Here is a 57671-nt window from a genome sequence, read left to right as displayed (position 1 = left end):
CTCCTGGAGGCGGCGCGGGACCCGCACCGACCAGGAGGTGTCGCGGAAGAACCGCTTGATCTCACCGATGATCGTCGGCATGGCGAACGTGGGGAACTCCACGCCGCGGCTCAGCTCGAACCGGTCGATCGCCTTGATCAGGCCGATCGTGCCGACCTGGATGATGTCCTCCATCGGCTCGCTGCGTGAGCGGAAGCGGGAGGCGGCGAACTTCACCAGGGCGAGGTTCAGCTCGACCAGGGTGTTCCGTACGTAGGCGAACTCCCCGGTGCCCTCGACCAGCGTCTCCAGCCGGGCGAAGAGGGTCTTGGAGAGGGCGCGGGCGTCCAGCGGCCCCACCTCGTCGTACGGGGGGATCTCCGGCAGGTCGGCGAGGAGGACCGGGAACTCGTGGCCCGGATCGTCGTAAGGGAGGTCGGCGGCGGCCGTGGCCACCGGGGAGTCCTCGCGCGTTTCCTGGGTTTCCCCTCCGCCTTCCGCGGACAGGTGTGCGAGTGGGGCTGTCGACGCCGCCAGGCGGGTCTGCGCGTCGAGCTGGGGTGACATGATGTCCTCCATCGTTCTCGGCATATGGCTGCCGATGCCAATACGTGCACTGAAGGTGTGCGGCGCCTCCGAAGCCGGCCGTGTCGAATGGGTGCTCCTATAGCCCTACCGAATCCCCTGACCAGGTCGCAAGTGAGCTTCGTGGCGAAATGTCCGTTTTCCAGGGCTGGTTCGGGTACCGCGTGACCTGGTGAGGGCGTAGTGTTCGAGGGCGTCAGTCAGTAGTCAGGACGGGTCGGAAATGAGTAACGGCATGGACCGCCAGACGGTCGGCAGCACCCAACGGGGCCGGCTCCGTGTAGACGTCCGGAACGAGGGCAGCAGTGCCGTGGTGACTCCGGCGGGTGAGTTGGACCACCACACCGCCGATCTGCTCCGGGAACCCCTCGAAGAGGCCGTATCCCAAGGCAGGGCGCGTCTTGTCGTCGACTGCTCGCAACTGGAGTTCTGCGATTCCACCGGGCTGAACGTCCTGCTCGGGGCCCGCCTCAAGGCGGAGGCCGCGGGCGGCGGGGTCCATCTCGCCGGGATGCAGCCGGTGGTCGCGCGCGTCTTCCAGATCACCGGGGCCGAGGCGGTCTTCGCCGTCCACGACTCCGTCGACGAGGCGCTCGCCGACTGACTCTCCGGGCGCTCTTCGCCGCCGAGGCCAGGATTTATCCCACAGTTGTATGCGCGTGACCGATGCGTTACCACTGTCACAGGGTGGACGCGAAATACGTGGGTGTTCTCACGGTCACTTCGGGCAGGAGAGAACCTGGACGCGTCGTCCGGCGAGGACGGGCGGTGCGTCGAAAACCCCTATAAGTTCCCCCTATGTTCCGCAGGATCGACCAGGCACATCGTTGAACTGGCGAATCGGTGAGGTGAAGCGCTGATGAGCACCACCCGGCCCTCGTTGCCGGGCGACCGCGGGCCCGAGACGGACGCGAATGTCGCCCCGGGGCCTCTGGCGCCCGTGGAGCGCCTGGTGCGCAAGCTCGGGCTCGCCGACGCCACCGGCATCGTCCCGACCGCCCGGGACTTCACCCGGCAGGCCCTCTACGACTGGGGCTGGCTGCCGGCGCCGACCGCTGAGCGCAGGGCTGCCGCGGAGGATGTGCTGCTGGTCGTCTCCGAGCTGGTGACCAACGCGTGTCTGCACGCGGACGGGCCGCAGGAGTTGCGCGTGGGCACGCAGGGGAAGGTCTTGCGGCTGGAGGTCGCGGACAAGGGGGCCGGGGAGCCCGCTCCCCGGACGCCTCACCGGGCCGGGCGGCCCGGGGGGCACGGGATGTTCATCGTGCAGCGTCTCTGTCTCGACTGGGGTGTCCTTCGTGTCCCCGGCATCCCCGGCAAGACCGTCTGGGCCGAACTGGCGGCCCCCGACGGAATCCCGCCTGCGGCGACCCCCTGACCCCTCCCCACCCTCCAGCCCGGCCGGGCCGGGGCCACTCGGCCTCAAACGCCGGCCGGGCTGTCTTTGGCCTCAAGCGCCGGCCGGACTCGAAGCCCGGCCGGCGCTTGAGGCCATCTTGGGCCCGCGTGTGAAGGCTGGAGCCCAGCCACATCCCAGCCCGGCCGGCGTTTGAGGCCACCGCGACAGAGCCCGGCCGGCGTTTGAGGCCGATCGGCGCCCGGAACGGCCCGAGCCCCGTTCCTGGCCGGGTGGGCCGGGGACGGGGCTCGGGGGGAGTGGGTGGGGCGAGGTCAGTGGATCTCGCCCATGAGGGACTTGACCTTGCGGCGGTACATGAAGATCGCCACACCGGCCAGGAAGGCGAGCACCGCCTCCAGAGCCACCACACCGGTGCGATTGAGATCCACCCCGGCCTCGGAGAGCAGCCCGGTGACACTGTCACCCGCGGTGACCGCGAGGAACCAGACACCCATCATCTGGGAGGCGTACTTCGCCGGAGCCATCTTCGTCGTCACCGACAGCCCCACCGGCGAGAGCATCAGCTCGGCCGTGGTCTGGAAGAAGTAGATGACGACCAGCCACCACGGGCTGACCAGCGCCCCGCCGGAGCTGTCGGTCAGCGGCAGCAGGAAGACGAAGAAGGAGATGCCGACCAGCATCAGACCGCCGGAGAACTTGGCGATCGTGCTCGGCTCCTTGCTCTTGCGGTTGAGGTAGAGCCAGATCCACGCGAAGACCGGCGCGAGCGCCATCACCAGGATCGGGTTGACCGACTGGAACCAGGAGACCGGGAACTCCCAGCCGAGCACCTGGTTGTCGACCTTGTCGTCCGCGAAGAGCGCCAGCGTCGTCGCGCCCTGGTCGTAGATCATCCAGAAGATCGCGGCGGCCGCGAAGAACCAGAGGTAGGCGGTGAGCTTGGACTGCTCGGCGCCGGAGAGTTCCTTGTCCCGCTTCATCCGGGCGAGCACGGCGACCGGGATGACGAGGCCGAGGATGATGAGCGGAATGGTGACCCAGCGCAGGGTGAAGCTGCCGGTGACGCCGACGATGCCGTAGAAGACCGCGGCGATCAGGAGCCAGGTCAGGCCCTTGCGCAGAAGGGCGGTCCGCTCCGGGGCGGTGAGCGGCTTCGGGACCTGCGAGGAGAGCGGGCTCAGGTCGCGGCCGAAGGCGAGGAACTGGAGCAGGCCCAGACCCATGCCGATGGCGGCGAGGGCGAAGCCCCAGTGCCATCCGACGTTCTGCCCGACGGTGCCGATCACCAGCGGCGCGACGAAGGCGCCGATGTTGATGCCCATGTAGAAGACGGTGAAGCCGCCGTCACGACGGGGGTCGTTGGGCCCGTCGTAGAGGTGGCCGACCATCGTGGAGATGTTGGCCTTCAGGAGGCCGGAGCCGAGGGCCACGAGGAGCAGGCCGAAATAGAACATGACCGTGCCGGGCAGAGCCAGCGCCAGATGGCCGGCCATGACGACACCGGCCGCGATGGCGACGGTCTTGCGCGGGCCCCAGTAACGGTCACCGAACCAGCCGCCGGGGAGGGCGAGCAGGTACACGAGGGCCATGTAGAGCGACGTGATGGCGGTCGCCGTCGGTACGTCGAGGCCGAGCCCGCCGTCCGCGACCAGGTAGAGCGGGAGGAGCGCGCGCATGCCGTAATAGCTGAAGCGCTCCCACATCTCTGTGAGGAACAGTGTGGCCAGTCCGCGGGGGTGGCCGAAGAAGGTCTTCTGCGATCCGGGGTTGCCGGCCGCGTCCTTCGTCAGGCTGGACGCCATGGGTCGATCCTTGTGGGTTCGGGACGCGCGGCTGCGTGAGCGGATACGCGCCCGGTGGGGGGTTCGGCCGGCACCGGCGTCGTCCTCCGCCCCAGTTCCCCCACGCCCAGGGGTCCGACCTCGCGGAGGACCGGAGGCGGGGGACGGCGACACCGGGATCCACGCCCCTGGATCCGCCACCGCCTCCGGGTCCACGGGGGATCTCGGGGCGGGGCGGCCGGGGCCCGGCCACAGGTCATTCCTTTCGAGGCCGGTGGGAACCGGCCCGCACACAAAAGAGACCTTCAGCCCGCATAGCGCGCCAAAGGTCCTTGAGTAGTGCTACAGGCGTCTCGCCACCATACGTCATGACTATCCGGACTATGGAAGAGCTTGAGACATGGATCACAGGTAGCATACGCCCCTCGCGCCTCAATCGAAGGTGAACGCATCATTCCATCCCAGCCTCGCAGGTACGCTCCGCGGCTGGGCGGAGCCAGGGCGCGGCCGGGGCGGTGCGGACTACCATCACCCCATGACCCGTGTACTGCTCGCCGAGGACGACGCGTCCATCTCGGAGCCGCTGGCCCGTGCCCTGCGCAGAGAGGGGTACGAGGTCGAAGTCCGCCAGGACGGACCCACCGCCCTCGACGCCGGACTCCGAGGAGGCGTCGACCTCGTCGTGCTCGACCTGGGGCTGCCCGGCATGGACGGCCTGGAGGTCGCCCGCAGGCTCCGCTCCGACGGTCACACGGTCCCGATCCTCATCCTCACCGCCCGCGCCGACGAGGTGGACACCGTCGTCGGGCTCGACGCGGGCGCCGACGACTACGTCACCAAGCCCTTCCGCCTCGCCGAGCTGCTGGCCCGGGTCCGGGCCCTGCTGCGGCGCGGCGCCGCCGAGTCGCCCCAGCCCACCGCGACGCACGGCGTACGGATCGACGTCGAGTCGCACCGGGCCTGGATGGGCGACGAGGAACTCCAGCTCACCGCCAAGGAGTTCGACCTCCTGCGGGTCCTGGTGCGGGACGCCGGCCGGGTCGTCACCCGCGACCAGCTCATGCGCGAGGTCTGGGACACCACCTGGTGGTCCTCGACCAAGACCCTCGACATGCACATCTCCTGGCTGCGCAAGAAGCTCGGCGACGACGCGGCCAACCCCCGCTACATCGCCACCGTGCGCGGCGTCGGCTTCCGCTTCGAGAAGTCCTGACCGCGATGGCCTCGGGGGCCTCGATACCGTGACCGGGCCGGTGCTCCGGCCGCCCCGCCGTGCGCCCCGGCCCGCCCCGCGGGGCGCGTGAGACCCATCCGCTCCCCGCCCCGAGGACCCCTGTGCGCCGCCGTCTGATCAATTCCACCCTCGCCGTGGTGCTCGTGGTGATCGCCGTCTTCGGCGGCTCCCTGGTGATCGTGGAGACCCGCACCATCACCAACAGCGCGCAGGAGAGCGTCGAGTCCGAGGCCGTACGGCTCGCCTCCATCGTCGACAGCCGCCTCATCAGCGAGGAACGCATCAGCGCGGGCCTGCTGCGGGACCAGATCGCCGCCAAGCGGTACGCGCGGATCGAGATCCCCGGCCGGGGTGCCATCGAGATCGGCGACCGGCCCGACGGCGACACCATCGAGGCCCGCGCCACCGGCGAGGAGGGCGAGTCCGTCCTCGTCCAGGAGCCGCGCGCCGCCGTCACCGGCGAGGTCGGCCGCACCCTGCTGATCATCGGCGGGGTCGCGCTGCTCGCCGTCGTCGCCGCCGTCCTGCTCGCCGTCCGCCAGGGCAACCGGCTCGCCGCGCCGCTCACCGACCTCGCCGAGACCGCCGAACGCCTCGGCTCCGGCGACCCCCGGCCGCGCCACAAGCGGTACGGGGTGCCGGAGCTGGACCGGGTCGCCGACGTGCTGGACGGCTCGGCCGAGCGGATCGCCCGGATGCTCACCGCCGAACGGCGGCTCGCCGCCGACGCCTCCCACCAGCTCCGCACCCCGCTGACCGCGCTCTCCATGCGGCTGGACGAGATCACCCTCACCGAGGACCTGGCGACGGTCCGCGAGGAGGCGACCATCGCGCTGGCGCAGGTCGAGCGGCTCACCGACGTGGTGGAGCGGCTGCTGACCAACGCCCGCGACCCGCGGACCGGCTCGGCCGTCGCCTTCGACCTGTACGAGGTGGTCAAGCAGCAGCTGGAGGAGTGGCGGCCCGCCTACCGCTCCGAGGGCCGCGCCATCGTCTGCTCGGGCCGCCGCGACCTGCGGGCCGTCGCCACCCCGGGTGCGGTCGCCCAGGTGCTGGCGGCGCTGATCGAGAACTCCCTGATGCACGGTGGCGGGACGGTGGCGCTCAGGACCCGGGTGACCGGGAACCAGGCCGTGGTCGAGGTCGCCGACGAGGGGCCGGGCGTCCCCGTCGACCTGGGGGCGCGGATCTTCGAGCGGGCGATCAGCGGGCGTAACTCCACCGGGATCGGGCTGGCCGTGGCCCGCGACCTCGCGGAGGCCGACGGCGGCCGGCTGGAGATGCTCCAGGCCCATCCGGCGGTCTTCGGCCTCTTCCTCTCCCGGGCGCCCGAGGAGTGAGCCGGGCGCGCCCGGCCGGCGGGGCTCAGCCCCGGCCGGTGCCCGAGCCGGAGGCGACGGGCTCGCGTACCGGTTCGGCGGTCTTCGCGGCGCGGGCGGCGGCCGGGGCGCGGAAGACCCAGGTGCGGTAGGACCAGAAGCGGAAGAGGGTGGCCACGCCGATGCCCGCGAACTTCAGGACGTTGGCCTCCAGCCGCCCGTCGAAGCCCAGGCCGTAGGTGCCGGTGTAGAGGATGCCGTTCTCGATGACCAGGCCGATCACGCTGAAGGCGAGGAAGAGCGTCATCTCCCGGGTCCGGCCGCCCTTGTCGCGGTCGCGGTAGGTGAAGTAGCGGAACCCGAGGTAGTTGAAGACGATCGCCACCACCGTGGCGAGGATGCTGGCGCGGACCACCGGGAGTTCGGTGACGTGCCGGACGAGGTTGAAGACGGCGAGGTTGACGAGGACCCCGGCGCCGCCGACCGCCCCGAACTTGGCCACCTCGCGCAGCAGCCGCCGTACCCGCTCCTGGAGTGCGGACCCGGCCGGTGCGGTGGGCCCGGCGGGCGTCGGTTCTCCCCGTGCAGGACTCATGTACGGGCTCAGCCCCTGTCGCTCGTCGTGTCGGTACCGCCGGTGCGTCGGACGGCCGGGCTTTCCGTGGCCGCGTCAACCCGGTCATGCTAACCAGGGGCCGTCTGCCCCGTCCCGGGGGATCGACGCACCGTCCGGCCACCGTCACGTACGGTGCGCGGCTCGGGCGTCCGGCGAAAGGGCCGATACCCTGGGCAGCGTGACGTTTCCGGTAGTCGGCATGGTCGGCGGTGGACAGCTCGCGCGCATGACGCACGAGGCAGGCATCCCGCTCGGCATCAGGTTCAAGCTCCTCAGTGACACCCCCCAGGACTCGGCGGCCCAGGTCGTCGGCGAGGTCGTCGTCGGCGACTATCGCGACCTGGACACACTGCGCGCGTTCGCGCGGGGCTGCGATGTGATCACCTTCGATCACGAGCACGTCCCGACCGAACACCTGCGGGCGCTGGAGGCGGACGGCATCCCCGTCCGGCCCGGCCCCGACGCGCTGGTGCACGCCCAGGACAAGGGGGTGATGCGGGCCCGCCTGACCGAGATCGGCGCGCCCTGTCCCCGCCACCGCGTCGTGGCCGATCCGGCCGACGTGGCCGCGTTCGCCGCCGAACTGGCCGCCTCGCCCGGGGGCGGCGGCTTCCCCGTCGTCCTGAAGACGGTGCGCGGCGGCTACGACGGCAAGGGCGTCTGGGTGGTCCGCTCCGAGGCGGAGGCGGCCGAGCCGTTCCGCGCGGGCGTACCGGTCCTCGCCGAGGAGATGGTCGCCTTCCGTCGCGAGCTGGCCGCCAACATCGTCCGCTCCCCGCACGGCCAGGCCGTCGCCTACCCGGTGGTCGAGTCCCGCCAGGTCGACGGTGTCTGCGACACGGTCATCGCCCCCGCCCCGGACCTCTCCGAGGAACTCTCCGGCCAGGCGCAGGAGCTGGCGCTGAGGATCGCCGACGAGCTGGGCGTCGTCGGCCACCTCGCCGTCGAGCTGTTCGAGACCGAGGACGGCCGCGTCCTCGTCAACGAACTGGCGATGCGCCCCCACAACTCCGGCCACTGGACCATGGACGGCGCGGTCACCTCGCAGTTCGCCAACCACGTCCGCGCCGTCCTCGACCTGCCGCTCGGCGATCCGCGCTCCCGCGCGCCGTGGACCGTGATGTGCAACGTGCTGGGCGGCGACTACCCCGACATGTACGGCGCGTACCTGCACTGCATGGCGCGCGACCCGCAGCTGAAGATCCACATGTACGGCAAGGACGTGAAGCCCGGCCGCAAGGTCGGCCACGTCAACACCTACGGCGACGACCTGGACGCGGTGCTGGAGCGCGCCCGGCACGCTGCCGGATACCTCAGGGGAACGATCACCGAGTGACCGCACACACCAGCCAGAACCCCGTCGTCGGCATCGTCATGGGCTCCGACTCGGACTGGCCCGTCATGGAGGCCGCCGCCCAGGCGCTCGACGAGTTCGAGATTCCCTACGAGGTCGACGTCGTCTCCGCCCACCGCATGCCGCACGAGATGATCGCCTACGGCGAGCAGGCGGCCGGACGCGGACTGAAGGCGATCATCGCCGGGGCGGGCGGCGCCGCCCACCTGCCCGGCATGCTCGCCTCCGTCACGCCGCTGCCGGTGATCGGCGTGCCGGTGCCGCTGAAGTACCTCGACGGCATGGACTCGCTCCTGTCCATCGTGCAGATGCCCGCCGGGGTGCCGGTCGCCACCGTCTCGGTCGGCGGCGCCCGCAACGCCGGACTCCTCGCGGCCCGCACCCTCGCCGCCCACGACGAGGAACTGCTCGGCCGTATGAAGGATTTCCAGCGCGAGCTGAACGAGCAGGCCACCGAGAAGGGCAAGCGGCTGCGGGCCAAGACCTCCGGCCCGGCCGGCTTCGGCTTCGGAAAGTGAGGCGTACGACGTGACGAGCACCCCCACCGGACCCGTTCCCCACGCCGAACTGCTGCCCCCGGCGCTGGAGTTCCTCGCCGAGCACCCCGTGGTCGACGGCCACAACGACCTGCCGTGGGCCCTGCGTGAGCAGGTCCGCTACGACCTGTCCCGGCGCGACATCGCCCAGGACCAGTCGGCCCACCTGCACACCGACATCGCCCGGCTGCGGGCCGGCGGCGTCGGCGCGCAGTTCTGGTCGGTCTACGTCCGCTCCGACCTCGGCGGCGACGAGGCGGTCAGCGCCACCCTGGAGCAGATCGACTGCGTCGACCAGCTCCTCGCCCGCTACCCGGCGGACCTGGCGCCCGCCGAGACCGCCGACGCGATGGAGGCGGCGCGCGGCGAGGGCCGGATCGCCTCCCTCAAGGGGGCCGAGGGCGGCCACTCCATCAACAACTCGCTGGCCACCCTGCGCGCCCTGTACGCGCTCGGCGTCCGCTACATGACGCTCACGCACAACGACAACATCGCGTGGGCCGACTCCGCCACCGACGCCGAACGCCTCGGCGGGCTCTCCGCCTTCGGGCGCGAGGTGGTCCGGGAGATGAACCGGACCGGCATGCTGGTCGACCTGAGCCACGTCTCGGCCGGGACCATGCGGGACGCGCTGGCCACCAGCGAGGCGCCGGTGATCTTCTCGCACTCCTCGTCCCGCGCGGTCTGCGACCACCCGCGCAACGTCCCCGACGACGTGCTGGCCCAGCTCCCCGCCAACGGCGGCGTCGCGATGGCCACCTTCGTGCCGAAGTTCATCCTCCCGGCCGCCGTCGAGTGGACCCTGCGGGCCGACGAGAACCTGCGCTCCCACGGCAACCACCACCTCGACACCGGCGAGGAGGCGATGGCGCTGCACCGCGCCTTCGAGACGGCCCACCCGCGCCCCGTCGCGACCGCCTCCACCGTCGCCGACCACCTCGATCACATGCGCGAGGTGGCGGGCGTCGACCACATCGGCATCGGCGGCGACTACGACGGGACGGCCTTCACCCCGGCCGGCCTGGAGGACGTGGCGGGCTACCCGAACCTGGTCGCCGAGCTGATGAGCCGGAAGTGGTCCACGGCCGACCTGGCCAAGCTCACCTGGGGGAACGCGGTGCGCGTCCTGCGCGACGCCGAGGCGGTGTCGCGGGACCTGTCCGCGCGGCGCGGCCCCTCCAACGCGACGCTGGAGCAGCTCGACGGCTGAGCCGGTCCCGTGGCCGCACGGCCGCACGCGAGGAGCCCCCGCCCTGCCAGGCGGGGGCTCCTCGCGTCGCGGGCTACTCCTTGCAGAGGCAGAAGGGGTGGCCGGTCGGGTCGGCGTAGACGCGGAAGGGGCGGTCGGCACGGGTGTCGAGCGGGCGGGCGCCCAGGGCGAGGATCTGGCCCTCGGCCGCGTCCAGGTCGGGGACGTTCAGGTCGAGGTGGAGTTGCTGGGAGTTGTCCGGCGACGGCCAGGTGGGCGGGACGAGGTCCGGGGCCTCCTGGAAGGCGATCTTGACGCCCGAGCCGTGCAGTTCGACCCAGCCTTCGCCGTTCTCCTCCACGGTGCCGCCGAGGATCGCCGCGTAGAAGTTGGCGAGGGCCATGGGGGTAGGGGTGTCCAGGACGACTACGTCGAGGGTGGCGATGGGCATGGGGCTCCTTCGGCTGTCAGGGGCCGCCGCCGGGGTAGGCGGCTCGGTACTGCATCATGGCGTTACCCGTAGCCCGTTTCAAGGGGTAACACGCCGTGGAGTGTGCGGGGGAAGTACCGTCATCGGCATGGCTCGTCCTCCGGCTCCCGGTCCTCTCGCCTTCGTCCAGTCGCTGGTCAACACCCTGGACGTCGAGGCGGGCACGGACGCGCTCGACACCGTCGAGGGGCGGGCGGCGTTCGGGGTGAGTGAGGGGAAGGCCGAGGGAGCGCGGGAGCTTCGGGAGGCGTTGCGGGCCGCCTGCCTCGCCCACGCCGGGCACGCCCCGCACGCCGAGGCGGCGGCACTGGGGGAGCTGCTGGCCCGCGCGCCGCTGGTCACCACCGTCGACCCGGCCGACGGCTCGGCCCGCCTCGCCCCGGCCGACCCCGGCTCCCTGGCCGCCCGCGTCGCGGTGGCCGTCGCGCTGGGCTCACTGGACGGAAGCTGGCAGCGGCTGAAGGTCTGCGAGGACGAGACGTGCCGCTGGGCGTACTACGACCGCAGTCCGGCGGGGCGGGGACGCTGGTGCGCGATGGAGGTCTGCGGGGCCCGGGCGAAGATGCGGGCGTACCGGGCACGGCGGGCGGGGGAGTAGGAGCCGGCCCGCAGACGCCCGCGGCGGGCCCGCGCCGTGCGGACCCGCCGTGGACGACATCGCCCTGCCGCCTGCTCAGGCCCGAGGCCGTCCCATCGCGCGGAACGTCCAGCCGGCCTTGCGCCAGATGGCCGGGTCGAGGGCGTTGCGGCCGTCGAGGAGTATCGGGGTGGTGACGGCGGCGGCCAGTTCGGCCGGGTCCAGGTCGCGGAACTCGCGCCATTCGGTGAGGTGGAGGACGACGTCGGCGCCGCGGACCGCCTCCAGGGCCGAGTCGGCGTAGCCGAGGGTGGGGAAGAGGCGGCGGGCGTTCTCCATGCCCTTCGGGTCGTAGACGGTGACCTGGCCGCCCTGGAGGTGGATCTGGCCGGCGACGTTGAGCGCCGGGGAGTCGCGGACGTCGTCGGAGTCCGGCTTGAAGGTGGCGCCCAGGACCGCGACCCGCTTGCCGAGGAACGAGGTGTTGCCGACCGCCTCCAGCGCCAGCTCCACCATGTGGCCCCGGCGCCTCATGTTGACCGAGTCGACCTCGCGCAGGAAGGTCAGCGCCTGGTCGGCCCCCAGCTCACCGGCGCGCGCCATGAACGCCCGGATGTCCTTGGGAAGGCAGCCGCCGCCGAAGCCGATCCCGGCCCGCAGGAACTTCCGGCCGATCCGGTCGTCGTGGCCCAGCGCCTCGGCGAGCTGCGCCACGTCGCCGTCGGCCGCCTCGCAGACCTCGGCCATCGCGTTGATGAAGGAGATCTTGGTGGCGAGGAAGGAGTTGGCCGCCGTCTTCACCAGCTCGGCGGTGGGGAAGTCGGTCACGACGAAGGGCGAGCCCTCGGCGATCGGCGTCGCGTACACCTCGCGCAGCAGCTCCTCGGCGCGGGCGCTGCGCACCCCGGCGACGATCCGGTCCGGGTGCAGGGTGTCCTGGACGGCGAAGCCCTCGCGCAGGAACTCCGGGTTCCACGCCAGCTCGGCGCCCTCGCCCGCCGGCGCGGCCGCGGCCAGCTCGGCGGCGAGGCGGTCGGCGGAGCCCACCGGGACCGTCGACTTGCCGACCACCAGCGCGGGCCGGGTCAGATGCGGGGCGAGCGAGGCGAAGGCGCTCTCCACGTAGCTCATGTCGCAGGCGTACTCGCCCTGCTTCTGAGGGGTGTTCACGCAGACGAAGTGGACGTCGCCGAAGTCGGCGACCTCCTCGAAGGAGGTGGTGAACCGCAGTCGCCCGCTGGAGCCCTCGATCCCCGCGACGTGCTTGCCGAGCAGCTCCTCGAGGCCCGGCTCGTACATGGGGACCTTGCCCGCCGAGAGCAGTTCGATCTTCTCCGGGACGACGTCCAGCCCGAGCACCTCGAAGCCCAGCTCGGCCATGGCGGCGGCATGGGTGGCGCCGAGGTAGCCGGTGCCGATCACGGTGATCCTGAGGGCCATAGCGAGTGCTCCAGTGCGTCCGGGGAGGGCGGATCGGTGTCGGCGCGGGGCCCGGCGGAAGCACCGCTTCCGTCAGTGCCCGCCGCTCGGGTCGCGCCCGCGCCGACCGAGCATAGCCCCGCGCATGGCGCGGCCCTCAGCTGGGCATTTCCCCTCTGTCGTCAACCTCACGTACCGCTGGGTGCGACGAGGGCCCTAAGCTTTGGACGAGTTACTGGGTTACTTAACGGTAGTTAGCATGTCTGGGGAGTGAGAGACCGTGGCCGGAGCGCCTGATTTCGACCTGTACCGCCTGTCCGAGGAGCACACGATGCTCCGCGAGACGGTCCGCGCGCTCGCCGAGGCGAAGATCGCCCCGCACGCCGCCGCCGTCGACGAGGAGGCCAGGTTCCCGCAGGAGGCGCTCGACGCGCTCACCGCCGCCGACCTCCACGCGGTCCACGTGCCCGAGACGTACGGCGGCGCCGGGGCCGACGCCCTCGCCACCGTCCTGGTCATCGAGGAGGTGGCCCGCGTCTGCGCCTCCTCCTCCCTGATCCCGGCCGTCAACAAGCTCGGCTCGCTCCCGGTGGTCCTCTCCGGCTCCGAGGAGCTGAAGAAGAAGTACCTGGGCCCGCTCGCCAAGGGCGACGGCATGTTCTCGTACTGCCTCTCCGAGCCCGACGCGGGCTCGGACGCCGCGGGTATGAAGACCAAGGCGGTCCGCGACGGCGACTTCTGGGTGCTCAACGGCGTCAAGCGCTGGATCACCAACGCGGGCGTCTCCGAGTACTACACGGTGATGGCCGTCACCGACCCGGCCAAGCGCTCCAAGGGCATCAGCGCCTTCGTCGTGGAGAAGGACGACGAGGGCGTCTCCTTCGGCGCTCCGGAGAAGAAGCTCGGCATCAAGGGCTCCCCGACCCGCGAGGTCTACTTCGACAACGTCCGCATCCCCGCCGACCGCATGATCGGCGAGGAGGGCACCGGCTTCGCCACCGCGATGCAGACCCTGGACCACACCCGCATCACCATCGCCGCCCAGGCCCTCGGCATCGCCCAGGGCGCCCTGGACTACGCCAAGGGGTACGTCCAGGAGCGCAAGCAGTTCGGCAAGCCGATCGGCGACTTCCAGGGCGTCCAGTTCATGCTGGCCGACATGGCGATGAAGCTGGAGGCGGCCCGCCAGCTCACCTACGCGGCCGCCGCCAAGTCCGAGCGCGTCGAGGACGGCCTCACCTTCTTCGGCGCCGCCGCCAAGTGCTACGCCTCCGACGCCGCCATGGAGATCACCACCGACGCCGTCCAGCTCCTCGGCGGCTACGGCTACACCCGCGACTACCCGGTCGAGCGGATGATGCGGGACGCGAAGATCACCCAGATTTATGAAGGCACCAACCAGGTCCAGCGCATCGTCATGGCGCGCAACCTGCCGTAAGGCACCACCGCGCCCCCAAAGCGCAGGGGCGCACGGGCACGTGAGCGCCCACGCGTACGACGGGACCCCCGGCCGCGAAGGCCGGGGGTCCCGTCGTACCTCCGCCGCAGCGAGCCCGGCCCTTACGCCACCCCCGCCGCGCGCCCGTCCGGGTGCACCCCTCGCGGCGGACGGGGGAAAACCGGGCGGCGTCCGCGAGGCGGGCCCTGGTGCGGGGGACGGTTGTGCGGTCAGCGCCGCGCAACGAGGGAGCCCAGCCCGTGACCGAGCCCGTGAACGCCGAGAAGGACGACCGGCCGTACCTGACCAACCGGCAGGGCCACCCCGTCTACGACAACCAGAACCAGCGGACGGTCGGCGCCCGGGGGCCCGCCACCCTGGAGAACTACCAGTTCCTGGAGAAGATCAGCCACTTCGACCGCGAGCGCATCCCGGAGCGGGTGGTGCACGCGCGCGGGGTCACGACCTTCGGGTACTTCGAGGCGTACGGCAAGTGGGGCGACGAGCCGATCAGCCGGTACACGCGGGCCAAGCTCTTCCAGGAGGCGGGGAAGCGGACCGATGTCGCCGTGCGCTTCTCCACCGTGATCGGCGGCCGCGACTCCTCCGAGGCGGCCCGGGACCCGCGCGGCTTCGCCGTGAAGTTCTACACCGAGGACGGCAACTGGGACCTCGTCGGCAACAACCTGGGCGTCTTCTTCATCCGGGACGCCATCAAGTTCCCCGACGTGATCCACGCCCTCAAGCCCGACCCGGTCTCGCACGAGCAGAAGCCCGCCCGGATCTTCGACTTCATGTCGCAGACCCCCGAGTCCATGCACATGCTGGTCAACCTCTTCAGCCCGCGCGGCATCCCGGCCGACTACCGCCACATGCAGGGCTTCGGCGTCAACACCTACAAGTGGGTGGACTCCGACGGCGGAACGGTCCTCGTCAAGTACCACTGGATGCCCAAGCTGGGCGTCAGCTCCATGACCGAGGAGGACGCGGCCAACGTCCAGGCGGACGACCTCGGTCACGCCACCAAGGACCTGTACGAGGCCATCGGGCGCGGCGAGTACCCCGAGTGGGAACTGGTCGTCCAGATGATGTCCGACGACGACCACCCCGAGCTGGACTTCGACCCGCTGGACGACACCAAGACCTGGCCCGAGCAGGAGTTCCCGCCGAAGCCGGTCGGCCGCATGGTGCTCAACCGCGTACCGGCCAACTACTTCGCCGAGAACGAGCAGGCCGCCTTCGGCACCGGCGTCCTCGTCGACGGGCTGGACTTCTCCGACGACAAGATGCTGGTCGGCCGCACCTTCTCCTACAGCGACACCCAGCGCTACCGGGTCGGCCCCAACTACCTCCAGCTCCCGGTCAACCAGCCCAAGGCTCCCGTCGCCACCAACCAGCGCGATGGCCAGATGGCGTACGAGAACGGCCCCGACGCCGAGAACCCCGAGGTCAACTACGAGCCGTCGATCATGGGCGGCCTGCGCGAGGCCGACTACCCCACCCGTGACGAAGAGGGCCCGGTGCTCCAGGGCCGCCTCACCCGCGCCCGTATCCCGCGCACCAACGACTACCTCCAGGCCGGCCAGCGCTTCCAGCTCATGGAGAAGTGGGAGAAGGACGACCTGGTGAAGAACTTCACCGACCTGTTCTCCCAGTGCACGCGGCCGGTGCAGGAGCGGATGGTCTGGCACTGCCTGATGGCCGACAACGAGCTCGGCCTGCGGGTCGGCGAGGGCATCGGCATCGCCCCCTCGGACGTGGCGCACATGGCGCCCCTGCCCGACCAGACCCTCACCGAGGAGGACCGCGCCCGTCTCGGCCGCCTCGGCGACAACCCGCCCCGCGACGTCACGGGCCTGACCATGACCCACTGCGTCCCGGACAAGCGGCACGTGGTGGAACGGCGCTGACCGCGCCGGGCTCGGCTAGAACTCCGGCCCGCCCCTCGCGTACGCGGGGAGCGGGCCGGAGCGGGTCTGCGCTCAGCCGGCGGCGACACCCTTGACGAAGGACGTCAGAGCGGCGGTGCAGAACGACCAAGCCTCGGCACAAGGTGTTCACCGACGCCCACCTGACGCGGTTGCCCAGTTCGGCGGCCCCCGACGACACCGCGCCCCAGCTTCAGGCGCTGGGGGCGCGGTGGATGCGCGGGGGAGCCGTACGGGTGAGGAGTGCGGCCCCGGGGTGCGTCAATCCCTGACGGTGACCTTCTCGTCGTTGCGGAGCTGCTGCATCAGCTGGTCCTTCTTGGCCTTGTCCCAGACGAGGTTGCCGCCGTTGGAGCCGGAGATCGGCATGTTCATCGAGGTGCCCTCGCCGCCGGTCAGGCCCTTCATCGCCCAGAACATGCTGGCCAGGTCGAACAGGCCCATGTCCTTGTCGACGACGAGGGTGTCCAGGCCCGCGCCGAGCGTCGGGTAGAGGCGGAACGGGTTCAGCACCGTCGACGGCGTGGCCGCCTGGTCGGCGAGGGTGGCGAGGAACTTCTGCTGGTTCTTCGTCCGGTCCAGGTCGCTGCCGGCGAAGGCGTACCGGGTGCGGACGAAGGCGAGGGCCTGCTGGCCGTCGAGGGTCTGCTTGCCCTTCTGGAAGTCGGCGCCCGACTTCTCGTCCTTGAACGCCTTCGGGATGTCCATCTCGACGCCGCCGAGGGCGTCCACGATGTTGGCGAAGCCGCCGAAGCCGATCTCCGCGTAGTGGTCGATGCGCAGCCCGGTGTTGTACTCGACGGTGCGGACCAGCAGCTCGGGCCCGTCCTCGGCGTAGGCGGCGTTGAGCTTGACGCGGCGGCCCTGCGCCGGGAAGAGCTTGCCGGACTCGGAGCCCTTGAACGACGGGACCTCGACCTCGGAGTCACGCGGGAGGGAGACCATCGTGTTCCCGTTGGACCCGACGTGCAGGATCATCATGGAGTCGGTGCGCTTGCCCTCGGCCGAGCCGGTGCGCAGGCGCTTCTTGTCGTCGTCGGTCATGCCGTCGCGGCTGTCGGAGCCGACGATGAGGTAGTTGGTCCCCTCGCCCTCCTCCGGCCGCTCGATGACCTTGGCGAGGTCGACCTCCCCGCGCAGCTTGGAGCTGGCCCACACGTACGTGCCGACGCTGATCACCAGGGCCGCGACGAGGAAGGTGATGAGGCCCACCTTGACGCGGCGTCCCCAGTCCGGCGCCGGGCGCGGGTCCGCCGGACCGCCGGGCCCGCCCTGGTGGCCGCCGCCCCGGCCCCCGCCGGCACCGCCGCCGTAGACCTGGCCGGTGTTGTAGCCGCTGTCGTAGGTGTCCTGGCCACCCGCCGGGCGGCCGTACCGGGGCTGCGGCGGGACGGTGGTGCGTCCAGGCGCCGCCGGGGGCGGGGCCTGGCGGCGCCGCACGTGCGGAAGGGAGCGGGCGCTCTCGGGTCGGGCGGAGCCGCTGCCCCGCCCGTATCTGGGCTGCTCGTCGCGCCCGGCGGGCCAGTCATTCATGCAGGACAGTGTGCGTCGTCCGGGGGACGCCCAGACAGAGGGGTGCCCGAATCCGGCCAGGGCTGTTGCGAAGCTGATGCATTCGAGCAGGTGAGCGGGTGCGACATACAGTGGGCCCCATGACAGAACCGGCCCGCGGCTCGGAATCGGAGATTCCCGGCAAGCCCACCTCAGCTTCCCGAACGACGCTTTCGCACATCATGACGCACAACGACACCAACCTCCTCGGGACGGTGCACGGTGGCGTGATCATGAAACTGGTGGACGACGCGGCCGGTGCCGTCGCCGGACGCCACTCCGAGGGGCCCGCCGTCACCGCCTCCATGGACGAGATGGCGTTCCTCATGCCGGTCCGGGTCGGTGACCTCCTGCACGTCCGCGCCCAGGTCAACTGGACCGGCCGCTCCTCGATGGAGGTCGGCGTGCGCGTGGTGGCCGAGCGCTGGAACGATTCGACCCCGGCCCAGCAGGTCGGCACCGCCTACCTCGTCTTCACCGCCGTCGACGCCGACGGCAAGCCCCGCCAGGTCCCGCCGGTCGTTCCGGAGACCGAGCGCGACAAGCGCCGCTACCAGGAGGCGCAGATCCGCCGCACCCACCGGCTGGCCCGCCGTCGCGCCATCCTCGACCTGCGCGAGCAGCGCGCCGCCGAGGGGCTCGACGTCGACGACTGAAGCCGGGACGGCCGGGTGGTGACCGTGACCGGTTTCCGCCCTGACGCGGGCGGCGTACGCCTCAGGGGCAGGTGACCTCGTCGCCCCGGACCGCCTCGGTGCGGCCCTCCGGCGGCTCCTCCCCGCGGACCCGCGCGACCTCGGTGAAGTCGGCGCCCACCACGACCCGCAGCGTGCCGCCCTGCCCGGGCACCGCCTTCAGCCGCGCGCCGGGGAAGGCCGCGGCGACCGTACGGGCCGAGCGGTCCCAGCGGGGGTCGTACAGGACGGTGGTGCGGGCGGTGTTCCGGTCGTCGGCGTCGACGGCCTCGCCGCTGGTGCCGAAGCCGGTGGCGCGGAGCTGCCGGTCGACCTTGGCGCCGAGCCCCTGGTGCGGGGTGCCGTTCTCCACCTGGACGCGGATCTGTTCCGGGGGCACGTCCACCACCGTCGCCTTCCGCCCGGCCGTGCGGTGGGCGGCGAGCGGGCGGTCCTCGCGGAGCGCGCCGAAGATCCGCCGGGCCGCCTTCGGCTCCCAGACCAGCGTGGTGCCGATCTTCGGGACCTGGCGGCCCTTCTCCAGCACCGGCACCGAGGTGAACTCGGCGGAGGCCGGGGTGAAGTTCCGCATCGCCTTGCCGAGGTCGAGCATCCGCTCCGTGGTGAAGCCGCTGTCGGCCCGCAGCGACCCCAGCACGGTCCGCGTCACCTCGCGGAACCGCACCGGGTTGAGCAGGACCCCGCTGTCGGTGATCTCGGCGGTGAGCGCGGCGAGGAACCGCTGCTGGCGCTGCATCCTGCTGAGGTCCCCGGTTCCGTCGAGGTGGCGGGAGCGGACGTACTGCAGGGCCTGGCCGCCGTCGAGGCGGTGCGAGCCCGGGGCCAGGTCGAGGCCGGTGTAGGAGTCCTTGAGTGGGCGGACGGTGCAGATCTCCACGCCGCCGACCGCGTCGACGGTCTCCATGAAGCTGGTGAAGTCGACCTCCACGTAGTGGTCGATCTTCACCTCGGTCATCTTCTCGACCGTCCGCACCGTCAGCTGGGGCCCGCCCTCGGCGTACGCCGCGTTCAGCTTGACCGGGTGCGGGCGGTGCTCCTCGCCGGTGGTGCGGTCGGTGTGCGCGGGCATCATCGCGTAGCTGTCGCGCGGCAGGCTGACCACGCTGACCCGGGACCGGTCCGCCGAGAGGTGGAGCAGCATCAGGGTGTCGGTGCAGTGGCAGGGCTTTCCGCCGAGCCGGTACGCCTGGCGCTGCTCGTCGGTGATGGTGTCCCGGCCGTCGGTCCCGGCCAGCAGGATGTTCAGGCCGTTTCCCGCGGCGGGCCGGTTCTTCATGTCCCGGAACGGGTCGACCCGCTCGATCCCGCTGTCCAGCCCCGTCATCACCGCGTGCCCGACCCCGGAGGCGGCGAGCACCGCGACCGACAGGGCCGTCGCCAGCCGCACCCCCCACCGGGGCCGCCGCAGGCGCCCCCGCCCCGGCGGGACGGGCCGCCTGCGGGCGGCGGGGCGAGGGGCGCGGTCTGCGGAGCGGGACGGCGTGGGCACGAGGGGACACCTCCGCGTGGCGGGCACGGGCGGGGGGCAGGGGGCGGGGCGGACAGGGGCGCCCAGCACGGTAAGCAGATATGACTTACGGGCCGGGGAGCGAACCGGTCGGCGCGCGCCCGCGTCCCCCGTTCGCGGTAACGTGACCGCTGATGAACGCCAAGCCCGCGGGGTCCCCGCCCGCCGTATCCGTGATCATGCCGGTGCTCAACGAGGAGCGGCACCTGCGCGGCGCCGTCCGCGCCATCCTCGCCCAGGAGTACGACGGCGAGATGGAAGTGGTGATCGCCCTCGGTCCGTCCACGGACCGCACGGACGAGATCGCCGCCGAGCTGGTCCGCGAGGACCCGCGCGTGCACACCGTGCCCAACCCCACCGGCCGCACCCCCGCCGCGCTCAACGCCGCCATCGGCGCCTCCCGCCACCCGGTCGTGGTCCGCGTCGACGGCCACGGCATCCTCTCGCCCGGCTACATCGCCACCGCCGTGCGGCTGCTGGAGGAGACCGGCGCGCAGAACGTCGGCGGCATCATGCACGCCGAGGGCGAGAACGACTGGGAGCACGCCGTCGCCGCCGCCATGACCTCGAAGATCGGCGTGGGCAACGCCGCCTTCCACACCGGCGGCGAGGCCCAGGAGGCGGACACCGTCTACCTCGGCGTCTTCCGCCGCGAGGCGCTGGAGCGGCAGGGCGGCTACAACACCGAGTTCATCCGCGCCCAGGACTGGGAGCTGAACTTCCGCATCCGCGAGGCCGGCGGCCTCGTCTGGTTCTCGCCCGAGCTGCGCGTCTCCTACCGCCCCCGCCCCTCGGTGCGCGCCCTCGCCAAGCAGTACAAGGACTACGGGCGCTGGCGCCACGTCGTCGCCCGCTACCACTCCGGCTCCATCAACCTGCGCTACCTCGCCCCGCCGACGGCGGTCGTCGCCATCGCGGCCGGGGTCGTGGCCGGCGCCTTCCTCACCCCGTGGGGCTTCGTGATCCCCGGCGGCTACCTCGCGGCGATCACCGCCGGGTCGCTGCCGGCCGGGAAGGGGCTCGGCCTCGGCGCCCGGGTGCGTATCCCGGTGGCGCTGGCGACCATGCACATGTCGTGGGGCTGGGGCTTCCTCACCAGCCCGCGCTCGCTGGCCCGCAAGGTCATCGCCAGCCGCCGCCCGGCCGTCACCACGGACCCGGCCGACACCGCCGACGCGCTCTGACCGACCGGACAAGCCCGTACGCGACGGGGCCGTACCGCCTGTTCCGGCGGTACGGCCCCGTCGCGTACGCGCACACACGGGCGGGCCGCCCCGGGCTCACCAGGTGAAGGCCGGGTCGACCTCCATGCAGGCGGAGTCGTCGGAGCCGTTGAGGGCCTCGGCGGAGTCCGGGGGCTCGTTGTCGCCCTGCTTCGGCTTCGGGAAGGCGTCGCCCTCGGTCCAGTCCGCGCCGACCTCCAGGGTCACCCCGGAGACCTCGGTGGACTTGCGGACCGTGCCCAGCGGCATGCCCAGCGCCTCGGCGACCGACTGGGCGTCGCCCTCCAGCTCGGCGCTGGGGTAGAGGACCGCGGTCTCCTCACGGTTCTCGACCGGGTCCTGGTCGGCCGAGGCGCGAGTGAACCCCGCCTCCGTCAGCAGCGCGACGATCTCCGCGGCCCGGCCGGAGACCGGGGCGGCGACCGGCGAGCCGGTGCTGTTGCGGACCAGGACGCCGATCTCGGCCGGGTCGGCCGCCGGGTCCTCGGAGGTCTCGTCCTTCTCGGGGGAGGGCGAGGCGCCCGGCTCACCCCGGCCGTCCAGCGCGATGTCCTCGCGGACCAGCCGGAACAACTGCTCGGCGTCGTCGGGCTTCGGCTCCACCCGGTTGCGGTCCGAGGGGGACCAGACCCACGGCATCGTCGCCATGGTGGTCCGGTTGGGCGCGACCTCCTTCAACTCCTCGGCCAGCGCGTACAGGTCGGCGACCGAGGCGAGCTCCTCGTCGACGGTCAGCGCCTCGGTGGCCTTCTCGGCGAGGTTGCGGAGCCTGTTGGGGCTGCTCAGCCCGGTGTTCTCACGCAACTCCCGCACCAGGGAGTTCATGTACATGTGCTGGGCCTTGGCCCGGGCGATGTCCGAGCCGTCCCCGAAGCCGTAGCGGGTACGCAGCCAGGCGAGGGCGTCCTCGCCCTTGATCTCCGTGGTGCCCTTCTTGAGCTTGAGGCCGGAGCCCTTGCCGTCGGAGGTCCGCGAGTGCAGGTTGGCGTCGACGCAGACCGGGACGCCGCCTATCGCGTCCGCCATCGAGACCACGCCCGCGAAGTCGACCATCATGAAGTGGTCGATCCGGATGCCGGTCAGCTCCTCCCAGGTCGCCACCGTGCAGCCGGGGCCGCCGCGCGTCAGCGTCTGGTTGGTCATCCGGGTGCCGACGGTCGCCGGGTAGACCTTGCCGGTGTCCGGGTCGGTGCACTCCGGGACCTTCACGAGGGTGTCCCGGGGCATGCTGATCACCGACATGTTGCTGCGGTCGGCCGAGAGGTGGAGCAGCATCTGCACGTCGGCCAGGGCCGGGCCGCCGAAGGTCTCGCGGGCGCCGCCGAGCCGCTGGTTCTCCTCGGAGTCGCGGGCGTCCGAGCCGATCAGCAGGATGTTCAGCGGCGTCTGCCCGGCCGCGTTGGGCGTCGGCTCGGGGGCGCGGGACTTGCCGATGTGCAGCGGCTTGCGGTCCAGGTTGTCGTTGAGGTGCTGGTAGTAGAACCAGCCGGCCGTGCCCGCCGCGACCAGGGTCAGCGCCAGCCCGGCCGCCGTCCAGGCGAGGATGCGCCTGCGGCGCCGACGCCGCCCGGGCTTGGCGGGGGCGCCGGCTTCCGCCGGGGCGCCGTCCGGCTCGCTCTCCGGCTGGGCGTCCGGGGCGGTGCCGCTGGGGTCCGCCTGGGCCTGGGCGTCCGCCGCCTCGCCCGCTCCGGGTCTGCGGCGGCCCGGGCCCGGCTGCTCGGGTACCCCGGCGCTGCCGGGCGCCTCGGCGGCCCTACCGGACGCGCCGGAGGGCCGGTCCGGTTCGTCGGGGTCCTCGGGCTCGGCCTCCCCCTCCCGGTCCGCCGTCCCGCCGTCACCGGCGCCCCGCTGCCCGGGGACCTTGGCCCGCCCGGTCTCCACGGCGCCGCCCGCCTCCCGGCCCTCGTACAGTCCCTCGTCCCACCCCAGCGCCCCGGCGGGGTCCTGGTCCCGTTCGGGACCGCCCTCCGACCGTGAACCGCCCATGTCGTGCCCTCCCCACCCTGCACCGCACGCCCGAGAGCCGCCCCGGCCGTGGTGAGCGGCCGGGGCGGATGCGACGGTGGATCACTTGGCGCAGACGGTCTTGTCCGCGCTGACCTTCTTCACGTCCTTCGGGGCTTCCTTCGGGGCGACGAGCGGGATGCCCGCGCCCTTGAAGTCGCGGCCCAGTGTGAGCTTGACCGCCGGAAGGCCCTGAGAGTTGCTCACCGATTCGCCCGGCTTCAGCGCGGAGGCCGGCAGGCCCATCAGGTCGGCGAGCTTGCGGGCCTGCGGGGCCTCCTCCTCGCCGTACTCCACGGTGGTCTTGGCGAGTTCCTCCGGGGCGTTGCCCAACTGCGTGGACTTCAGGACGCCCTGGGAGTTCTGCAGCCAGCTCAGCGTGGTCTGCGCCGACCCGGTGGCCGCGCCGCCGTTGTACACGTCGACCCGGACCTCGGAGGCGTCCGCGCGCTCACCCTTCAGCCGGGCCGCGACCGCCGCCTTCTCCTTCTTCTCCTTCTTCTTCACCGCCGTGAACGAGACGTCCTCGCGGACCATCTGGAAGACGGACTGGGCCTTCGCCTCCTCCAGCACCACGGTCGCCTTGACCACCTCGTCCGGGTTGTCCACGACCGGGACGGTGGTGAACGTCAGGTTCTTCGGGTCGAGCTTGCCGAGCTCCATACCGAGGTCGCGGAGTTTGGAGATGTCGGCCAGCGTCGAGTCGACGGTCAGCGCCTTGGTGCCCGCCTCGGCGAGGGAGAACATCTTGGTGGGACTGGTCAGGGTGTCGTTCGAACTGAGCTTCCGCATCAGCGAGCTGAGGAACTGCTGCTGGATCTCGATCCGGCTGAGGTCGCCGCCGAAGCCCACCGAGTGCCGGGTGCGGACGAAGGCCAGCGCCTCCTCGCCCTCGATGGTGTGCGTGCCCTTGGACAGCTTCAGGTGCGAGTCCGGGTCGTCGATGTCCTTGGCGAGGCAGACATCGACGCCGCCCACGGCCGTGGTGAGGGTCTTCACCGCGTTGAAGTCGGCCACCATGAAGTGGTCCATCTTGATGCCGGTCAGCTCGGCGACGGTCCGCATGGTGCAGCTGGGGGTGCGGTCGTTCTGGCCGAGGCTCTCGTTGAACCGGACGTTCTGCTGGCCGGGGATGACCTTGCTGGTGCCGTCCTCCTGCTGGGTGGGGCAGTCCGGGATGTCCGTCTTCAGGTCGCGCGGGATGCTGAGCGCGGTCGCGTTGGTGCGGTCCTTGGAGACGTGCAGGATGAACGTGGTGTCCGCGTGGCCGGGGCTGTCGTTGTCGCCGTAGCCCTGGTTGCCCTCGCCGCTGCGCTTGTCGGTGCCGATCAGCAGGACGTTGATGGCCCGGTCCTTGCTGAAGCCGCCGGTGCCCGCGCCGTCGTCGCCGACCGAGTTGATGTTGTCCTTCAGGTGCTCCAGGTAGGCGTAGGCGGAGGCGGCCAGTGCCACCATCACGAAGGCCAGCACGCCGCCGGTCCACAGGAGCGCCTTCTTCTTGCCGCCCTTCTTCTGCTTCTGGCCGCGCCCCTTGCGGCCGCCCGCACGCCGCGCCGCGGCACGGCCCGGCGGCGGCTCGGGCTCGGCGCCCCGGCGCCTGCGCTGCCCGGGGACCGTCTCGCGGGACGGGCGGGACTCGGTGTCCCGGTCGTGCCCGGGCTCGCGGTCGCGAGGAGCGGGGCGGCGGGAGCGTTCCCCGTCAGGACCGCTCTGCGAGCGCTCACGGTCGGGAGCCTGGCGGGAGCGCGGAACGGAGCCCCGCCGCCCATTGCCCGGCGGTCGCCCATCGGAAGGGCTCAGTCGCAATTCGTAATCGCCGGTTTCCGGGTTGAGCACCCACTGGTCTGCGGGGTCGATATTCTCCGCCCGCCCACGGCCTTGCGCGTCCACGGTTGTCCGAATCCTCCGTCAGGGCCACGCGGCGCCTCGGGTCCCCTCCCCGCAAGACGCTCAGTCGGTCGGTCCGTCAGTCCCCGGCGGCCTGGTCGGGCTCGCCGGATCGCTCACACTATCCGGCCTCTTCCGGCTTGGGCGACGGCGGTGAGGCATTGCATGTTGCTTACAAGTGGGCATTACGGCGCAATCCCGTGCGCTGTTCCACGGTATTGAGTGGTCTTTTACCCGCCGGAATCATTCACAGGCGGAACGGGCCGCGCTATTACCGCTGAAGGTCGGATCCGGAACGGGCGTCCGGCTCGCTTCCGGGATGCCCGGAGGGGCCGGCGGCGGTGTCGTGCCGGTCGGGCCCGTGCCCGTGGGGCCGGCGGAGGGCGTAGGGCTCCCGGAGGCGCTGGGGCGCGGGGCGACAGGTACCGGTTCGTCCTCACGCAGCAGGGTGAAGAGTTCACTCGCCGCGGGCTCCACGAGCTGGTCACGATTGGGGTCCCCGGCGTAGGCCTCGCGCGGAACGGTCAGGAACCGTACTTCTTTGGTGGGGATGTTCCGCATGGAGCGCACCAGGTCGTACAGGTCGAGCAGGGAGGCGATGCCCGGGTCGGTGGTCAGGGAGGAGGTGGCCGCGTCGAGCAGGGGGTAGAGCTTGCCCGGGTTGAGCAGGACGCCGTTGCTCTGCACCTTGGCCACCAGCGCCCCGAGGAACTGCTGCTGGCGCTCCATCCGGTCGGTGTCGCTGCCGTCGCCGAGACTCTTGCGGGCGCGGACGTAGCCGAGCGACTGCTCGCCGTTGAGGGTGTGTTCGCCCGCCGGGAGCCGGACGTGGGCGTCCTTGTCGTCCATCGGCTGCTTGAGGCAGATCCGCACCCCGTCGACGGCGTCGACCATCCGCTTGAACCCCTGGAAGTCCACCACCATGTGGTGGTCCACCCGGATCCGCGTCATCCGCTCGACCGTCCGGATGGTGCACGCCGTCCCGCCGTAGGAGTACGCGTAGTTGAACTGCGCCGTGCGCGCCGGGGCGGAACGCCCGTCGGCGCCGCGGCAGGAGGGGATGTCCACCATCAGGTCACGGGGGATCGACATGGCGGTGGCGCTGCGCCGGTCGGCCGCCAGGTGGAGCAGGATCACGGTGTCCGAGCGCTGGCCCCGGGCGGCGCCGTACCGGCCGTTGCCCTGCCCGGCGCGGGTGTCGGAGCCGACCATCAGGATGTTGAGCGCGCCCGGCTTCGAGGGGAGCGGCCGCTCCTTCTCGTGCCGCTCCAGCTCCGCGATCACGGCGTCGTCCCGGGTGATGTTCCCCTGGAGCCGGTCGTAGAGCGTCCACGCGCCGAACCCGGCGCCGACCAGCGCCACCACCGTCCCGGCCGCCGTCCACCACACCCAGCGCCGCCGCGGGAACGAACGGGCCGGGGGCCGGGCGCGGCCGGTGCGCGGGCCCCAGCGGGCGTCCCGGCCGTCCGCCGGTCCGTCACGCTGGGCCGCGCCCGCCCTGCCGTCCGGGCCGCCCCCGCTCCCGGGTCCTCGCTCGCCGCCGCGCGTTGCCTCGGGGCCCTGTTCCTCGTCGCCGGGCGGGCCCGCGCGGTCCGTCACGTCGGCCACCACCCTCCGTCTCGGTGCGGCGCCCGCAGGGGGAAGATGCGGGCGCCCTCCCCCTGACGACATCACCCCCTGGCCCGCGGGGCGCGCGGGCCAGGGGGTGAGGTGGGCCGTACGGGTGAGCGCGGGCCCCGGCGCGGTGACGGCGGACGAGCGCCGGTTTCCCTCGGGGAGGGACGGCGCTCGACCGTGGACGTGCCCCGCCCCGGAGGCCGGCGGCGCTGCACTCAGAGCAGGGTGAGCCCCACCCGCTCGTCGTCGACCCGGCGGGCCAGCCCCTCCTCGGAGAGCCGGCCGGCGTTGCGGCACAGCACCACCGAGCCGCCCGCCGCCAGCGGTGCGTACACCCCCGCCGCCAGGCCCTGCCAGTCGTCCCAGCCGAGCCCGGTCAGCACCCGGTCGCCCGGGCCGAGGCCGAGGCGGGCCGCCTCGGCGCGGGCCTCCTCGACCAGTTCGACGCCGGTCAGTTCGCGGCCCGCCACGGACAGCGCCGGCTCGTCGGGCGCCACCGGGGCGAAGGGGGCGAACCGGTCGCCCTGCCCCGGCACCTCCACGGCGTAGTCGGCGAAGCCTTCGGGAGCGTGCGGGAACCGCCCGCCCAGGGGGCGCAGCGCCAGCGCGATCCGCTCGCCCGGACAGGCGCGCGCCGCCTGAAGGGTGTCGGGGCCGCTCACCACCAGGTCGGCCGCGGCCGGGTCGCCGCCGACCTCGGCGACGACGCCGGTCGAGTGGCAGGCGAGCAGCCAGACGGCGGTCTGCCAGTGCGGCGGGAGCAGCAGCGCGAGCCGGTCGCCGGGCTCGGCGGAGAGGTCGCCCTGGAGCAGGTTGGCGGTCTTGGCCACCCAATTGGCGAAGGTGGCGACGGAGAGTTCGACGCGCTCACCCGTCGCGTCGTCGTAGAAGGTCACCAGCGGGCGGGCCGGATCGGCGGCGAGCGCGGATCGCAGCAGGTCGGCGGGGGTGCGGTCGTTGGCGTTCACGCGCGCAAGCGTACGCGGGGCGTGGGGGGTGGAGAGCGGCGCCGGAGCGCGGTGGCGGTGGCGACACGCCGACACACCGTCAAGTCACGCATGGACAGGTTTGCTCCGTTATGCGGACGATCAGCTGTATGCGTGGATTCCTTCCTTCCTCGATCGGCGTGGCCTGCGCGGCCGTCCTGGCCCTGCCCGCCGCCCTGCCCTCCGGAGCCCTCGCCGCGACCCCTGGCCACCCCCGGGCCGGCGCGGCTGACACCTCGACCGGCGCCCGTCCCCCCGCCGCCGCCCCCCTCCCGTCGCCCGGCGCACGGGCCCTCCCGGCCGCCGACGGAGCGGTCCCCGGCAGCACCCAGTCCCTGCCGCTCCCCGCCACCGCCGACCGCTCGGCCGCACCCGGCGAAGCGCCGGGCGAACGGGCCCTGACCCCGCGTGAGGTCCGGCCGTTCTCGCTGGTCGGCGTGGTCTGGGAGGACCCCGACGCCCACCTGGAGGGCCGGGTCCAGGTCCGTACCCGCTCCATCGCCACCGGCGCCTGGTCCGGCTGGCAGGAGCTGGAGACCCACCACGACGACCACGGAGCCGACCGCTCCACCCCCGAGGGGGCAGGCGGCCGCGGTGCCACCGCGCCCCTGTGGGTGGGCCGTTCGGACGCCGTCGAACTGCGGGTGACCGCCCGCGACGGCCACCGCCACCAGGGCGTACGCACCACCGACACGCTGCCCGAGGGGCTGCGCCTGGACCTGGTCGACCCCGGGGAAACGCCCCCCGAGGACGCCGAGCCGACGCCCGGCGCGCGCCCTGTCGCGGCCGCCGAGTCCGGCGGGGCCAACGCCCCGCTCCACGCTCCCGAGGCGGAGCAGGCGGTCCTGCCCGAGCTGACCCGCGAGGAGACGCTCGCCGAGCTGGCGGCGGCCCGCGCCGCCGAGGAGGAGACTCCCGGGACGCCGGGCGCGCAGGGCGCCGCCGGGCCGGAGCAGCGCGCCCAGCCGTTCGTGGGCCCGCGCCCGAAGATCGTCACCCGCAAGGGGTGGGGCGCCGACGAGAAGCTGCGCGAGAAGGAGTTCGCGTACACCGGCGCCGTGAAGGCGGCCTTCGTCCACCACAGCGCCACCGGCAACAACTACACCTGCGCCGAGGCGCCCTCCGTCATCCGCGGTATCTACCGCTACCACACTAAGAGCAGCGGCTGGCGCGACCTCGGCTACAACTTCATGGTCGACAAGTGCGGCACCGTCTACGAGGGGCGGGCCGGCGGCGTCGACAAGGCCGTCCTCGGCGCCCACACCCTCGGTTTCAACAGCAACAGCACGGGCATCGCCGTTCTGGGAAGCTACAGCAGCGCCGAACCGCCCAAGACGGCGGTGAACGCGGTGGCCCAGCTGACCGCCTGGAAACTCGGCCTGTCCGGCGCCGACCCCAAGGGGAAGGTCACGCTCACCTCGGCCGGCAGCAACCTGTACGCGAAGGGCAAGAAGGTGAGCCTGCACGTCATCTCCGGCCACCGGGACGGCTACTCCACCGAATGCCCGGGCGTCCGCCTCTACGGCAAGCTCGGCACGGCGCGTTCGGCCTCCGCCAAGCTCCAGGGGCGCTGAGCAGGGCTTCGCCCGGCGAGCACGCCGGGGCCTGGGAATGGGGCGTGCCGCACCGGTCTGCATAGACTGGCCGGCCGAAAGACAGTTCGGCCGGCCCCGGCAGGAAGCAGAGACGCACAGTGACTCAGGCCCCAGAAGCGATCCTCCTGGTGGGCGGCAAGGGCACCCGGCTCCGGCCGCTCACGGCCCGCACGCCGAAGCCGATGGTGCCCGCCGCGGGCGTCCCCTTCCTCACCCACCAGCTGGCCCGCGCCCGCGCCGCCGGTGTCGAGCACGTCGTGATGGCCACCTCCTACCTCGCCGAGGTCTTCGAGCCGTACTTCGGTGACGGCTCCGACCTCGGGCTCCACCTGGAGTACGTCACCGAGGAGGAGCCCCTCGGCACCGGCGGCGCCATCCGCAACGTCGCCCACCGGCTCCACTCGGGACCCGACGACCCGGTCCTCATCTTCAACGGCGACATCCTCACCGGGCTCGACATCCCGGCCCTGGTCGCCACCCACCAGGAGAGCGGCGCCGACGTCTCCCTCCACCTCAGCCGCGTCGAGGACCCGCGCGCCTTCGGGCTGGTCCCCACCGACGAGGCCGGGCGCGTCCTCGCCTTCCTGGAGAAGCCGCAGACGCCCGAGGAGATCGTCACCGACCAGATCAACGCCGGGGCGTACGTCTTCCGCCGCTCCGTCATCGACACCATCCCCACCGGACGCCCGGTCTCCGTGGAGCGCGAGACCTTCCCCGGGCTGCTGGAGAGCGGGGCGCACCTCCAGGGCATGGTCGACTCCACCTACTGGCTCGACCTCGGCACCCCGCAGGCCTTCGTACGGGGCTCCGCCGACCTGGTCCTCGGGCGGGCGCCCTCGCCCGCCGTGCCCGGGCGGCGAGGGGAGTTCCTGGTCCTCGACGGGGCGGAGGTCGCGGCCGACGCGAAGCTCTCCGAGGGGACCGTGGTGGGGGCCGGCGCCTTCGTCGGTGCCGGGGCGCGGGTCGCCGGGTCCACCGTTCTGGACGGCGCGTACGTCGGCGAGGGCGCGGTCGTCACCGACTCGCTGATCGGCGCCGGGGCGCGGGTCGGGGCTCGCACCCAGGTCACCGGGGCCGTCGTCGGCGACGGGGCCGACGCCGGCGCCGACAACGAACTCCGCGACGGCCTCCGCCTCTGGTGCGACGCCGTCCTGCCGGACGGGGCTGTGCGGTTCTCACCTGACCGGTGAGCTTGCCCGCGCGGCGGGGCTGGGTCGGGGTGGCCTCAAGCGCCGGCCGGGTTGCTCTTTGGCCTCAGGCGCCGGCCGGGCTGCTCTATGGCCTCAAGCGCCGGCCGGGCTGGGATTCGGCTCGGCTGGGTGGTCACCTTCAGCTCACCGATGGCTCAAGCCCAGACCGGGCTGAATTCAGCCCGGCCGGCGCTTGAGGCCGTTTTTGAGCCGGGCCGGCGTCTGAGGCCATGGTCAGCCCGGCCGGCGCCTGAGGCCGTTTTTGAGCCCGGCCGGCGTTTGAGGCCATCTGTGACAGGGGTCGCACGGACTCGCAACGCTCCGGCGGAGCAGCCCAGTCCAGCCCGGCCGGCGCTCAAGGCCACCCCTGGCCCAGCCCCGGCAGCCGGGCCGACCAGTACGCTCTGCCGCATGGCAGGACGTTTCCCCCCGAGGCCCCGTACCCCGTACGGGCAAGGCACCCCCCGCCCCGGGGCGGAGCCCGACCCCACGGGCGCCCGAGCCTTCCGCGCGGCCACGCGCACCCGCACCGCGGCCAGGCCCATGGCCCCGGCACGCACCCGGACCTGGACCCCGCCCTACCCCCTGGACCTCGGCCTGGTCCTGGGCGTCCTGCGCCGGGGCCCGGGCGACCCGGCGTTCCGGTTGACCCAGGACCGCGCCGTGTGGCGGGCCAGCCGCACCCCGGAGGGCCCGGCCACCCTCAGGGTCGCGATGCGCGCGGGGACGGCGGAGGCGACCGCCTGGGGCCCGGGCGCCGACTGGTTCCTGGACCGGCTCCCGGAGCTGCTGGGCGCCGCCGACACCCCGGAGGCGTTCGCGCCCCGCCACCGCCTGGTGGCCGACTCGGCCCGTCGCAGCCCCGGCCTGCGGCTGACCTGTACCGGCTTGGTGCTGGAGTCCCTGATCCCCTCGGTCTTGGAGCAGAAGGTCACCGCCGACGAGGCGTACCGCGCCTGGCGCCGCCTGTTGACCCGGCACGGCGAACCGGCCCCCGGCCCCGCCCCGGAGCGGATGGCCGTCATGCCCGGCCCCCGCGCGTGGGCGCTCATCCCGTCCTGGGAGTGGCACCGCGCCGGCGTCGACGACAAGCGCGCCGCGACCATCCTGCGCGCCGTCCGCCTCCACTCCCGCCTGGAACGGGCCGCCGGCCTCGCCCCCGAGGCGGCCGCCGCGCTCCTGGAGGCGGTCCCGGGCATCGGTCCCTGGACTTCCGCCGAGGTGGTTCAGCGCACCCACGGCGCCCCCGACGCGGTCACCACCGGCGACCTCCACCTGCCGGGCATCATCGGTTACGCCCTGACCGGCGACCGGAGCACCGACGACGAGGCCATGCTGGAACTGCTCGCCCCGTACGCCGGGCACCGCCATCGGGCGGCCCGCCTCATCCTGCTCGCGGGCCGCGTCCCCCCGCGCCGGACACCGAAGATGCCGTACAGCGACATCTCGCGACTCTGAGCGGCGAGCCCGCCCGGGAGCGGGCGGAAACCGGTTCCGTACGAGCCGGAGCAGCCCCCCTAGCGCACCGTCAGGAAGGTCTCCGCGTCCCGGCCCGGCCGTGCGGCGGGCGGGGCGGCGGCGCGGCCGACGGCGACGGCGCCCATCGGGTCCCAGGAGCCGGGGAGGTCCAGCACCTCGCGGACCACGTCGCGGCAGAACATGGTCGAGGAGACCCAGGCCGAGCCGAGCTGCTCACCGGCGAGCGCGACGAGGAAGTTCTGCACCCCGGCCCCGGCGGCGACCACGAACATCTCGCGTTCGGCGGCGGCCCGGCGGGCGTCCGGGTAGGTGTGGGAGCCGTCCATGACCAGGCAGGGGACCACCAGGTACGGCGCGTTGCGCAGGACGTCGCCGCGGCGGACCCGCTTGGCGATCGACTCCTCGCTCTTGCCGTCCCGGCGCAGATCGGCGATCCAGGCGTCGCGCATCGCGTCGAGCAGCCGGGTGCGGGAGGCGGTCGACTCCAGCAGGACGAACCGCCACGGCGTGGTGTGGTGCGGCGCGGGCGCGGTGACGGCGGCCGCGACGGCGCGGCGGACCGCGCCGGGGTCGACCGGCTCGTCGGTGAAGGAGCGGACCGTCCGCCGCAGCGTGACCGCCTCGCGGACCGCCTCGGAGGTGCCCAGCCGGAACATGTCGTCGGCCGCGCCGCGCACCAGCTCCCGCGCGCCCGGCCCGTCCCCACCGCCGACCAGCGCGCCGAGCCCGCTGACCACGGCGACCGGCAGCCCCTCGGACTTGCCCTTCACCAGGTCCCCGGCGGCGGCCAGTTCGTCGGCGAGGGCGACGACGGTGGCGTGCAGCGGGTTGCCGTGGGCGTCGGTGCCGCCGCGCAGGTCGTCCAGGACGCGGACCCCGGCGGAGCCGATCGCCACGTCGGTCAGGCCGTTGCGCCAGGGCCGCCCGAAGGTGTCGGTGACGACCACGCCCACGTCCACGCCGAGGGTGTCGGCGATCCCGGAGCGGATGGCGCGGGCCGAGGCGTCCGGGTCCTCGGGGAGCAGCAGCACCGTCCCGGCCGGGGTGTTGGAGGCGTCGACCCCGGCGGCGGCCATGATCAGGCCCTGCCGGTTCTCCACGATGCGCAGGGCGCCGCGCCGGGCGACGACCCGGACGGTCTCGGCGTCGATGGCGGCCTCGCGGGAGTCGGCGGCGAGCACCCGGCCCTCCGCCTTGGAGACGATCTTCGAGGTGACCAGGACGATGTCGCCGTCGGCGAGGCCGGGGTCGGCCGCCGCGATCAGCTTGGCGAGGTCGTCGCCCTCGCCGACCTCGGGCAGCCCGGGCACCGCCCGGACCTGGAAGGCGGGAGCGGTGCTCACGCGCGGACCTCCTCGGCCAGGGCGAGCGCCTCGCGGGCCATGGCGGCGGTGGCGTCCAGGTCGGTCATCATCAGCGGCACCGCGCGGCAGCGGATGCCCGCCCGCTCGACCTCGGCGACCGCCGCCGTGTCGGCGCTGTCGACCAGCCAGCCGTCGAGCAGCCCGGAGCCGTAGTGTCCGGCGACGGCCGCCGCGGTGGTCTCGACGCCGATCGCGGAGAGCATCTTGTCGGCCATGCCGCGCACCGGGGCGCCGCCGACGATGGGGGAGAGGCCGACCACCGGCACGCCCGCGTCGGCGATGGCCTCGCGGATGCCGGGCACGGCGAGGATGGTGCCGACGCTGACCACCGGGTTGGACGGCGGGAAGAGCACCACGTCGGCCTCGGCCAGCGCGTCGAGCACGCCGGGCGCGGGCTTGGACTGCTCGGCGCCGACCGGGACGACGGCCAGCGCGTCGACGGAGGCCCGCAGCCGCACCCAGTACTCCTGGAAGTGGACCGCGCGCCGCTCCCCGTCGAGGTCGACGGCGACATGCGTCTCGACCCGGTCGTCGGTCATCGGCAGCAGCCGCACCCCGGGCTGCCACCGCTCGCAGAGCGCCTCGGTGACGGCGGAGAGCGGATAGCCCGCGCCGAGCATCTGGGTGCGCACGATGTGCGTGGCGAAGTCCCGGTCGCCGAGGCCGAACCAGTCGGGACCGACGCCGTACGCCTTCAGTTCGTCCTTCACCTGGAAGGTCTCGTCGGTCCGCCCCCAGCCCTGTTCCTCGTTGATGCCTCCGCCGAGGGTGTACATGACCGTGTCGAGGTCGGGACAGACCTTCAGGCCGAAGAGGTGGATGTCGTCACCGGTGTTGCCGATGACGGTGATGTCCGCGTCCGGGGCCGCGGCCTTGAGACCGCGAAGAAACCGGGCGCCGCCGATGCCGCCTGCCAGAACCACAATGCGCATGGGCTCAGTGTGTCAGGCGTGCCTGTCCGCCGGCCGCGGTGGTCGCGGCCCGCTCCAGGGTCCGCACCGGCATGCTCGTCAGTCCGGGGAAGTAGACGTGGAGGCTGACGGCGGGCTCCAGCGCGTCGTTGACCACCTCGTGGGCGTGGCCGGGGGCGATGACGCGGTGCCGGCCGGGGCGCAGTACGTCCCGGCCGCCGGGCGTGTGTTCGGTGAGGGTCCCGTCGAGGACGGTCATGACGCCGGCGGAGCGCCCGTGGTCGTGGGCGCCGCTGCCCTGCCCGGGGAGCCAGGAGAGCAGCCACACCTCGTAGCCGGGTCCGGTCTCGAGCCGGTGGTACCAGCGGCTGGTCGGGTCGTACGCGACGAGGGGCGCCCAGCGGGTGCGGTCGGCGGCGACGGTCCGGGCGAGCCGGACGAACCCGGCGACGGTGCTCGGGTGCTCGGGTGCGGGCTGCAGCAGGTGCTGCACTTCCAGCAGGTCTCCGGCGATCTGGAGGTCGCTGTCCTGGTTCATGGTGCGGGGGTTCCTCGGCGGGGAGAGGCGAGCGGTCGGCCGCTCGCCGGTGGGCGCGGGGGAGTGGGGAGGGGAGGACGCCTGCGGGGCGGCCGGTGCGGGGTGGGCGGGGCCGGGGCGTACCACGCCGGGGTGCGGCGTACGGGGGACGGCCGGTGCCACCGGGCCGGGGTGCGGCCGGGCGCGGACCGGCGGTCCGGGGTGCGGTACGGGGGTGCTGCGCGGGTCGGCCCGTGGTGGGCGGCCGGTGCGGTCAGCGGCAGGCGTGGCCGGCGGGGCGACAGCCGGCGGCGGAGGGACAGAGGCTCCGCGGACAGGGCTCGCAGATGTGGGCAGCGTCGATGGAGCCGACAGGGCGGGTCCAGGAAAGCGCCGAATTCGCGAGCATGCCCCACAGGACACCGGCTGACACCCGCGATGTCAACTCATGGTCCGGATTGTGGCAAATGTTTCACCACATCCGGTTGTCCGGCCGGAAGAAAGGTTTGTGCACGGCCGGTCCGGGACACACGGCGCACCAGGTCGAGTCTGGATCGGCACGGTGAGCGCCGTTGTCATCCTGTGACCGCGCTGTGATCAAGTTCGCTTCGGCGGCGCTCGCGCAACGCGGTCCCCAAGGGTGGCGTCCCTCCTGTCGGAGGGGGGTGCGGGAAGGGCCTCCGGAGGCCGTGTGGAAGCGGATTTTCCGCCTCCTGCGCCACTGGGTGACGGAAAAGGTACGGGTTTAGGACGATTTGTACACTTACCGCGAAGGCTTGGTTCCGCAGAGTGAATAAGGGGCTCAATAGCAGATCCCGGCTTGACTCGCCCGGATCGGCGCACCTGTAATTTCACTCGTGTCGCCCGGCCGGAACCGGTAACGACAGCATCACGGGGACATAAAGACAGACGAGGGGCGCTAATGACCGAGCTGTTCGAACAACTGCTGGTCGAGGAAGCGGACGAAGAACTCGGCTGGCAGGAGCGCGCACTCTGCGCCCAGACCGATCCCGAGTCCTTCTTCCCCGAGAAGGGCGGCTCCACCCGTGAGGCCAAGAAGGTCTGCCTCGCCTGTGAAGTCCGTTCGGAATGCCTCGAATACGCGCTCGCCAACGATGAACGCTTCGGTATCTGGGGCGGCTTGTCCGAGCGCGAGAGGCGGCGCCTGAAGAAGGCCGCCGTCTGACCTGGGCCCCAGCGCCCGGCCCGCCCCACGCGGGCCCGCACGACCTGTACGCGCCCGCCCGGCGCGTACGACCGCGAGATCGTACGGCCCGGTCCGTACACCCCGAGGCCCCGGCCCCCAGCCGCCGCCCCGCCACCGCGAACCCCGCCCGCGCCGTCCCTCCGCGAGCAGGACCCCCAGCGCCGACCGCCGACCACCCAACCGGCCGGCCCTCGGCCCCGGCCCCCGAGCGGAGCGCCCGTCCCAGCGCTCCGCCGCCGCCACACCCCCAGCCCACCGCGCCCGCTCCGGCCCACCCGAGCCGGCTCGGGCCCCACCCAAGCCGGCTCACCGAGCCCACCCAGTCACACCCTCGGGCCCACCCAGGCCCGCTTCGGGCCTCCTTCGGCCCGCCCATGCCTGCTTCGGGCCCACCCAGGCCCGCTTCGAACCCGCCGGGCGCTTGGAGCCCGCCAGCCACGCCCTCCAGCCCGGCCGGCGCTTGAGGCCACAACAGCCCGGCCGGCGCTTGAGGCCAATGGGAGCCCGGCCGGCGTTTGAGGCCATCAGTGACCTCAGGCACCACCACCAGTCACCTCACTACCCACCCCGAGCCCGCCAAACTCAGCCCGGCCGGCGTTTGAGGCCACATCCAGCCCGGCCGGCGCTTGAGGCCACAACAGCCCGGCCGGCGCTTGAGGCCAATGGGAGCCCGGCCGGCGTTTGAGGCCAGGAGCCAGGCCCACTCGGGGGCCACCCCAACTCCGCCCCGAGGCACCCCCCGTCGCCGCCAGGCGACATCCCGGCGCCCCCGGTGCCGTTAGTGTGGGGCCCCGTCCGAGACTCCCGCCCGCCCGCGGGCGTCACCGCAGTCCATCGAACCGGGGCCCGTACCTCGATGTCCGTGCACAGCCACTCGGCGGCCCACTACCCGGCCGCCTCCGCAGGGTCGATGTCGGACCCGGCCGCCGCCATGACGGCCACCCCGACCAGCCTCCCGGGCCTCGACCCCACCAGCGCACCCGCCTACGCGCGCCATGTCGTCACCGCCGTGCTGGTCACGCACGACGGCGCCCGCTGGCTGCCCGACGCCCTCGCCGGACTCCTCGGCCAGGACCGGCCGGTGCAGGACGCCGTCGCAGCCGACACCGGCAGCGCCGACGACTCCGCCCGTCTGGTCACCGACGCCCTCGGCGACGAGCGGGTCCTGCACCTCGCCCGGCGCACCGGGTTCGGCACCGCCGTCGATGAGGCGGTCCGCGCCGCGGGCATCCTCACCCCCGACGACCTGCCCTACCTGAAGCGGCCCAGCGGCTGGGACCCCGTCACCCGCCAGTGGCGCGACGAGGCCTACGACCTGCCGGAGCTGCCGTACGGCGAGCCCGAGCAGTGGCTGTGGCTCCTGCACGACGACTGCGCCCCCGAACCGGACGCCCTCGCCGAACTGCTGCGCGCCGTCGAGGCCGAGCGCGAGGCGGGCGGCGACGTCGCCGTCGTCGGCCCCAAGCTGCGCGGCTGGTACGACCGTCGCCAGCTCCTCGAAGTGGGCGTCACCATCGCGCACAGCGGCCGCCGTTGGACCGGCCTGGACCGCCGCGAGCAGGACCAGGGCCAGCACGACCACGTCCGGCCCGTCCTCTCCGTCTCCACCGCCGGCATGCTGATCCGCCGCGACGTCTACGAGGAGCTCGGCGGTTTCGACCGCGCCCTGCCCCTGATGCGCGACGACGTCGACCTGTGCTGGCGCGCCCAGGCCGCGGGCCACCGCGTCCTCGTCGCCCCCGAGGCGGTCCTCCGGCACGCCGAGGCCGCCTCCCGCGAACGCCGCACCGTCGACTGCGCCGGCCGCTCCACCACCAGCCCGCACCGGGTCGACAAGGCCGGTGCCGTCCACACCCTGCTGGTCAACAGCCGTACCGCCGTGCTGCCCTGGGTCCTGCTGCGGCTCGTCGTCGGTACCGTCGCGCGCACCCTCGCCTACCTCGTCGGCAAGGTCCCCGGCCAGGCCGTGGACGAGATCTCCGGCCTCCTCGGCACCCTGCTGCGCCCCGGCCGCCTCCTCGGCGCCCGCCGCAGACGCGGCAAGGACACCGTCGAACCGGCCGAGCTGCGCCCGCTGTTCCCGCCGCCCGGCGCCACCGTCCGGGCCACCGTCGAACAGGTCGCGGGCAACCTCACCGGCGGCTCCGACCCCGAGGCCGCGGGCGCCGGGCGCCACGGCGGCGCCGTCGAGTCGGGCCCCGGCGGCGACGACGCCGACTTCCTGGAGGTCGAGCAGTTCGCCCGCCTCAAGCGGCTCGCCCGCAGGCCGGGCCCGGTCCTCTTCGCCGTCCTCCTGCTGGCCGCGCTGGTCGCCTGCCGCGCCCTGCTCGGCGGCGGCGCCCTCGCCGGAGGCGCCCTGCTGCCCGTACCGGACCAGCTCGGCGACCTCTGGGGCCGCTACGCCGACGGCTGGCACGCCGTCGGCACGGGCACCACCGAGCCCGCACCGCCGTACCTGGCGCTGCTCGCCACCCTCGCCGCGCTGCTCCTCGGCTCCACCCACACCGCCGTGACCGTGGTCCTGGTCGCCTCGGTCCCGCTCGCGGGCTGCGCCGCCTACCTCGCCTCCGGCTCCCTGGTCCCCTCCCGGCTGCTGCGCGCCTGGGGCGCCGTCGCGTACGCCTTCCTGCCCGCCGTCACCGGCGCGCTGGCGGGCGGCCACCTCGGGACCGCCGTCCTCGCCGTGCTGCTGCCGCTCATGGCCCGCGCCGGCCTCTCCGCCGCCGGGCTCCTCGGCCACCCCGGTACCTGGCGCGCCACCTGGGCGTACACCCTGCTGCTGACGCTGGCCACCGCCTTCGCGCCGCTGGTGTGGCCGCTGGCGCTGGTCCTCGGTGTCGGCGTGCTCGCGCTGCGCCGGGCCGCCCTGCGCACCTACGCGCCGCGCTTCGTCGCCCAGTTCGCCACCCCGCTGCTGGTGCTGGCGCCCTGGTCGCTGACGCTGCTGCCGTTCGGCTTCTTCAGCACGGCCGGGCTCGACACCGGCAGCGGCGACGCCGGCCCCCTCGACCTGCTCGGCGCCTCGCCGGGCGGCCCGGGCACCCTCGGCGGCGTCGTGCTGCTCGGCGTGGTCGCCGCCGCTCTCGCCGCCCTGCTCCGCCAGGAGCGGCGCCGGGCCATCCTCACCGCCTGGGCGATCGCCCTGACCGCCCTGCTCTTCGCGGTCCTGGCCAACGGCTCCGGCTGGGCGGGACCGGCCACCCTCGTCCAGGGCGCCGCCCTGCTCGGCGCGGCCCTGGTCGGTGCCGACGGTGCCCGGCACCGGGTCGCCGAGCAGAGCTTCGGCTGGCGCCAGCCGCTGGCCGCGCTCATCGCGCTGGCCTGCGCGCTCGGCCCGGCCGCCGCCGCGCTCACCTGGATGGCGGCCGGGGCCGAGGGGCCGCTGGAGCGCCGCGACCCGGTGCAGGTCCCGGCGTTCGTCGCCGAGGAGAGCCGCACCCAGGACCAGGCCCGCACCCTCGTGCTGGCCGGGGACTCCGCGGCCGAGGTCAGCTACGCCCTGGTGCGCGGCTCCGGGGGCCGGCTCGGCGACGCGGAACTGGCCGCCTCCGCGGGCACCGACGACCGGCTCTCCACCGTCGTCGCCCGCCTCGTCGCCGGGTCCGGCGCCGACCAGGCCGACCAGCTCGGCGGCTTCGCCGTCCGCTACGTCCTGGTCCGCGACGGCTCCCCGCGTGAGATGAGCCGCGTCCTGGACTCCACGCCCGGCCTCACCCGCCTCAGCCAGCAGGACGGCAGCGCCCTGTGGCGCGTCGACCGGCAGGTCTCGCGCGCCGCCGTGGTGGCGAAGGACGGCTCCGGCGAACCGCTGCCGGTCGCCGCGGGCCCGGTCGAACTCCACACCGAGATCCCCGCCGGACCGGCCGGCCGTGTCCTGCGCATCGCCGACACCGCCGACCCGGGGTGGACCGCGACTCTCGACGGCGAACCGCTGGAGCGGGTCACCGTGGACGACTGGGCGCAGGGCTTCACCCTGCCCGAGGGGGGCGGCCGCCTCGACGTCACCTTCGAGGCGCCGTTCACCCACACGGTGTGGATCTGGGCGCAGGGCTTCCTCGGCCTCGTCCTGATCGTCCTCGCCCTGCCGGGCCGCCGCCGCACCGTCGACGACGACCTCCCCGACGAGCCCGCGCCCGTCCCCGTCCAGCCCGTCCCGGGTGAGGGCCGCCGCGCCCGCCGCCTGCGCGCCCAGGCCGAGGCGGAGGCCGAAGCCACCGCCCCGGACGCCGAGCCCGGCCTGCCGGAGCAGCGCGAGGCCCCCGACGCCGACGAACCGGCCTACACGGCCCCCGCCCCCGAGCCCTACGAGCCCGCCGGCCCCCAGCAGGGCGGCTACGACCCGTACGGCTACCAGACCCCCGGCTACGACCAGGCCGCCCAGGGCTACCCGCCCCAGCCCGGCTACGACCCGAACACCTACGGGGCCCCCTACGACCCGTACCAGCAGGGCCAGGGCCAACAGGGTGGCTTGGAGCAGGGGCGGCAGCCCTACCCCCGGTACGAGCAGCAGCCGGAGCAGGGGTACGACGGCCAGGGTTACGGCACGGGCTACGACCCGGCGGCGCCGGAGTACGGGCAGTACCAGCAGCCGCCCCACGGCCACGGCCGTGAGCGTCCCGACGGGAGCCAGCAGTGAAGCGCACCACCCTGTCCCTGATCGCGGCCGGCGCCGCGCTCGCCGCGATCACCTCGGTGGCCGCCGTCGCCGCCCCCGAGGACGGGCCCGCCCCCGTCGGCAAGGCGGCTCAGCAGCCCGTGGAGCGTTCCTCGCTGCTCTGCCCGGCGCCCAGCAGCTCGGAGCTGGCGGAGACGACCTACACCGCGTACACGCCGAGGACGGAGGTCGCCTCCGACTCCGGCACGGCCGCCCTGGCCCCGGCCACCCGCGGCCTCGCCGACGAGGACGGTGAGAGCGGCAAGGGCGACAAGGGCGGTAAGGACGACGAGAAGGGCAAGGGCGCGGGGGAGAAGGGCGAGAAGGAGGCCAAGCCCTTCCTCGCCGTGGAGAAGCAGGGCACCCCGGTCACCGCCGAGGAGAACGGCTCCGGCGCGCCCGCGCTGATCGGGCTCGCCGAGGGCAGCCTCGCGCCGGGGTGGAGCGCCCAGCAGACCACCGTCTTCACCGCGGGCGCCGGACGCGGCCTGCACGGCCTCGGCTGCGCGGCACCGGACACCGACTTCTGGTTCCCCGGCGCCTCCACCGCCGAGGGCCGCAGCGACTACCTCCACCTGACCAACCCGGACGACTCGGCCGCCGTCGTCGACATCGAGCTGTACGGCAAGGACGGCGCTCTCGACTCCGAGGTCGGCGAGGGCATCCAGGTGCCGCCCGGCTCCAGCGTCCCCGTGCTGCTCTCCACCCTCACCGGCAAGCCGCAGACCAACCTGACCGTGCACGTCACCGCGCGCAGCGGCCGGGTCGCCGCCGCCGTGCAGGCGCTGGACGACAAGGTCGGCGGCGACTGGATCGCGCCCTCGGCCGAACCCTCGGACTCCGTGGTGCTGCCCGGCATCCCCAAGGACGCCACCGCGGTCCGCCTGATCGCCTTCGCGCCGGGCTCCGCCGACGCCGACCTGAAGGTCTCCGTCGCCGGACCCCACAACGCCCTCAGCCCGGCCGGCCACGAGACCCTGCACCTGAAGTCGGGCATGACCACCGCCGTCGACCTCGGCGACGTCACCCGCGGCGAGCCCGGCTCGCTGGTGCTCACGCCGACCGGCGACTCCGGGAGGACCCCGGTGGTGGCCGCGGTACGGGTGATCCGCGGCAAGGGCGCCGACCAGGAGAGCGCCTTCATCCCGGCCGCCCGCCCGGTCGGGGACCGCGCCACCGTCACCGGCAACGGCGCCAAGGGCACCCACCTGGCGCTGACCGCGTCCGGCAAGGCCGCCAAGGTCCGGGTGACCGCGTCCGCGGGCACCGGGGGCGGCACGGCCGCCACCAAGACGTACTCCGTCCCCGCGGGCCGCACCCAGGCCGTGGACATCCCCGCCCCGGACTCGCTGAAGGGCACCTACGCCCTGACCGTCGAGACCGTCTCCGGCGGCCCCGTCCACGCCTCCCGCACCCTCACGCTGAGCGGCGCGGCAGCCGGCGGCGTCCCGATGTTCACCGTCCAGAACCTCGCCGACGACCGCGGCACGGTCACCGTCCCGGCCGCCCGGCCGCAGATGCGGGTCCTGCTGGACTGACCAGCGCGAAGGCGCCCGCCCGCCCCGCCCCGGAAGACCGGTGGCCGGGGCGGGCGGCGCCGCTCACTCCCCCTCGTCGTACCGGGGGTCGACCGCCTCCGGGGCCAGGCCCAGCAACTCCGCGACCTGCTCCACCACGATCTCGTGCACCAGCAGCGCCCGCTCGTCGCGGCCCCTGGCGCGGATCTCCACCGGCCGCCGGTAGACCACTACCTGCGCGGCCCGGCCCTTCCGGGCCCCCACGGCGGCGCCCAGCGGCACCGCCTCGTCCAGCCAGTCGTCACCGAGCCCCTGCGGCATCGGCACCTCCTGGACGACGAAGTCGATGTCGGCGATCTGCGGCACGTGCCGCTCCAGCCGCTCCACCGAGTCCCGCACGAAGTCGTCGAAGACCTGCGCCCTGCTCGCCGAGAGCGGCACCTGCGGCGGCGCCACCGGCCCGCGCATGCCCCGCCCGTGCCGGTCGCGGTGGCGCGGGCGGGGGCCGCCGGGGGGCGGGCAGTGCGGCACGGCGGGCGAGCCGGTGGCGTCGCGGCGCCCGGCGGTGCCCGGCGCGTCCGCGGGGTCCGGCGAACCCGGAGATACGTCGTCCATCACCGTCGCAGCGTAGTCCGCCCCCCGCGGTCGGCACCCGGAGTGCCCGGACGATCACTCCCCCCGGCGTCGGCCGGTTTCGGCCAATCCGGGGCGCGAACCTGTCGGAAAGCGCTCTCCGGCACCCGTGCCCCCACTCCGGCCGACCCGCCGCGCCGGCCACCTCGCACCGCATCACCCCACCTCAGAAGGGTCCCGCCGAACCCCTGCCAGGACCGACACGGCGGGGCCGGCGGGGGAGAGTCGTCGCGGCCCGTTCAAGAGTGCGGTACCGTCCAACATCGTGAGCCCTGTACGTCGCTGTTCGCGCACCGCGTGCGGTCGCCCTGCCGTCGCAACACTGACGTACGTCTACGCCGATTCGACCGCAGTCCTCGGTCCGCTCGCCACCTACGCCGAACCGCACTGCTACGACCTGTGCGCCGAGCACTCCGAGCGCCTCACCGCGCCCCGAGGCTGGGAAGTCGTGCGTCTCGCCGACTCCGCGGGCCCCGCCCGCCCCAGCGGCGACGACCTCGAAGCGCTCGCCGACGCCGTCCGCGAGGCAGCCCGCCCGCAGGACCGCCCGGCCGCCCCCGGCCACCGCACCCCGGACCCCGCGCCGCGCCCCGCCCCGGACCAGCAGCTCCCGGCCACCCGCCGCGGCCACCTGCGCGTGCTCCGCTCGCCGGACTCCTGACACCGGCTCACCACCCGGGGCACCGCCCCGGCTCCGGCTCCCGCAGCCCCTCCCGAAGGACGCCCCCGGCGCCCGGTCACCGCGACCGGGCGCCGATTTCGTTCAACCCATTGACGAACTCTCCCGGCGCCCACAACCATGCCCAACCACCGAGATCACCTTCCGCCCACCGGAAAACAACCCCCACACCGGCACGCACCCCCACAAGCCCCAACGCACCACCCGGCACGTACGAACGGCAACCGCGCTCCACCCGACCCCCGCCAGGAGGCACGCGTGTTCGTCCAACCCCTGGAGCCCGTAGCGGACTCCCTGCCGCTCTCCGCGCTGGTCGCGGCCCTCCCCCTGATGACCGTGCTGGTCCTGCTCGGCGCCGTCCGGATGAAGGCCCACCTCGCCGGCGCCCTCGGCCTCGCCGTCGCCGCCCTGGTCGCCTGGCTCGTCTACGGGATGCCGCTAGGCCAGACCCTCTCCAGCGCCGCCCAGGGCGCCCTGTTCGGCCTCTTCCCGATCATGTGGATCGTCGTCAACGCCCTCTGGGTCTACCGCATGACCGTGCGCACCCAGCACTTCGACATCCTCCGCCGCTCCTTCGGCCGCCTCTCCGACGACCCCCGCATCCAGGCGCTGGTCATCGCCTTCTGCTTCGGCGCCCTGCTGGAGGCGCTGGCCGGGTTCGGCGCGCCCGTCGCCATCAGCGCCGTGATGCTGGTCGCCCTCGGCTTCGACCCCGTCCGGGCCGCCGTCGTCGCCCTGGTCGCCAACACCGCCCCCGTCGCCTTCGGCGCGATGGGCACCCCGGTGGTGACGCTGGCGCAGGTGACCGGACTGCCGCTGGACTCCGTCGCCTCCGTGGTGGGCCGTCAGACTCCGCTGCTCGCCCTCGTGGTGCCGCTGGTCCTGGTCTGGCTGGTCGACGGCAGGCGCGGGCTGCGCGAGACCTGGCTGCCCGCCCTGGTCTGCGGCGTGGCCTTCGCCGCGGCCCAGTTCCTCGCCTCCAACTACTTCTCCGCCCAGCTCGCCGACATCGCCGCCGCCCTCGCCGGGGCCGCCGCCCTGATGCTGGTGCCGAGCGCCCGCAGGCCCGCCGACGAGGCCGTCCGCACCTCCGTCCTCAAGGGGGTCCGCAGCGACGACCTCGACCACGACGACCCGCGCCCCGAGGTCTACCGCGCCTACGCCCCGTACGCGCTGATCGTCGCCGTCTTCTCCCTCGCCCAGATCCCGCCCGTCAAGGAGCTGCTGGCCATGGCGACGCAGACCTTCGACTGGCCGTTCCTCGCCGTGGCCGACGCGGACGGCGAGGCGGTCGGCGCCAACGTCTTCTCGCTGCCGCTGATCGCCACCGGCGGCACCCTCGTCCTGATCGCCGGCGTCCTCACCGCCCTGGTCCTCGGCGTCCGCGCCAGGGAGGCGCTGCGCGAATGGGGCTCCACCGTCCACGAACTGCGCTTCGCCATCCTCACCGTGGTCAGCGTCCTCGCTTTGGCCTACGTCATGAACCTCTCCGGCCAGGCCGCCACCATCGGCTACACCGTCGCCGCCGCCGGCGCCGGCCTCGCCTTCCTCTCCCCGGTCCTCGGCTGGTTCGGCGTCGCCGTCACCGGCTCCGACACCTCCGCCAACGCCCTCTTCGGCGCCCTCCAGGTCACCGCCGCCCGCGAATCCGGCCTCTCCGCCGAACTCCTCGCCGCCGCCAACAGCTCCGGCGGCGTCCTCGGCAAGATGATCTCCCCCCAGAACCTCACCATCGCCTGCGCCGCCGTCGGCCTCGCAGGGAAGGAGGGAGACCTCCTCCGCAAGGTCCTCCCGTGGAGCCTGGGCCTGCTCCTGGTCATGTGCCTGATCGTGGTGGCACAGAGCACGGCTGTCCTGGGATGGATGCTGCCCTAGCGGGCGGCGGTCGGAGCTGGGCTGTCCGGCCGGGGGAGTGGTTACGAGGCTGGGCTCGCCGGTGCCTCGGACACGCCGCTCCTCCGGTGGGCGGGGCGGTGTGACGGGGGTGGTGCGCTCGCTCAGGGGTTGCGGGCCGGGGCCGTCCATGGCGAAGATGTGGCGGGCCGCTGTGGTACGAGCCCGGGCCCGTGTCGAGGCCGGTGGCGGCGTGGCAGGCGGACTGCCGTCTGTCGGGGGCCCCGGCGTGCTCCTGGCGGGCGGTGGGGCGGGGCCGCTTTTCCCATGTGCGGGGCGGCCCGGACGGGCGCCCGGGGTCGTTCGCCGGGGCGCCTCTGAGGACGGGCTCACGGGCCCGAGCCTGGTGGGTCTCCGCAGTCCTCGCTCCCGGGCCTGGGGAGCGGGGGTCGTGCACGGCGAAGAGTCGGCGGGCTGCTGTTCTACGCGGCCGGGTCCGCGTCGGGTTCGGCGGTGGGCGGAGTGCCGTCTGTGGGGGGCCTCGGCGTGTTCGTGCCGAGCGGTGGGCGGGGCCCGCTCTCCCCGCGTACGGCTCGGCCTGGACGGGCGCTCGGGGTCGTTCGCCGGGGCGCCTCTGAGGACGGGCTCACGGGCCCGAGCCTGGTGGGTCTCCGCAGTCCTCGCTCCCGAGCCTGGAGAGCCGGGGCCATGCACGGCGAAGAGTCGGCGTGCCGCCGTCGTACGAACTCGGGTCAGCGCCGGGTCCCGTGGCGGCGTGGCAGGCGGACGGCCGTCTGCCGCGAGACCTCGGCTTACTCGTGCCGAGCGGTGGGCGGGGAGCCGTTGCCCCCGGAGCACGGTTCGGCCCGGCCGGGCGCCCGGGCGCTGTTCACTGCGGTGCGTCCGAGAACCGGCTCACCGGCCTGAGCCGGGCGGCGCTTCAGCAGCCCCCGCTCCACGTCTTCCACCGGTACGGGCGTCGTCTGCACCGTCGCGCCGTGGCATCCCTGGCCCTACCCGCCCCGACTCCCCGCCTCCCCGACTCTCGGCGGCCGGTCATCCCTGCCGGAGGTGGGCCCTTCGATCAGCCGGCCCAGGCGGCCCAGCCGGGCCTGCTGGGCCAGCAGCTCTCGCCCTCCCCGCCTCCACCGGTACGGGCACCTCCAGCACTGCCACCCGTAGCACTTCTCGCTCCACCGCCCCCGTCCGCCGACCCCGGCGACCGGTGGCGGCGCCGCACGCCGTCTGCCGTCCGCCGGAGGGCCCGGGCACGCGCCTGCCGGAGTCAGGGCGGGCCTACCTACCAGCCGCGGTCGGCCCCGCCGCGCACCCAGCCTGTCGCGAAGCCCGCCACCCCCGCCCCAGCCCGGCAAGCGCCCCCGCTCACCCGCAGGCGGCAGCCCCGCCTCCCGCCGGTACCGCACCTCCCGCACCGCCGCCCCGTCGTACTCCTCGCTCCGGGCGCCCCCGTCCGCCCGGTACCCGGACGCCTCGTAGAAGCCCCGGGCGCGGGGGTTGGCCTCGATCACCCAGAGCACCAGCGCGCCCCAGCCGCGCGCCGCCGCCTCGCCGTGGACGGCGTCGAGCAGGGCGTGGCCGATGCCCCGGCCGAGCAGCTCGGGCCGTACGTAGAGCGCGTACAGCTCGCCCTCGTCCCGCCCGCCGGCGCCGCCCGCCCCGGCCTCGCGCGGGCCGCAGCAGGCCCAGCCGACGACCTCGCCCGCCGCGTCGACCGCGACCAGGTTCCGCAACCCGGCCGCGCGCCCCGCCGCGAACCGGCGTACGCGCAACTCGGCGTCGCGCTCCGCGCTCATCGCCGCCAGGTACGAGCGGGGGATCACGCCGGCGTACGCCGCCCGCCACCCCGCTGTCCGCGCCGCCGACACGGCCGCCGCGTGGCCACCACCATCTCCCTGACCCGCGTCATCCCGGCGCCCTACGTCCGGGCGGCGCCCGCCGGCCCGGCCCTGTCCGCCCGCCCGGCGGGGACGGCGACGGCTCCGGGTAGCTTGGGCGGTCCGAAACCAGCCCCACCGGCAAGAAGGGCCAGCCGTGACCGCGGACCTCTCACAGATCGTCAAGGCGTACGACGTGCGCGGAGTCGTGCCCGACCAGTGGGACGAGCACATCTCCGCCCTCTTCGGCGCCGCCTTCGCCCAGGTCACCGCCGCCCCGTCCGGCAGCCGCGCCCTCGTCGTCGGCCACGACATGCGGCCCTCCTCGCCGGGCCTCTCGCACGCCTTCGCCCGCGGCGCCGCCGAGCAGGGCCTCGACGTGGTCGAGATCGGCCTCTGCTCCACCGACCAGCTCTACTACGCCTCCGGCGCCCTCGACCTGCCCGGCGCGATGTTCACCGCCTCGCACAACCCGGCCCAGTACAACGGCATCAAGCTCTGCCGCGCCGGAGCCGCCCCCGTCGGCCAGGACACCGGCCTCGCCGAGATCCGCGCCCTGGTCGAGGGCTGGCTGGACGACCCCGCCTCGGCCCCCGCGCCCGCCGCCGCCCCCGGCACCCTCAGCCGCCGCGACACCCTCGCCGACTACGCCGCGTACCTGCGCTCGCTGGTCGACGTGACCGGTGTCCGCCCGCTCAAGGTCGTCGTCGACGCGGGCAACGGCATGGGCGGCCACACCGTCCCCACCGTCCTCGGCGGGCTGCCGCTGGAGGTGGTCCCGCTCTACTTCGAGCTCGACGGCACCTTCCCGAACCACGAGGCCAACCCCCTCGACCCGAAGAACCTGGTCGACCTCCAGGCCCGCGTCCGCGAGGAGGGCGCCGATCTCGGCCTCGCCTTCGACGGCGACGCCGACCGCTGCTTCGTCGTGGACGAGCGCGGCGAACCCGTCTCCCCGTCCGCCGTCACCGCCCTGGTCGCCGCCCGCGAACTGGCCCGCAACGGCGGCCACGGCACCGTCATCCACAACCTCATCACCTCGTGGTCGGTCCCCGAGGTGGTCCGCGAGCACGGCGGCACCCCCGTCCGCACCCGCGTCGGCCACTCCTTCATCAAGGGCGAGATGGCCGCCACCGGCGCCCTCTTCGGCGGCGAGCACTCGGCCCACTACTACTTCCGCGACTTCTGGAACGCCGACACCGGCATGCTCGCCGCCCTCCACGTCCTCGCCGCCCTCGGCGGCCAGCCCGACCCCTTCTCGGCCCTCGTGGCCGCGTACGACCGCTACCCGGCCTCCGGAGAGATCAACTCCACCGTCACCGACCAGCAGGCCACCACCGCCCAGGTCCGCGCCGCCTACGCCGACCGCCCCGGCGCCACCGTCGACACCCTCGACGGCCTGACCGTCACCACCCCCGACTGGTGGTTCAACCTCCGCGCCTCCAACACCGAACCCCTCCTCCGCCTCAACGTCGAGGCGAAGGACCGCGAGACCCTGGACCAGCTGACGGCGGACGTCCTGCGGATCGTCCGGGGCTGACCGGCCTCGCTCACGACGGCGCCGCCCCCTCCCCGAGGCCGGCGAGCACCTCCCGTACGAGCCCGACGACGAGCTCCGGCCGCCCGACGAACGGTGAGTGGCCGACCGGCCACTCCCGTACCTCCGTACAGCGCGCCGCCATCCGCCGCTGCGTCTCGGGGTCGATGGCCCGGTCCCGCGCGCAGACCACGTACGTCGACGGGGTCGTCCGCCACCCCTGCCGCTCCGGCACCCCGCGCCCGCACCCTCGCGTACGCGCTCCGAACACCCCCGCTGCGCACGCTCTCCCCCCGCGTCCGGGCCTCTTCGATAAGAGGCAGGCGATCGTAGCCGCAACACCCACCCCAACAGCCCGGCCGGCGTTTGAGGCCAATCGGTGACTGGCAGGGTGGAGAGGTGCAGCGGCCAAAGTCAGCCCGGCCGGCGGTTGAGGCCATCGGTGACCGTGAGGTCGAGACGTACAGCGGCCAAAGTCAGCCCGGCCGGCGCTTGAGGCCAATCAGCGACCGTCACGGTCGAACCGGACACCGCCCAAACACAGCCCGGCCGACACCTGAGGCCAAGCACCGACAAGCCCCCCACCGGTAGGCTGCTCCCGCGGGCCGCAGGCCCATACGCACCCCGAATCCCCGAAGGGAACCCCCATGGCGCTCGAATCCGGCCTCCTGGAAATCCTCGCCTGCCCGGCCTGCCACGCCCCGCTCGAAGAGTCCAAGGGCGACTCCGGCCCGGAACTGCTCTGCACCGGCGACGACTGCGGCCTGGCCTACCCGATCCGCGACGGCATCCCCGTCCTCCTGGTGGACGAGGCCCGCCGCCCCGCCTGACCCGCCCGAACCAGGCGTACCGCCCGCCCCGGGCGTACCCCGGGCACGCGGAACGCGGACCGAACCCCAGCGCCCCGCACGCGGCGCAGCCCAACCCCGGCCGGGCCCGGCCGCCGTAGAGGTAGGCCGCCCACCCCGGGGGCAGACGCAGGAGCACCCGTACGGGCCCGCCGCCCCGAGGCGTGCCCGGCCAGCCAACCGGAGGCCCCTCCCATGTTCGACGAGACTCTGCTCGACGACCCCGAGGCGCTCACCCGCGCCGACCCGCGCGGCCTCCTGCGCGACGCGGCCGGCGCGGGCGCCCGGGTCCGTACGGCGGCCCGCCTGGCCGCCGAGGCGGGCATCACCGAGCTACGCCCCGACGGCCGCCCCCGTACCGTGCTGATCGCCGGCCCCGGCACCGCCGCCACCGCGGTCGCCGACCTCCTCGGCACGCTCGCCGGGGGCGCCTGCCCCGTGGTCCCGCTCGCCCCGACCGGCGTCGCGGCCGCCGCGGGCGCCCTGCGCTGGGCCCTGCCCGGCTGGGCGGGCCCCGTCGACCTGCTCCTGATCGCCACCCCCGACGGCGGCGAACCCGGCCTCGGCCTCCTCGCCGAACAGGCCTACCGGCGCGGCTGCACCGTCGTCGCCGTCGCCCCCACGCACACCCCGGTCGCCGAAGCCGTCCAGGGTGCGCACGGCCTGGCCGTCCCCATGGCCACCGCGCCCGGCGAGGTTCCGGAGGAGGAGCCGGTCGAGGCGTACGCCAACGGCACGACCGCCGCCCCCGGCGCCTTCTGGGCCCTGCTCACCCCGCTGCTGCTCCTGATGGACCGCACGGGCCTGGTCGCGGCCCCCGTCGACGCCGTCCACGACCTCGCCGACCGCCTCGACACCACCGCGGAACGCTGCGGCCCCGCCATCGCCGCCTACTCCAACCCGGCCAAGACCCTCGCCGCGGAACTGGCCGAATCCCTCCCCCTCGTCTGGACCGAAGGCCCCGGCGCCGGACCTATCGGCCGCCGCTTCACCGCGCTCCTCGCCGAACTCGCCGGCCACCCCGCCCTCACCGCCGCCCTCCCCGAGGCCCTCCCCGCCCACGGCGCCCTCCTCGTCACCGGCATCGCCGACACCACCGACCCCGACGACTTCTTCCGGGACCGCGTCGACGAGCCCGAGCCGCTGCGCGCCCGCGTGGTGCTGCTCCGCGACCGGCCGCCGGGCGGCCTCACCGCCGCCCCCGCCGCCCGCGAACTCGCCCTCGGCCACTCCGCCCCGCTCAGCGAACTCGAACCGGGCGAGGGCAGCGACCTCGCCGCCGCCGCGGAGCTGATCGCCACCACCGATTTCGCCGCCGTTTACCTCGCGCTCGCCACCACCCCCCGATCATGACGGGGCACCACCCGCGCCGCTGACCGGCCGCCCCGACGCACCCCACCCGCAGGCCGCGCCCGAGGCCCCGGCCGACGGCGGCGGACCCGCCCCTTTCCGCCCGACGCCTGTGGAGCCACACCATGGACCGCCTCCAGAACACCGTCCGCCCCTACGCCTGGGGCTCCGTCACCGCCATCCCGCACCTCACCGGCACCGAGCCCACCGGTGAACCGCAGGCCGAACTCTGGATGGGCGCGCACCCCGGCGCCCCCTCCCTCGTCGACCGCGGCGCGGGCCCGCGCTCCCTCGCCGATCTCATCGCGGCCGACCCGGACCGCGAACTCGGCCCCGCCACCACCGCCCGGTACGGCCCGCGCCTCCCCTTCCTCCTGAAACTCCTCGCCGCCGACGCCCCGCTCTCCCTCCAGGTCCACCCCGACAGTGACCAGGCCCGGACCGGCTACGCCGACGAGGAGCGCCGCGGCGTCCCCCGCACCGCCGCCGAGCGGAACTACAAGGACCCGCACCACAAGCCCGAACTGGTCTGCGCCCTGACCCCCTTCGAAGGGCTCTGCGGCTTCCGCGACCCCGCCGACGCCGCCGACACCCTCGCGGCCCTGGGAGTCGACTCCCTGAAGCCTTACGTCGACCTGCTCCACGCCCGCCCCGAACAAGGCGCCCTGCGCGAGATGCTCACCGCCGTCCTCACCGCCGACCGCGACGAGATGGCCGCCACCGTCACCGAGGCCGCCGCGGCCTGCGCCCGCCTCGGCGGCGCCCACGCCACCTACGCCGACCTTGCCCGCCACTACCCCGGCGACCCCGGCGTCCTCGCCGCCATGCTCCTCAACCAGGTCAGCCTCCAGCCCGGCGAGGCCCTCTACCTCGGCGCGGGCGTCCCCCACGCCTACCTGCGCGGACTCGGCGTGGAGATCATGGCCGCCTCCGACAACGTCCTGCGCTGCGGCCTCACCCCCAAGCACATCGACGTACCCGAACTCCTGCGGATCGTCCGCTTCGACCCCGCCACCCCCGCCGTCCTGCGCCCCGAGGCGTCCCCCGACGGCGAGGAGGTCTACGACACTCCCGTCCACGACTTCCGCCTCTCCCGGCTCGTCCTCGCACCCGGCGGCCCCGGCCGCGACTTGTCCCTGCCCACCCCGCAGATCCTCCTGAGCACCGACGGCGCGCCCACCGCCGGAGACCTGCCGCTCGCCCCCGGCCAGTCCGTCTTCGTCCCCGCGGGCGAGCCGGTCGAACTGCGTGGGCCGGGGACTGTGTTCCGCGCCACCGCCCTTACCTGATCCCCCCGCGGCCCCCTCCGGCTGCTGTAACAATGTCCCGCCGCGGCCCGGCCCTGTCCGGCCGCGGCACCCGGACCGCCGCTGCGGCCCGGGAGGACCAAGGGATTGGGACCCAGAACCATGAGCGCGTCAGGCGGCACCAAAGCGATCGTCGCGGCACTCTCCGCCAACCTCGCCATCGCGGTGGCAAAATTCGTGGCCTTCCTCTTCAGCGGGTCGTCCTCGATGCTGGCCGAGAGCGTCCACTCGCTGGCCGACTCCGGCAACCAGGGGCTGCTGCTCGTCGGCGGCAAGCGCGCCAAACGCCAGGCCACCCCCGAGCACCCCTTCGGTTACGGCCGCGAGCGGTACATCTACGCCTTCCTCGTCTCCATCGTCCTCTTCTCCGTCGGCGGCATGTTCGCCATCTACGAGGGCTACGAGAAGATCAAGCACCCCCACGAGATCGAGCACTGGTACTGGCCCGTAGGCGTCCTCGTCTTCGCGATCATCGCCGAGGCCTTCTCCTTCCGTACCGCCATCAAGGAGTCCAACCCGCTCCGCGGCAAGCAGAGCTGGGGCCAGTTCATCCGGCGGGCCAAGGCCCCCGAGCTCCCCGTCGTCCTCCTCGAGGACCTCGGCGCCCTGGTCGGCCTGATCCTCGCCCTCGGCGGCGTCGGACTCGCCCTCGCCACCGGCAATGGCGTCTGGGACGGCATCGGCACCCTCTGCATCGGTGTCCTCCTCATCGTCATCGCGATCGTCCTGGCCGCCGAGACCAAGTCGCTCCTGCTCGGCGAGTCCGCGGGGCTCGAAGAGGTCCGCAAGATCGAGGCCGCCCTGGTCGACGGCGACACCGTGACCCGCGTCATCCACATGCGCACCCTCCACCTCGGCCCCGAGGAACTCCTCGTCGCCGCCAAGCTCGCCGTCCAGCACGACGACACCGCCGCCGAGGTCGCCGCCGCCATCAACGCCGCCGAGGCCCGCATCCGCGAGGCCGTCCCCATCGCCCGCGCCATCTACCTCGAACCCGACATCTACGACGAGGCGGCCGCCGCGAGCGGGACCAACCCCGGTATGACCCCCGCCCCGGATTCCGCACCGCACTGACCTGCACGATCGCCGCGGACCCCGGTGCGGGCTGGGGTCCGCACGGGCGATCGGTGTAGATTCGGTCCTTGAGACAGACGTCGCTGCTGATGGCGGTCGGGCGGCCCCCACCGGGTCGGCCGAGGGAGAGAGGGCCTCCGACGGACTGCGAGTGCGGGTGGCCGGACACCGGTGTGTCCGCCCGTCCGCCCTGTCAGCCGTACCCACCCTCGACCCGATACGAGGAGCAGCCCACCATGGCAAGCGCCCAGCAGCACGACTTCAAGGTCGCCGACCTCTCCCTCGCGGAGTTCGGCCGCAAGGAGATCACCCTCGCCGAGCACGAGATGCCCGGCCTGATGTCGATCCGCGAGGAGTACGCCGAGGCGCAGCCGCTGGCCGGCGCCCGCGTCACCGGCTCGCTGCACATGACGGTCCAGACCGCCGTCCTCATCGAGACCCTCACCGCCCTCGGCGCGGAGGTCCGCTGGGCCTCCTGCAACATCTTCTCCACCCAGGACCACGCCGCCGCCGCCATCGCGGTCGGCCCCAACGGCACCCCGGACAACCCGCAGGGCGTCCCGGTCTTCGCCTGGAAGGGCGAGACGCTGGAGGAGTACTGGTGGTGCACCGAGCAGGCCCTGACCTGGCCGAACACGCCCACCGGCGGCCCCAACATGATCCTGGACGACGGCGGTGACGCCACCCTCCTCGTCCACAACGGCGTCCAGTACGAGAAGGACGGCAAGGTCCCCGACCCGGCGACCGCCGAGTCCGACGAGCACCGCGTCATCCTGCAGCTGCTGACCCGCACCCTCGGTGAGTCCCCGCAGAAGTGGACCCAGCTCGCCTCGGAGATCCGCGGTGTCACCGAGGAGACCACCACCGGCGTCCACCGCCTCTACGAGATGCAGCGCGACGGCGTGCTCCTCTTCCCGGCGATCAACGTCAACGACGCCGTCACCAAGTCGAAGTTCGACAACAAGTACGGCTGCCGCCACTCCCTCATCGACGGCATCAACCGCGCCACCGACGTCCTCATCGGCGGCAAGACCGCCGTCGTCTGCGGCTACGGCGACGTCGGCAAGGGCTGCGCCGAGTCCCTGCGCGGCCAGGGCGCCCGCGTCATCGTCACCGAGATCGACCCGATCTGCGCCCTCCAGGCGGCGATGGACGGCTACCAGGTCGCCACCCTCGACGACGTGATCGGCCAGGCCGACATCTTCGTCACCACCACCGGCAACAAGGACATCATCATGGCCGCCGACATGGCCAAGATGAAGCACCAGGCCATCGTGGGGAACATCGGCCACTTCGACAACGAGATCGACATGGCGGGCCTCGCCGCGATCCCCGGCATCGTCAAGGACGAGGTCAAGCCGCAGGTTCACACCTGGACCTTCCCCGACGGCAAGGTGATCATCGTGCTCTCCGAGGGCCGCCTGCTCAACCTCGGCAACGCCACCGGCCACCCGTCCTTCGTGATGTCCAACAGCTTCGCGGACCAGACGCTGGCCCAGATCGAGCTCTTCACCAAGCCCGACCAGTACCCCACCGACGTCTACGTGCTGCCCAAGCACCTGGACGAGAAGGTCGCCCGTCTCCACCTCGACGCCCTCGGCGTCAAGCTGACGACGCTGCGCCCGGAGCAGGCCTCCTACATCGGCGTCTCCGTCGACGGCCCGTTCAAGCCGGACCACTACCGGTACTGAGCCCGCAGGCCGGCGCCGGAACAGCCGGCCCGACAGCCTCACCGCAGGCCCCCGCCACCACGGCGGGGGCCTGTCCTCACACCGGCTACCCACGAGGTTCCGCAGCCCATGCCCAAAGGCCGCTACTCCTTGCACGATCCGCACGACCACACCCCCCTCGCCGAAGAACACTTCCACTGCGCGCCAGGCCCGCACGGCTGGCGCTACGTCGCCCAACTCACCACTCACGCACCGGCGTCCGACACCCACGCGCACGGCACCGCACCCGACACCTCCGACGGCCCCGACCACCTCGGCTCCATCGACCTCACCCTGGACGACCTCGGCCGCCCGCTCCGCCTGGAACTCCACTCAGGCGGCTGGCAGGTCCGCGGCGGCGCCCTGGAAGGCGTCACCTGGGTGCGCACCGACCCCACCGGGCACGAAGCCGCCGAAGGCACCGTCGCCGCCCACGCCTTCACCGGGAATTCCCCGGCCTTCCTCGTCGCCACCGCCCGCCTGCTGCGCCTGACCACCACGTCACCCCCGACCCGCGTCCGCCTCGTCTCCTTCACCGGCCAGGCCCTCGCTCCCCGCACGCTCGACCAGCAGTGGGCCTTGCGAACGAGCGAAACACACGCCACTGACAACGGCCCGCTCACCGTGGACGAGTACCTCATCGGCGACGTGGACACCGGGGAACAGCACACCCTCCACCTCGCGGGCGACGTGGTCCTGAGCTTCCCCGGCATCGAACTGGAGGACCTGGAGACACCCCCGAGCCGCTTCCCCGACTGACCACCGCGGCCACCCCTACACGGACGGTACGAAACCCGTCGCGCCGTCGGAACCCGAACGGAACCACCCGGCCCCGCCCCTTCGCGGCGAGGCGGGCCCGTTCCGCTCGCTCCGCTCCTCCCGTACGGCCTCACCGATCCCGTAGGCCCGGACACCCGCGACCTCGGCCCCGGCCTCCGGCGACGCCTGAGGCGTGGCCGACGCCTTACGGCGCTCCCGCTCACGGCGCTCGTACGCCACCGCCGCCAGATAGCTGCCGGCGGGCACCCCGGCCGGCGCCGGCACCCCGGTACGGGTCGCGAGGTCGTCGGCGAGCCGTCCCGCCATCGCCGCGCCAACCTGCGGATCCAGCTGCCAGGCCCGGCCCAGGTACTGGCGTACCGCGAGCCACAGCGGCTCGGGAACCGACGACAGGTCCAGCCCGTGCACCCGCTCGGCGAGCCACGGCTCCGGCGCCGTCGGCTCCGGCGCCCGCCCCACCGGGATCCGCTCGCGCACCACCAGCGCCCCCGCGAACACGCCCCCGATCCGCCGACCGCGCTCCGACACGAGCGAGGCCACGCAGGCCAGCACGCCCACCGTCAGCAGGATCGCGACCATGGCCATGGCACCCCGCACCAGCGCGTGCCGGAACCGGTCCGGGCCTCCGTCGTCTCGCACCACGCGCAGCCCGCACGCCCACTTGCCCAGCGACCGGCCGTGGCTGAGGGTCTCCACGGCGATCGGCCCGCCGACCGGCACCAGCAGGAAGACCGCGACCGCGACCGCCGCCACCGCCGCCTCGTCCAGCGACGCCGTGGCGGCCAGCACCGTCACCATGACCAGCAGACAGACCAGCCAGGTCACGACCAGGTCGATCAGGACCGCCGCGCCCCGGCTCAGCAACTTCGCGGGCCGCAGCTCCAGCGCGACCGCCTCGCCCGTCACCGGACCGCTCACCGCTCCGCCTCTCCTCCCGCCGCCCTCCGTCCCGCCAGTCTGCCAAGCTGACGGGCACCCCCGCCCCGGCCCGCGCACACCAGGAGGGACGCCCCGGATGGACCTCGACGTCTTCGTCGCCGCCCACGAGGCGGAATGGCGACGCCTGGACACTCTCCTTGGGCCGTCGCCGCCTCACCGGCGCCGAGGCCGACGAACTGGTCTCCCTCTACCAGCGCGCCACCACCCACCTCTCCCTGATCAGCTCGGCCGCCCCCGACCCCCAGCTCACCGGCCGTCTGACCCGCCTGGTGGCGCGCGCCCGCAGCAAGGTGACCGCGACCCGCCGCAGCGGCCGACGCGACATCACCGGCTTCCTCACGCGCGACTTCCCCGCGGCCCTGTACCGGACCCGCACCTGGTGAGCGCCGCCCGCCGTAGCCCCCCTGCTGGTCGCCACCCTCGTCGCCTGGTGGGTCGCCACCCACCCCGAGGTGCGGTCCGCCATCGCCGCCCCCGCCGAACTCCGCGAACTCACCCGGCCCGGCGGCGACTACGAGTCGTACTACTCCAGCCACCCGGCAACCTCGTTCGCCGCCCAGGTCTGGACGAACAACGCCCAGGCCGCCGCCCTCTGCCTGGTCCTCGGCGCCTTCCTCTGCCTGCCGGTGATCGCGATCCTGCTCCTGGACATGGCCAACTCGGTATCGGCACCGGCCTGATGGCCTCGGCAGGCCGCCTGGACAACTTCCTCGGCCTGCTCGTCCCGCACGGCCTGCTCGAACTGACCGCCTTCTTCGTCGCGGCCGGCACCGGCCTGCGCCTCGGCTGGACCGTCATCGACCCCGGCCCGCGCCGCCGTGGCGACGCGCTCGCCCAGGAGGGTAGAGCCGCCCTCGGCATGGCCCTGGGCCTCGCGCTGGTCCTCATCGTCTCCGGCGCCATCGAAGGCTTCGTCACCCCCTCCGTCCTGCCGGACTGCCCGTGGCCGCCTGATGTGCATCGGCCCGCTGTGAGCTGGTACTGTCCTCGACGCCCCGGAAAAACCGTTGACACGGTCCGACCGGGGAGGTAGATTCGAACAGTTGCCCGGGAGCTGGTACAGTCCTGGAGGCGAAGGTCGAGCATCTTCCTGCTTCTCCACTCCGGATCGCAGATCCGCACAGAGAAGCCTCCGATTCACCAGAACGAACCGCCGGTCAAACCGGCGAAATTCCTCTGATAGAGTCGGGCCCGCCGGAAAGGGAGAAGCGAAGCGGAAACGCCGAGCAGGAACCTGAAAGGCGCCGAGGAAATCGGACACGAAAGAGTCTGATAGAGTCGGAAACACGAAATACCGAAGGGAAGCGCCCGGAGGAAAGCCCGAGAGGGTGAGTACAAAGGAAGCGTCCGTTCCTTGAGAACTCAACAGCGTGCTAAA

Annotated in this window: 45 protein-coding genes and 1 pseudogene (1 of these 46 running past the window's edge); 28 read left to right on the top strand and 18 right to left on the bottom strand. The window is 73.5% G+C overall.

All coding sequences use genetic code 11. The features are described 5' to 3' along the window. Window positions 1-558: the 5' portion of an RNA polymerase sigma factor SigF gene (locus tag ACFWMZ_RS05250; RefSeq protein ID WP_383183572.1), read on the bottom strand. 429 nt of this gene lie to the left of the window's left edge; 558 of the gene's 987 nt are visible here — the first part of the coding sequence; it begins with the start codon at window positions 556-558; its stop codon lies off the left edge, out of view. A gap of 241 nt (window positions 559-799) precedes the next feature. Here ACFWMZ_RS05250 and ACFWMZ_RS05245 point away from each other — a divergent pair, with 241 nt between their 5' ends. Both ACFWMZ_RS05245 and ACFWMZ_RS05240 read left to right on the top strand, forming a co-directional pair. Beyond that, a complete protein-coding gene (locus ACFWMZ_RS05245) occupies window positions 800-1168 on the top strand; it encodes an STAS domain-containing protein (protein WP_383183574.1) in 369 nt (122 codons plus the stop codon). Between the two features lie 255 nt (window positions 1169-1423). Further along, complete coding sequence (locus tag ACFWMZ_RS05240; RefSeq protein WP_383183576.1) at window positions 1424-1942, top strand: ATP-binding protein; 519 nt, start codon at window positions 1424-1426, stop codon at window positions 1940-1942. A 293-nt stretch (window positions 1943-2235) separates the two neighbouring features. Here the strand turns inward: ACFWMZ_RS05240 and ACFWMZ_RS05235 are convergent, their stop codons facing one another. Beyond that, window positions 2236-3726, bottom strand: a complete 1491-nt coding sequence (locus ACFWMZ_RS05235) for a peptide MFS transporter (RefSeq protein ID WP_383182054.1) — start codon at window positions 3724-3726, stop codon at window positions 2236-2238. A gap of 514 nt (window positions 3727-4240) precedes the next feature. On the opposite strand from ACFWMZ_RS05235, the gene ACFWMZ_RS05230 reads away from it, so the two are divergent. Both ACFWMZ_RS05230 and ACFWMZ_RS05225 read left to right on the top strand, forming a co-directional pair. Continuing rightward, window positions 4241-4918 carry a response regulator transcription factor gene (locus ACFWMZ_RS05230; protein ID WP_383182052.1) on the top strand — a complete coding sequence of 226 codons (678 nt, stop codon included), beginning with the start codon at window positions 4241-4243 and terminating at the stop codon, window positions 4916-4918. A 122-nt stretch (window positions 4919-5040) separates the two neighbouring features. Beyond that, window positions 5041-6279 carry an ATP-binding protein gene (locus tag ACFWMZ_RS05225; RefSeq protein ID WP_383182050.1) on the top strand — a complete coding sequence of 413 codons (1239 nt, stop codon included), beginning with the start codon at window positions 5041-5043 and terminating at the stop codon, window positions 6277-6279. A 25-nt stretch (window positions 6280-6304) separates the two neighbouring features. Here the strand turns inward: ACFWMZ_RS05225 and ACFWMZ_RS05220 are convergent, their stop codons facing one another. After that, window positions 6305-6853, bottom strand: a complete 549-nt coding sequence (locus ACFWMZ_RS05220) for a GtrA family protein (RefSeq protein WP_383182048.1) — start codon at window positions 6851-6853, stop codon at window positions 6305-6307. 247 nt (window positions 6854-7100) lie between these two features. Between ACFWMZ_RS05220 and ACFWMZ_RS05215 the strand changes: the two genes are divergently transcribed. The 3 genes from ACFWMZ_RS05215 to ACFWMZ_RS05205 are packed head-to-tail and all read left to right on the top strand — an operon-like array spanning window position 7101 to window position 9974. Further along, complete coding sequence (locus ACFWMZ_RS05215; RefSeq protein ID WP_383199685.1) at window positions 7101-8210, top strand: 5-(carboxyamino)imidazole ribonucleotide synthase; 1110 nt, start codon at window positions 7101-7103, stop codon at window positions 8208-8210. After that, window positions 8207-8746 (top strand): 5-(carboxyamino)imidazole ribonucleotide mutase, encoded by a 540-nt coding sequence (purE, locus tag ACFWMZ_RS05210; RefSeq protein ID WP_383199601.1) that lies wholly within the window; start codon window positions 8207-8209, stop codon window positions 8744-8746. The genes ACFWMZ_RS05215 and purE overlap by 4 nt, the downstream gene beginning before the upstream one ends. A gap of 10 nt (window positions 8747-8756) precedes the next feature. Then, window positions 8757-9974, top strand: coding sequence for a dipeptidase (locus ACFWMZ_RS05205; protein WP_383182044.1), 1218 nt, complete (start codon window positions 8757-8759; stop codon window positions 9972-9974). 73 nt (window positions 9975-10047) lie between these two features. On the opposite strand, the gene ACFWMZ_RS05200 is transcribed toward ACFWMZ_RS05205, so the two are convergent. After that, window positions 10048-10404 (bottom strand): VOC family protein, encoded by a 357-nt coding sequence (locus ACFWMZ_RS05200; protein WP_383182042.1) that lies wholly within the window; start codon window positions 10402-10404, stop codon window positions 10048-10050. 127 nt (window positions 10405-10531) lie between these two features. Between ACFWMZ_RS05200 and ACFWMZ_RS05195 the strand changes: the two genes are divergently transcribed. Beyond that, complete coding sequence (locus tag ACFWMZ_RS05195; RefSeq protein WP_383199599.1) at window positions 10532-11041, top strand: CGNR zinc finger domain-containing protein; 510 nt, start codon at window positions 10532-10534, stop codon at window positions 11039-11041. A gap of 75 nt (window positions 11042-11116) precedes the next feature. On the opposite strand, the gene ACFWMZ_RS05190 is transcribed toward ACFWMZ_RS05195, so the two are convergent. Next, on the bottom strand, window positions 11117-12460 hold the full coding sequence (locus ACFWMZ_RS05190) for a UDP-glucose dehydrogenase family protein (protein ID WP_383182038.1): 1344 nt from the start codon (window positions 12458-12460) through the stop codon (window positions 11117-11119). 259 nt (window positions 12461-12719) lie between these two features. Between ACFWMZ_RS05190 and ACFWMZ_RS05185 the strand changes: the two genes are divergently transcribed. Together ACFWMZ_RS05185 and ACFWMZ_RS05180 are read left to right on the top strand one after the other, a co-directional pair. Next, window positions 12720-13877, top strand: a complete 1158-nt coding sequence (locus ACFWMZ_RS05185) for an acyl-CoA dehydrogenase (RefSeq protein ID WP_383199597.1) — start codon at window positions 12720-12722, stop codon at window positions 13875-13877. 260 nt (window positions 13878-14137) lie between these two features. Beyond that, window positions 14138-15787, top strand: a complete 1650-nt coding sequence (locus ACFWMZ_RS05180) for a catalase (protein WP_383182034.1) — start codon at window positions 14138-14140, stop codon at window positions 15785-15787. 279 nt (window positions 15788-16066) lie between these two features. Here ACFWMZ_RS05180 and ACFWMZ_RS05175 read toward each other — a convergent pair whose 3' ends face one another. After that, window positions 16067-17338: an LCP family protein gene (locus ACFWMZ_RS05175; RefSeq protein WP_383182032.1), complete on the bottom strand. Its 1272-nt coding sequence runs from the start codon at window positions 17336-17338 to the stop codon at window positions 16067-16069. Window positions 17339-17457: 119 nt separating this feature from the next. Between ACFWMZ_RS05175 and ACFWMZ_RS05170 the strand changes: the two genes are divergently transcribed. Then, window positions 17458-18012, top strand: coding sequence for an acyl-CoA thioesterase (locus tag ACFWMZ_RS05170; RefSeq protein WP_383182030.1), 555 nt, complete (start codon window positions 17458-17460; stop codon window positions 18010-18012). Between the two features lie 61 nt (window positions 18013-18073). Here the strand turns inward: ACFWMZ_RS05170 and ACFWMZ_RS05165 are convergent, their stop codons facing one another. Continuing rightward, window positions 18074-19438 (bottom strand): LCP family protein, encoded by a 1365-nt coding sequence (locus ACFWMZ_RS05165; RefSeq protein ID WP_383199595.1) that lies wholly within the window; start codon window positions 19436-19438, stop codon window positions 18074-18076. Between the two features lie 254 nt (window positions 19439-19692). Here ACFWMZ_RS05165 and ACFWMZ_RS05160 point away from each other — a divergent pair, with 254 nt between their 5' ends. Further along, on the top strand, window positions 19693-20742 hold the full coding sequence (locus tag ACFWMZ_RS05160; RefSeq protein ID WP_383182026.1) for a glycosyltransferase family 2 protein: 1050 nt from the start codon (window positions 19693-19695) through the stop codon (window positions 20740-20742). Between the two features lie 96 nt (window positions 20743-20838). On the opposite strand, the gene ACFWMZ_RS05155 is transcribed toward ACFWMZ_RS05160, so the two are convergent. The 4 genes from ACFWMZ_RS05155 to ACFWMZ_RS05140 all read right to left on the bottom strand — a co-directional run bounded on the left by ACFWMZ_RS05155 (window position 20839) and on the right by ACFWMZ_RS05140 (window position 27257). After that, window positions 20839-22767, bottom strand: a complete 1929-nt coding sequence (locus ACFWMZ_RS05155; RefSeq protein ID WP_383199593.1) for an LCP family protein — start codon at window positions 22765-22767, stop codon at window positions 20839-20841. 81 nt (window positions 22768-22848) lie between these two features. Then, window positions 22849-24675, bottom strand: coding sequence for an LCP family protein (locus ACFWMZ_RS05150; RefSeq protein ID WP_383182022.1), 1827 nt, complete (start codon window positions 24673-24675; stop codon window positions 22849-22851). A gap of 240 nt (window positions 24676-24915) precedes the next feature. Further along, entirely contained in the window at window positions 24916-26034 is a 1119-nt protein-coding gene (locus ACFWMZ_RS05145; RefSeq protein WP_383182058.1) for an LCP family protein, read from the bottom strand. Between the two features lie 470 nt (window positions 26035-26504). After that, the gene (locus tag ACFWMZ_RS05140) at window positions 26505-27257 is read right to left on the bottom strand and encodes a TIGR03089 family protein (RefSeq protein WP_383182020.1); all 753 of its coding nucleotides are present in this window, start codon (window positions 27255-27257) and stop codon (window positions 26505-26507) included. Between the two features lie 128 nt (window positions 27258-27385). Here ACFWMZ_RS05140 and ACFWMZ_RS05135 point away from each other — a divergent pair, with 128 nt between their 5' ends. From ACFWMZ_RS05135 to ACFWMZ_RS05125, 3 genes are all read left to right on the top strand, one after another. After that, window positions 27386-28849, top strand: a complete 1464-nt coding sequence (locus ACFWMZ_RS05135; protein ID WP_383199591.1) for an N-acetylmuramoyl-L-alanine amidase — start codon at window positions 27386-27388, stop codon at window positions 28847-28849. A gap of 119 nt (window positions 28850-28968) precedes the next feature. Then, complete coding sequence (locus tag ACFWMZ_RS05130; RefSeq protein WP_383182016.1) at window positions 28969-30060, top strand: sugar phosphate nucleotidyltransferase; 1092 nt, start codon at window positions 28969-28971, stop codon at window positions 30058-30060. A 411-nt stretch (window positions 30061-30471) separates the two neighbouring features. After that, window positions 30472-31518 carry a DNA-3-methyladenine glycosylase family protein gene (locus ACFWMZ_RS05125; RefSeq protein WP_383182014.1) on the top strand — a complete coding sequence of 349 codons (1047 nt, stop codon included), beginning with the start codon at window positions 30472-30474 and terminating at the stop codon, window positions 31516-31518. Between the two features lie 59 nt (window positions 31519-31577). Here the strand turns inward: ACFWMZ_RS05125 and ACFWMZ_RS05120 are convergent, their stop codons facing one another. The 3 genes from ACFWMZ_RS05120 to ACFWMZ_RS05110 are packed head-to-tail and all read right to left on the bottom strand — an operon-like array spanning window position 31578 to window position 34352. Continuing rightward, complete coding sequence (locus ACFWMZ_RS05120; RefSeq protein ID WP_383199589.1) at window positions 31578-32882, bottom strand: coenzyme F420-0:L-glutamate ligase; 1305 nt, start codon at window positions 32880-32882, stop codon at window positions 31578-31580. Continuing rightward, a complete protein-coding gene (cofD, locus tag ACFWMZ_RS05115; protein ID WP_383182010.1) occupies window positions 32879-33835 on the bottom strand; it encodes a 2-phospho-L-lactate transferase in 957 nt (318 codons plus the stop codon). The genes ACFWMZ_RS05120 and cofD overlap by 4 nt, the downstream gene beginning before the upstream one ends. Before the next feature lie 4 nt (window positions 33836-33839). Beyond that, on the bottom strand, window positions 33840-34352 hold the full coding sequence (locus ACFWMZ_RS05110; RefSeq protein ID WP_383199587.1) for a cysteine dioxygenase: 513 nt from the start codon (window positions 34350-34352) through the stop codon (window positions 33840-33842). Window positions 34353-35253: 901 nt separating this feature from the next. On the opposite strand from ACFWMZ_RS05110, the gene ACFWMZ_RS05105 reads away from it, so the two are divergent. From ACFWMZ_RS05105 to ACFWMZ_RS05095, 3 genes are all read left to right on the top strand, one after another. Continuing rightward, entirely contained in the window at window positions 35254-35517 is a 264-nt protein-coding gene (locus ACFWMZ_RS05105) for a WhiB family transcriptional regulator (protein WP_003950432.1), read from the top strand. 877 nt (window positions 35518-36394) lie between these two features. Continuing rightward, window positions 36395-40174, top strand: a complete 3780-nt coding sequence (locus ACFWMZ_RS05100) for a glycosyltransferase (RefSeq protein ID WP_383199585.1) — start codon at window positions 36395-36397, stop codon at window positions 40172-40174. Next, window positions 40171-41730 (top strand): DUF5719 family protein, encoded by a 1560-nt coding sequence (locus tag ACFWMZ_RS05095; RefSeq protein ID WP_383199583.1) that lies wholly within the window; start codon window positions 40171-40173, stop codon window positions 41728-41730. Before ACFWMZ_RS05100 ends, ACFWMZ_RS05095 begins: the two co-directional genes overlap by 4 nt. Before the next feature lie 63 nt (window positions 41731-41793). Here the strand turns inward: ACFWMZ_RS05095 and ACFWMZ_RS05090 are convergent, their stop codons facing one another. Further along, entirely contained in the window at window positions 41794-42177 is a 384-nt protein-coding gene (locus tag ACFWMZ_RS05090; RefSeq protein WP_383182056.1) for a metallopeptidase family protein, read from the bottom strand. Between the two features lie 430 nt (window positions 42178-42607). Here ACFWMZ_RS05090 and ACFWMZ_RS05085 point away from each other — a divergent pair, with 430 nt between their 5' ends. Next, the gene (locus ACFWMZ_RS05085; RefSeq protein ID WP_383182001.1) at window positions 42608-43003 is read left to right on the top strand and encodes a DUF3499 domain-containing protein; all 396 of its coding nucleotides are present in this window, start codon (window positions 42608-42610) and stop codon (window positions 43001-43003) included. A 276-nt stretch (window positions 43004-43279) separates the two neighbouring features. Further along, window positions 43280-44896 (top strand): L-lactate permease, encoded by a 1617-nt coding sequence (locus ACFWMZ_RS05080; RefSeq protein ID WP_383199581.1) that lies wholly within the window; start codon window positions 43280-43282, stop codon window positions 44894-44896. A gap of 971 nt (window positions 44897-45867) precedes the next feature. On the opposite strand, the gene ACFWMZ_RS05075 is transcribed toward ACFWMZ_RS05080, so the two are convergent. Then, window positions 45868-46695, bottom strand: coding sequence for a GNAT family N-acetyltransferase (locus ACFWMZ_RS05075; protein WP_383199579.1), 828 nt, complete (start codon window positions 46693-46695; stop codon window positions 45868-45870). Window positions 46696-46906: 211 nt separating this feature from the next. On the opposite strand from ACFWMZ_RS05075, the gene ACFWMZ_RS05070 reads away from it, so the two are divergent. Further along, window positions 46907-48289, top strand: a complete 1383-nt coding sequence (locus ACFWMZ_RS05070; protein ID WP_383181995.1) for a phosphomannomutase/phosphoglucomutase — start codon at window positions 46907-46909, stop codon at window positions 48287-48289. A 10-nt stretch (window positions 48290-48299) separates the two neighbouring features. On the opposite strand, the gene ACFWMZ_RS05065 is transcribed toward ACFWMZ_RS05070, so the two are convergent. Next, window positions 48300-48632, bottom strand: coding sequence for an alpha/beta fold hydrolase (locus ACFWMZ_RS05065; RefSeq protein ID WP_383199577.1), 333 nt, complete (start codon window positions 48630-48632; stop codon window positions 48300-48302). Between the two features lie 301 nt (window positions 48633-48933). Between ACFWMZ_RS05065 and ACFWMZ_RS05060 the strand changes: the two genes are divergently transcribed. The 6 genes from ACFWMZ_RS05060 to ACFWMZ_RS05035 all read left to right on the top strand — a co-directional run bounded on the left by ACFWMZ_RS05060 (window position 48934) and on the right by ACFWMZ_RS05035 (window position 55333). Then, window positions 48934-49116, top strand: coding sequence for a Trm112 family protein (locus tag ACFWMZ_RS05060; protein ID WP_383181993.1), 183 nt, complete (start codon window positions 48934-48936; stop codon window positions 49114-49116). A 213-nt stretch (window positions 49117-49329) separates the two neighbouring features. Then, window positions 49330-50487 carry an SIS domain-containing protein gene (locus tag ACFWMZ_RS05055; protein WP_383199575.1) on the top strand — a complete coding sequence of 386 codons (1158 nt, stop codon included), beginning with the start codon at window positions 49330-49332 and terminating at the stop codon, window positions 50485-50487. A gap of 122 nt (window positions 50488-50609) precedes the next feature. Next, complete coding sequence (gene manA / locus ACFWMZ_RS05050) at window positions 50610-51773, top strand: mannose-6-phosphate isomerase, class I (protein WP_383199573.1); 1164 nt, start codon at window positions 50610-50612, stop codon at window positions 51771-51773. Window positions 51774-51893: 120 nt separating this feature from the next. Further along, a complete protein-coding gene (locus ACFWMZ_RS05045) occupies window positions 51894-52865 on the top strand; it encodes a cation diffusion facilitator family transporter (RefSeq protein WP_383181987.1) in 972 nt (323 codons plus the stop codon). 236 nt (window positions 52866-53101) lie between these two features. Next, window positions 53102-54556 (top strand): adenosylhomocysteinase, encoded by a 1455-nt coding sequence (gene ahcY, locus ACFWMZ_RS05040; protein WP_383181985.1) that lies wholly within the window; start codon window positions 53102-53104, stop codon window positions 54554-54556. 108 nt (window positions 54557-54664) lie between these two features. After that, complete coding sequence (locus ACFWMZ_RS05035) at window positions 54665-55333, top strand: hypothetical protein (RefSeq protein ID WP_383181983.1); 669 nt, start codon at window positions 54665-54667, stop codon at window positions 55331-55333. A gap of 15 nt (window positions 55334-55348) precedes the next feature. Here the strand turns inward: ACFWMZ_RS05035 and ACFWMZ_RS05030 are convergent, their stop codons facing one another. After that, on the bottom strand, window positions 55349-56272 hold the full coding sequence (locus ACFWMZ_RS05030; RefSeq protein ID WP_383199572.1) for an RDD family protein: 924 nt from the start codon (window positions 56270-56272) through the stop codon (window positions 55349-55351). Window positions 56273-56369: 97 nt separating this feature from the next. Here ACFWMZ_RS05030 and ACFWMZ_RS05025 point away from each other — a divergent pair. Next, window positions 56370-57227, top strand: a pseudogene (locus ACFWMZ_RS05025) (stage II sporulation protein M); the annotation flags it as partial. Between the last annotated feature and the right edge of the window lie 444 nt (window positions 57228-57671).

This window comes from Streptomyces sp. NPDC058373 (assembly GCF_042723275.1).
Classification (GTDB): Bacteria; Actinomycetota; Actinomycetes; order Streptomycetales; family Streptomycetaceae; genus Streptomyces.
This window is presented reverse-complemented; position numbering and strand designations above follow the sequence as displayed.

What these genes read in the sequence shown, in the direction of transcription:
- ahcY (WP_383181985.1), top strand. Translation starts at nt 53,102, where the DNA reads ATGGCAAGCGCCCAGCAGCACGACTTCAAGGTCGCCGACCTCTCCCTC.
- manA (WP_383199573.1), top strand. Translation starts at nt 50,610, where the DNA reads ATGGACCGCCTCCAGAACACCGTCCGCCCCTACGCCTGGGGCTCCGTC.
- ACFWMZ_RS05240 (WP_383183576.1), top strand. Translation starts at nt 1,424, where the DNA reads ATGAGCACCACCCGGCCCTCGTTGCCGGGCGACCGCGGGCCCGAGACG.
- ACFWMZ_RS05060 (WP_383181993.1), top strand. Translation starts at nt 48,934, where the DNA reads ATGGCGCTCGAATCCGGCCTCCTGGAAATCCTCGCCTGCCCGGCCTGC.
- ACFWMZ_RS05200 (WP_383182042.1), bottom strand. Translation starts at nt 10,404, where the DNA reads ATGCCCATCGCCACCCTCGACGTAGTCGTCCTGGACACCCCTACCCCC.
- ACFWMZ_RS05215 (WP_383199685.1), top strand. Translation starts at nt 7,101, where the DNA reads ATGACGCACGAGGCAGGCATCCCGCTCGGCATCAGGTTCAAGCTCCTC.
- ACFWMZ_RS05195 (WP_383199599.1), top strand. Translation starts at nt 10,532, where the DNA reads ATGGCTCGTCCTCCGGCTCCCGGTCCTCTCGCCTTCGTCCAGTCGCTG.
- ACFWMZ_RS05190 (WP_383182038.1), bottom strand. Translation starts at nt 12,460, where the DNA reads ATGGCCCTCAGGATCACCGTGATCGGCACCGGCTACCTCGGCGCCACC.
- ACFWMZ_RS05100 (WP_383199585.1), top strand. Translation starts at nt 36,395, where the DNA reads ATGTCCGTGCACAGCCACTCGGCGGCCCACTACCCGGCCGCCTCCGCA.
- ACFWMZ_RS05220 (WP_383182048.1), bottom strand. Translation starts at nt 6,853, where the DNA reads ATGAGTCCTGCACGGGGAGAACCGACGCCCGCCGGGCCCACCGCACCG.
- cofD (WP_383182010.1), bottom strand. Translation starts at nt 33,835, where the DNA reads ATGCGCATTGTGGTTCTGGCAGGCGGCATCGGCGGCGCCCGGTTTCTT.
- ACFWMZ_RS05035 (WP_383181983.1), top strand. Translation starts at nt 54,665, where the DNA reads ATGCCCAAAGGCCGCTACTCCTTGCACGATCCGCACGACCACACCCCC.
- ACFWMZ_RS05125 (WP_383182014.1), top strand. Translation starts at nt 30,472, where the DNA reads ATGGCAGGACGTTTCCCCCCGAGGCCCCGTACCCCGTACGGGCAAGGC.
- ACFWMZ_RS05170 (WP_383182030.1), top strand. Translation starts at nt 17,458, where the DNA reads ATGACAGAACCGGCCCGCGGCTCGGAATCGGAGATTCCCGGCAAGCCC.
- ACFWMZ_RS05105 (WP_003950432.1), top strand. Translation starts at nt 35,254, where the DNA reads ATGACCGAGCTGTTCGAACAACTGCTGGTCGAGGAAGCGGACGAAGAA.
- ACFWMZ_RS05110 (WP_383199587.1), bottom strand. Translation starts at nt 34,352, where the DNA reads ATGAACCAGGACAGCGACCTCCAGATCGCCGGAGACCTGCTGGAAGTG.
- ACFWMZ_RS05175 (WP_383182032.1), bottom strand. Translation starts at nt 17,338, where the DNA reads ATGAATGACTGGCCCGCCGGGCGCGACGAGCAGCCCAGATACGGGCGG.
- ACFWMZ_RS05155 (WP_383199593.1), bottom strand. Translation starts at nt 22,767, where the DNA reads ATGGGCGGTTCACGGTCGGAGGGCGGTCCCGAACGGGACCAGGACCCC.
- ACFWMZ_RS05160 (WP_383182026.1), top strand. Translation starts at nt 19,693, where the DNA reads ATGAACGCCAAGCCCGCGGGGTCCCCGCCCGCCGTATCCGTGATCATG.
- ACFWMZ_RS05055 (WP_383199575.1), top strand. Translation starts at nt 49,330, where the DNA reads ATGTTCGACGAGACTCTGCTCGACGACCCCGAGGCGCTCACCCGCGCC.
- ACFWMZ_RS05090 (WP_383182056.1), bottom strand. Translation starts at nt 42,177, where the DNA reads ATGCGCGGGCCGGTGGCGCCGCCGCAGGTGCCGCTCTCGGCGAGCAGG.
- ACFWMZ_RS05230 (WP_383182052.1), top strand. Translation starts at nt 4,241, where the DNA reads ATGACCCGTGTACTGCTCGCCGAGGACGACGCGTCCATCTCGGAGCCG.
- ACFWMZ_RS05245 (WP_383183574.1), top strand. Translation starts at nt 800, where the DNA reads ATGGACCGCCAGACGGTCGGCAGCACCCAACGGGGCCGGCTCCGTGTA.
- ACFWMZ_RS05235 (WP_383182054.1), bottom strand. Translation starts at nt 3,726, where the DNA reads ATGGCGTCCAGCCTGACGAAGGACGCGGCCGGCAACCCCGGATCGCAG.
- ACFWMZ_RS05045 (WP_383181987.1), top strand. Translation starts at nt 51,894, where the DNA reads ATGAGCGCGTCAGGCGGCACCAAAGCGATCGTCGCGGCACTCTCCGCC.
- ACFWMZ_RS05135 (WP_383199591.1), top strand. Translation starts at nt 27,386, where the DNA reads ATGCGTGGATTCCTTCCTTCCTCGATCGGCGTGGCCTGCGCGGCCGTC.